Genomic DNA, 40,990 nt, shown 5'->3' on the forward strand with positions numbered 1-40,990 from the left:
GGTCGACTTTGCCGATATCACGATAGGTTGCAATCGCCGCTTGAACAGGCTCGTCCGGATGATATTTCTGTGCCTGGTACCAGCTGATGACCTCATCCGCTGTGGTATTGGCAAGGTTTTTGCTGAAGAGGCGATTGTACGCATCGACGTCCGGCTCGACACCTTCGCGCTGCATGGTTTCAAGCCAGAGTTTTGCTGTATTGTAATCGGGCGATTTTGCCACCATGAGGTTATAGGTTTCCTCGTTAGGCATAATCCCCTGCTTTTTCATCGAATCAAACCATGATTTTGCGGTGTCATAGTACGGAGCGTTGGAGATGAGCGCGTTGTAGCTCGCGATATCGGGCTTAATACCCTCTTCACGGATGGTTTCAAGATATGAGAAGACCGCGTCCATGGTCTCCCTGATCAGCTTGCGCGCAACCGCAAGGTACGGGTAATCGAGAGCGATTTTAAGCGCCTGATCGATGTGGCCTGATTTCTGGTATGTGGATATTACGACCTGGATGGGGTCTTCCGAATCGATCCCATGCTCTTTATACCAAGCGAGGACTTCCTCAGCATTCTTGCCGGCCAGGTTTTTGCTAAACAGCCTGTTGAACGTGTCGATGTTTGGTTGGATGCCGTCACTCTTCATCGCATCGAACCAGGAATTTGCGGTTGCAAAGTCGACTGCTTTGGTAATCAAGCTGTTGTATGTTATGACGTTTGTCCTGATGCCTTCTTCCTGCATCATCTGTATCAGTGCCGCCGCATTCTCATAATCGGGCGCTTTGGTCAGGAGCCTGTTAAATGCGATTAGGCCAGGTTGGATGCCGTCGATAAGCATCGCGTCGAGCCAGAACTTCGCTTTTTCATAATCAAGCGCTTTGGATATAAGGGCGCTGTACGAGCTAAGGTCCGGCTGGAAGCCGGCGTCCTGCATTGCGCTGAGCCAAGCTTTCGCAGTGTTGTAATCGGGTGCTCTCGCGACCAATATGCTATAGACCGGCGCGGCCGGTGCAATCCCCTGTTCTATCATGGCATCATGCAAGGTGAGCGCCGTAGTATAATCCGGTGCTTTTGCTACGAGCCCCGTGTAGGTTAGGGTATCGGCCTGGATGCCGTCCTCAAGCATCATATCGAAAAGCGCTTTTGCATGGTCGTAATCAGGTGCTTTTGCGATAAGCGCACCGTAAGTTGTCGTGTTAGGTATGAGACCGGCTTTCTTAACCGTGTCGAGCAGGTGAAGCCCGACCGGATACTCAAGCACGTGTGCGATTAAGTTATTTACGCGTGCAAGCGCATCGGCTGCAGGTTTTTCTTCTGCTTTACCCTGCGTTCCGGATGCCGTTACCATGCGCTTGGCAAGCTCGGTTGCCGCCACATCGGCCGCTTCTAAGTTGCCGATAGCTTTTAATGTATAAACAAACGGCTCGGCGTTACTACTACTTGATATTGCAGCAGGGATTATGTCGCCGAGCACGTTCATTGCGAAGTCGTCAACGACCGCCGGCAAATCGCTCCCAGTGCGAGCAGCTAGATTGGCGGGCGCCATATTAAATATTTGAGCGACATGCTTGGCAACAGCCTCGTCGACAAGCACCTCGTCCGCTTTGCAGTAATCGGTCAGAGCTGCCGCTTTGCCGGCGCTTTCGCCGACCCATTCTTTTTGGCCGCCCGGCAGCTCAATCAACCTGTCAGGGCTGCCAAAAAGCGCAATTCGAAGTGAGGGAGTACGATCAGCCGCAATGCCGACCGTTTGTGTTAGCTCGCGTTTGAACGTGCGGGCGAGAATTGTCGCCAGACAACACAATAGGGGCACGCTTGCCCCCCTGTTCGTCATCAACAACCAATTACCAGCATATTTTAATGAAATATCTGTAAGTTCAAGCCCCTCCAGATGCATCTTAATTTGTTCGGCTACCAGTACATTCAAGCGAGTTTGTTTCGAAGTCGGCATTGCTGTGTTGCTTCGTACGGGTGTTTCCATGTCCACTGAAAGGCAGTAAACTAGAGGCAATTGTCTGTGGGATTCCATCTACGTCTCACGCTTCCTTTCTTTGCTACTTAAAGTCTTGAATCTTACAGCATCTTTGGGCAGAACTCTTCACCATATTACCATAGGCTCGGAGGCCGCCCAATACTCAATTACATGGCAGAACGCATGCGCTGACGGAAAAACGCCTGTAATATTACACTAAAGGCGCTTGCAAGAAATTCGCTTTTTTAATTGCTGCCTTGTGTTTTACGGGTATGGTCGCGGATAGAAAATTAGCCCTAAATCGGCGGGAATATTTTCAGTTAATTTCTTAATATTATTTTCCTAGTAAACGCATGAACCGCTACTGCTTAATCAGCTACCTACCGCTCTCGCTTTACCGGCATTGCGCAGATCGTTGATAATATCAAATGCCTCATAAATATCTTCAGCGACAATATTGGCGACCGCTTTGACTTCATCCGGCGATTCTTCAAACGTCATCGAATAGCCTGCTGTGCGCAACATCGGCACATCGTTAAATGAGTCCCCAACCGCAATTACCTCGCGTGCCAGGAACCCAAGGCTGTTCAAGTACCGGATAAAGACGCTTTTATCGAGCCCGACCGGCAGCACATCAACCGCGTCCCAATGCGGAAGCACGTAAACATCGGTAAGATGCTGGGTCTGTACGAACTTCTCGACCGCATCATATACAACCGAAACCGGTAAAATCGGTTTCACGAAAGCAGTCACACTGCTGCTGTTCGGTGAGAACCATATGTTATCGCGAAAGCGGTGCCACAAAAAGCTCTTTGCGTAATCAAGACTCCGCCTCGTCTCGGGTGAAACGTCGTAGATAATCTCGACCTTCTCTTGCGGCCGAAAAATCACCCCTCCATTTTCACCACCGACTAATGGATCAGGAATACCGATTCCATCGGCGATACCGTGCAGGTAAATAGCATCTTTGCCCGATACAAGGGATACACGCATCCCATAGCCGACAAGCTCATGCATTTTTTCAATTACGCCGATTTCTACCGGCTTATCAGGTACTCTGAGCGTCCCGTCTAAATCAAACACGACAACTTTATACATACTCCATATGGCTCCTTGCGCTCGCCACCAAGCTGGTCATTACTAATATATGTTCAATACCGAAACTTTTTAGGCATGATGCACAATAGCTAGTGCCGACGTAAGCTAATAGCATGACCTTGCGGTATATGTGCTTACCTCCCGACTTGCGATTGTTTGCATCCGGTGTTAGCATCTCAATGAACTGCAATTAAGCTATTATGTACGAACCATACGTGAGAAGCAGGTAGGTGGCATGAAAAGAGTTTTTATCACATTTCTTTTATTTGCGCTATTCGTGTTTATCGCAAGTATGCCCGTTCTGGCGGCACCGCACGCATCGTTTTGCGACGTAAATAGCTCGTACTGGGCCCATACACCGATCTATTCTCTAGCTAATTACGGCGTAATAAATGGAGGGGCCGACAACCGTTTCCGGCCCACCGACGGCCTAACCCGCTGTGAGCTTGCCAAGCTCTTGACGCTTGGATTTGTTATACAAAACGAGCCTGTTTCGTTAAGCTATGCTGATTTAAGTGAAAGCCATTGGGCACGCCAATTCGTCGCAAAAACCGTAAGCGCCGGTTGGATGAACGGTTTTCCTGATAAGACATTTAGACCGAGCAACAAGGCAACGCGGGCACAAGTTGCAAAAATTTTGGTTGCCGCCGCCGGCTATCCGGTAGAGGATAATGCTTCGCAAGATTTTAAGGATGTCGGCAGCGGCCATTGGGCATACACATATATCGCTACCGCCGCCAAGAACGGCTTGATAAGCGGCTATCCCGACGGTACGTTTCGCCCTAATGCACAGCTGACACGCGCCGAGGCCGCAACATTGATTTACAGAACGCTTAAGAATAAGGATTACTTAATCGATCATGCTGCCGTAAGCGGAATACGGTTTGAGCGCTACCGTCGTTTTACCAGCCAGGGACCGCTCAATATAAACGTGCTCAATATACCTAAAACATCGCCAACAGCATTTAAGCTGGGTCTCGCTCATAGTATAGTTGCCTCGCGAGAAGCACTCAGTTCGATGGCTCAGCGCACTGGGGCTATAGCCGGCATCAATGCAGATTTCTTCTCATTTAATCCGGGAGGGCCGAGTGGTCTTATGGTGGATGGGCAGATTATCTCATCGCCGATTAACAACCGCTCGTACTTCGGCATATTGCCTGATAAAACCTGTATTATCGATAAAACATCTCTGACCGCATCAATTACGCCGTCGGCAACGCAAAGAAGCGGTATTATCGCATGGGTCAACAAGCTGCGTGATGCTTCATCCAGCACAATTATTACCTATACGCCGCTTTTCGGCTCTTCAACGCTTACCGATAACGGCGGTATCGAGGTTGTCGTCAGGGTAAGTGGCGCTGTTGCCCCGGGCAGCGAGCTCGAAGGCACGGTCGTTGATGTGCGTGACGGCGCAGGCAATACGGCGATTCCGGCGGATTGTGTTGTGCTCTCAGCCCCAAACGGGGCCGGCAGAGACTATCTTGTCGCCAACATGGTTCTTGGCGATACGGTCAAGCTCGCGTTCTCTCTTGGTTCAAATTGGCAGGATAGCATGAGCGCTGTAGGCGGCGGCCCCAGGCTCATCCGGGATGGGAATACCGGCGTCGAGAACGAAGCGTTTGAATCATCCCAGGTTAAGGGCAGAAGCCCCAGAACCGGAATCGGCATCGATACGGATGGCGATCTGATCATTGAAGTCGTTGACGGGCGAGCGGATAATTTCAGCATCGGTATGACGTTATCGGAACTCGCGGCGGATTTGGCTGACAGGGGCGCTATCAACGCAATGAGTTTCGATAGCGGTGGTTCCTCGGAGCTCTACTTTAACGGCGCCGTCCGTAATTATCCGAGCGACGGTAGCGAACGTCCGATTGCAAATGCGCTCCTTTTCGTGCCGAACTAAGTTGTTCTAAGGTGTGCGCTCGCTAAAAGATACCGCAAGAATTGCCATATCATCCGAGAACTCGCCGCCGGTAAAGTCGATAACGCTATCAAAAATCGCACTGGGGATTTCACTAACGGCATATGATATTGTTTCACGCATAAGTTCCTCCAGGCGCTGCTCACCATAGAACTCACCCTGCTTACGCGCTTCGACAACCCCATCGGTATAAACAACGAGAATGTCGCCGGCCTCGAGGCTGATGGTGGCTTCGGAGTATGGAACATCGGCAAACGCACCGATGATCGGCGACATTTCATCTAAAGCCTCGATACTCGATCCTGCCCGGCGTACAAGCGCAGGCGGCTGCCCGGCACTGCAATAGGTAAGCTCGCCCGTCTCCAGTGACAGGATCCCAAAAAATGCTGTTACAAATAATGAAGGCTCCAACAACTTGACGGTAACCTCGTTAGCCTTTGCTATAATTGCAGCCGGTGAATCATTATCATATGCGTAAGCTTTAATAATGTTTTTTATCATAGATGTGATGGTTGATGCCTCGAGTCCTTTACCCGAGACATCCCCAACGATTATACCGATACGCTTGTGTCCGAGCGCAAACAGGTCATAGAAATCGCCCCCCACACGAGCCACCTCGGTAGCGGATTTGTAAAGACTCTTAAATTCTATGCCTTCAAGTTTTGCCGGCAAAGTCAAGAGCGATTCCTGCAAAATATCGGCAATATTTCGCTCGATCTCATAAAGCCGGGCGTTTTCAAGTGCAAGAGATACGGCGGTTGCAAGCTTTGTAGCAAAATCCAACTGGATTTCAGAGAGAGCTATTAAGGAGCTCATGGTTATAAAGTGTACAACTCCTACTACGTCCCCTTTTACGATAAGCGGTATAACAAGTTTTGACCGGAACCCATGCTTTTTAGAGAGCTCTCGGTTGCACCGATCATCGTACTCGACGTCGCCAATAAACACAAGCTCTTTCGTTTGTGCTACCAATGTCGATGTCTTTGCCTCGTCCATAGTCAGATAAGGCCCGACATGTCCATCAGGAAACCCATAGAGATACCGTACGACCCACTGATTGCCGCAACGTAAAAGAATCATGCCGGCTTCAAACCCTAAAGACTGAGCGGCATCAACAAGCACGCGCTCGATGATCTTGTCAAAATCAAGCATCGAGTTGATTGTGGTATTAATATTGCTCAAAGCCCTGCTAAGCTCATCGCGACGTTTTAGATTCAACCGCGCTTTATCAAGCGATAACGCCAGCTCTTCAAGCTCATCACCAGTTTTCACGGTAATGGGCGCAGTAAAATATCCCTCACCAACGACCTTTGCCCCATCCACAAGAGTCGATATGCTCCCGGTAATACGGCGTGCAAAACATGTGCTGATGAAAAAAGCAACAAACAGGGCTAAAAGGGCAAATACGGCTGAGGACTCAACGCTCGTGCGAATTGGCGCCAGCGCACTATCAACAGTTATGTCAGATCCGGCCGCCCATCCGATCCCCGGAATGGGTACCTCAGAGACTAGATCTTCCTTGCCCTTGAGCGGGTCTATAAAGTCAGCACGAAATACCTCCCGCCCGTACAACGCATCCCTTACAAAGCTATATTTGTTCCAAAGTGGCTTGGTGAGCGGGTAGTTTGCGTTTGTACTTAAGAAAACCAGGCGTCCGTTGGAATCAACGATGTGCGTTTCGCCGTCCTCTACCAATACCGGTAACGTGTCGTGCAGCTTCGCCAGATTTACAAATGAAGTTACCGTTAGGATGAGTTCGCCCGTGCTGTCCCGTAGCGCCCGTGAAATATGAAAACCGGCCGGGTAGCCACCAAGCTCGACCGGTTCTATGCTATTTAACTCCCCGCTCGCGCGCAGCTTTGTAAATACAGCATCATGCGAGAAATCTTGGCCGATGAGTTGTGAATTTGTCGAAGCTGTAACGGTACCGGTCGCATCTGTTACCAGGGCATAATCAACCGGATAGTTATCGGTGAGCTGCTGGAGGGCGAGCTTGACAGCAGGCGAGAATTTGTGGTCGCTCAGAATATCATCGCCAACCAGCTTCATAGCCATGCCAAGTTCTCTTGTAAAAGAAGCAAAGCTCATAGCGGTGAGATGCGCGATTTCATGCCGCTCCTGCAGTGTGCTCTGCAAACCTGCGTTGTACCAATTTACATGCGTAAGCCAGGCGATCGCAATAAGCGGGAGCGCGACAATTAAATAAATGGCTGCTAATTTCTTGCTAATACCCGATCACTTCTTCACCTGTAGGTCCCTTCTCACGGTGTGTCCTGGCAAATATGATGATACAGCTGGGCATTCTTTGGTGCGCCGGGGCATTAAAGCAGTCAAATGTTAACAATATATTGCTAAGCATACCATTAATATGTATTCCATAAAAGTTGTTATATGTAACAACGCCAATCGTTGGAGATCGGACCTGGCCGTGCAAGCTATCGTTGCTGGCTTTCAAGCGTCAATGCTACAATCTCCGGACGGTCGAAAACCCGCAACTTAAAAATACTATTGCCAAGGCCCCTGCTTACAACCATCGAGGACTTAGCGAGGCGGTACATACCTGTCGTATATTTGGGGAATAGCCCTTGGCCCGGTGCATATAAACCACCTATAAACGGTAGGCGGATTTGCCCGCCATGCGCATGCCCACAAAATGTAAGATCGATACCATGCCGGGCATACACCGAGAAGAACTGGGGTTGGTGAGAAAGCAGAATTGTAAAAGTATTGGGGCTTGTGCCGGCAAGCGCCCGATCGAGTTTTGTTGAGAGGATGGCTTCATGATAGTCGTCAGCAAAAAGCTGATCGCCCTTATGCGTGCCTTTTGTGATGTCATCAAGGCCTGCTAAGATAATATACTCGGCGCCGCGCCGGATAACCGCATGCTCATCATGCAGTACATGTATGCCTGCAGCCCTGAGCTTCGGTTCGAGTGAGTAAAACCTATCCGATTGCCATTCATGGTTACCGGTTATGAAATAGACGGGCGCTATACGTACCGCCCTGCGCATAAACTCCAACCCTTCCGCCTCGCCATAGGGGCGGTCGTACACTAAATCGCCGGTAACCACAATAATATCGGCGTTAGCGGCCCGAATGCGCGCCAGGATTGCGCTTTGGTGCTCGCCGAATCGTATGTTGTGCAAATCGGATATCTGCACTATCTTATATCCGTTAAAAGAGGCAGGTAGAGTATGCGAGCAAAGCTGCAAATTGGTCTCCACGAGGCTATTGTTCTCAAAATATGCAAAGGTACTTGCCAATAAACCAAGAACCAACGCCAACAAAATATAGCTTAGTTTTTTCATGCAATTTTTCTCCGGCAACCATCTTACGCAGCTTAATAACACCGGCGCTAGAATCCGATATAACAGAGCCCTGCTTAATTAAGCAGGGCTCTGTTATATCCAGCTGCAGTGCCATTAATTGCTCTGGTTGAGCTCGTCCTTTAATTTGAGTATTTTCTCGATGTCTTCTTCCTTAGGCATATCCAGCAGATACGAGAGGATCGGGGTCGACACACCGCCGAGCACCCTATTGACTACGGTCTCCACTATCGACTCTGCCATAGCATCACGCGATATGGCAGCCGAATACAGATAAGCTTTGCTGTTACGGTTTTGTCGCAGCAGGCCTTTTTGTGCCATATTATTCATGGTTGCCATGACTGTAGTGTACGGAATATAGCCTTGTGATAGGATGACCTCATGGATATCTCGTACTGTTATCGTGTCATTTTCCCAGACAATGTTCATAATATCGGCTTCAAGTGCGCTTAGCCCGTTTACGCCGATTTTAGGCACCCGCTTACTGGCTTTGATCTCCTTTTTCACGTATCTTCTACCTCCAATGTAATGTGTAACACAATAAACGACTGGGCGTTAAACTAGGATAATACTATAACTATACACAAGTTTAGCGAAACACAAACCCTCAGTGAAGTAGGGCTTTATCAACCACAACTCAAACCTATGTTTGTTGCTCTCCCGGAAGCTTAACGATTCCAAGAAGTACTCGGTATGGGCCCGGCATGCCATGCGGTAGGAGAGTAATGCGATCACCCGGTTTTACGCGGGCTTCTGGCGGCGGCATTGCATGATGATTAACGAAGACCGCTTCGATTTTTTCAAGCGGGATCGCAAGTGCCTCGGCCAATTCAATTGCGGAGCATTCGCGGTCAAGCGCATATGGCAGTGGAAAGGGCCACCCTCTTTGGTTGGATATTTCTCGTAAAACACCAAAGCAGCGTACTTCTACATCGGTGTTATTAGGCGTGTGATTTTGCATAACTCACCTACAGAAAAAGTCGTACCTCTTCAGGCGGCTCTCAATAAACTAATGCCTTCAAGCAAAATTAAATACTAGTCTTTGCCAAATATTTTTCTTGCCATTGATCAATTTCAGTGCAGATTTCTTTTTCTAGACCAACCCGGTTATCTTCATCGACGTATACGATCGGCTCTTCGTCCTTCAAAGCTAAAACCACTTGTACGGGGTAGAGCTCCAATACGTCCCCTTCGCACTTCAGAAGCACATACACCTCGGATTCGTATGATCCGTCTCCATAGACTCTCTCAATATTTGAAGCGAGTACCAGGCCGTTCCCTAGAAATGCATGCTTTCTATTGTTGATGATTGACGCGATAAGCTGCGTAATTAAGTCCTCGGATTTGTTCACTCGATCCATAACCATCCCTTTACTTAATCGACAAAACGTTCATCATACCGGCTGCACACACTCGTGCTGTGAATCTGACGTAATTATTGGTGTCGATAAGCCGATTCCATAATTATACGGCGACATGACAGAATTTTATAGTCGACCGCGCAAATTGAAACGGTTTTCGCAGTTGACGCAACCAAGCGGCCCGGATACTGACCGGTATTGCGTTAGAGATTGTCTATACCTTTATTTCCCAATTTAATGCTAATTAATTACGTCATACATAGAAGGGTGTTTAGGCTTTATTGTCGGGCATACAAATGTGATCTTCTTGTCGAACGGAGAGAACATTATCGTTCGGGAGGCTCGTAAAGACGACTTCAAAAAACGGGGTGATTTGATTGAAAACAGGCTTGTTGACCGTTATAAAATCCTGCCACTCCCGTCCGTCGATGAGCGACGCGACGTATTCGTTTACATACACGGATAAGATCAGCGGGTAGCGTTTATCGTACTGGTCTGCCTTATCGTTGAGGTAGACTGAGGTAAGCTCAACACCAACCCGATAACTCGAATGCGTATCCTTAAGGAAATAATCCGGCTTATCACGTCTCGCAACAATCTCGAGCTCACGACCGTGCGGCAATTTGCGGTACGCATCGATAAATACATGTATTTCGAAGTCTTCTCTTGATTCCCTATTTGGCCAGTAAGATTCCATAAAGCTCCTTCGAGCCCAATTGTAAGACATAACCGCGCCCAGAGGGAATAGAGAACACCGTGGGGAAAACAATACTGTAATGATATTTTAAGCAAAACCTGTTGACTGGAAGAACAATCGCTTCATGAAGAAGCTCACCTATGCCGTGTTACTATTGATAGCCATTATATTCTTCTCATGGTTGAAAATGGAACGGCGGATTTTGCCGAGGCGCTCGACCAGGGAATACTGGTCTCTCTCACCAATGCCGGTCCCAAAAAAATTTGAGGGATATATCTACGGCGCGGCAACTCATCTTTATTTGAAACCGGCTACCTGGACGTGGCTTGCGCGAAGAGTTCGGGGGGCTGAGTCTGCCGATACATACCACGGTAAAATCATGACCAACGAAGATGCGACCAAGCTGATTACGGTAAACGGGCCTATCGAGCTCACCGGCATCGAGCATGTCATCCCCCATCCGGTCGCTCGTGATATTATTTTGCAGAGCGGCGAGCAACGCATCGCTGTTCTAGATTGTCCCTGCCGCGCGCAGAAAGAAAAGGCGTGCGAGCCGCGTGATGTCTGCCTCGTTGTCGGAGAACCTTTTGCCGGCTTTGTCATCGATCACCAACCCTCAAAAACACGGTATGTTTCACGCACCGAAGCCCTGTCGATACTCGATGCAGAAAACGAGCGCGGCCACATACATACCGCGTGGTTCAAAGACGTCATGCACGGGCGCTTCTACGCCATCTGCAATTGCTGCTCGTGCTGTTGCTTGGGAATGCAATCGTTCTTACGGGGCGTTCCTAGAATTGCACACTCTGGATACCTTCCGGTTGTCGATGCATCAAAATGCAGAACCTGCGGTGCGTGCAAATCGATATGCCCTTTTAGCGCGATTGAAGCTACTGAGAAAACCGTAAAGATTACGGAAAATGTGTGTATGGGGTGCGGTGTTTGCGCGACACACTGCCGGCACAAAGCGATTACACTGCAGCTTGCCCCCGGTCGGGGTGTACCGCTTGCGATCGACATATTGGTCGCAGAATAGAAGGGTGAAACGATGCCAAAGCGCATGCCGCCCTCGCCCGCTGATTATACTGGATGCTACCTGTTAAGCTGCCATATGTAGTAGTTGAGCACTGAAGCAAAGCTCACCCACAGGATATATGGTATGAGAAGGATTGCCGCCACTGCGGAGATCGGAAAGAACATGATAATAGCTGCGAGAATGCTCGCCCATAAGAACCCGATTTCAGCCAACGCGTAGCGCGGCGATTTCAAACCGAAGAAAAGAAACGACCAGAGGGTGTTAAGACCGAGTTGTATGCCGAAGATCGTGATTGCCCGGTTGATTTGCGGCTTCATCTCGGGAGCCTCATCGCCTCTTCGCCAAACGAGATACAAAGCGACCCCCATAAGCGTATAAAGGATGGTCCACACGGGACCAAATATCCAGTTTGGTGGATTAAACGGGGGTTTTCGTTGCGTTGGATACCATGTCGTAATGGCAGGCGCGGTTACAAGGCCGCCGATAGCACCTGCCGCCTGCGCTATGAAGATGCTGGCGGTAAGTTTAACAATAGTCTTGATCATAAGCACTCCCCCTCCAACAACATGGTTACTTATACTTATCCAGAATATCGATTCTGTAAACAATTCCCTTTATATTCCGAGACTGCATCCGGGAAAGATGGGTAGAACTAAATAAAGGAGGTGGAAATAGTGAAATTTGTCATGCTCAGCAAGTTAACGGATGAAGGTATGGAAACTCTTAAGAAAAACCCTAATAGACTCAAAGAAGTGAATCAAGAAGTCGCCGAGAAGTTCGGGGTTAAGATTGTTGATCAGTATGCGCTTATGGGGACGTATGATTTTGTAAATATTCTCGACGCGCCCGACAACGATACGATGGTAAAAATGGCTACCGAGCTTGGGTCGCGGGGAACAATACGAACACTAACGATGCCTGCCATCGAGATAGACAGGTTCATTCAGGATATTGGGAGTCTAGCGGCATAGCTTAATCCCCTGCTACCAGTATTAATACACAATTTAAGACCCTGCCCGGCAGGGTCTTAATATTACTCGACGACGATCTCTCCATGCGAGTGGAGATGAATCTCACAGTGGTACCTAAATATACCCTTATTCTGAAACCTATGGCTAAAGACTACATTCGCATTAATAACACCTGAATCAAAAGAGCCATCGTCGGCGGTTACCGTGTGAGGTGTTAAATCATTATTGACCCAAATCACTTCGGTCCCCGGGGCAACCTTGATAACCGGCGACTGAAAAGAATTGTTGGTAATCTGAATATCAGCGGACGGTATGCCTTCTCCCACAAGTTCACCTCAAGGTAATTGATTGTGTCGACGTCATTACAAACCTATTTCCCCGATTGCTGTTAGCCCAACCATCATGCAGGCATTACTTTGATGATGTCAGACACGAAAGAAGCTTGCTATTTTTTCCCCGAATGTCCGGGCAGCCATTATTGGGAAGGTTGTTCGACGTAGATTTTGTTTACCGTATCGTAGGCTTTGATTTTGTCCAAGATGTCTAGACCTTCGACAACTTGACCAAAAATCGTAGTTTTACCATCGAGCACCGGCATAGGTGAAAGGATAATATAGAACTGGCTGCCGGCAGTGTCCGGGCCATTCCCGCGTACCATACCGATGGCTCCTCTGATATTTTTGACGTCGCTGAATTCTGCTTTAATCGTATACCCAGGGCCACCGCTGCCATCATTGTCAAGCTTCTTATCTTTTGTTAATGGATCGCCGCCTAGAATTATCTTTCCAGGTACAACCATATGCCACTTAGTGCCGTTGTAAAATCCTTTATTGGCCAGCTTCACAAAGTTCTGGACCGTTTTCGGGGCTTTTCCGGGAAGCATTTCCAAGACAATCTTGCCTTTATTTGTCTCGATTATTACGCGGCCGATATCGGCAAGAGCCGCGGTTTCTGCCCAAGAAGCACCCGCTACCGCCTCGCCCCTTGCTTCTCTCGTTGCCTGTTCTCCGGCTTTTTGCGCGATGGTGTCAAGCTCTTTCTGTTCCATACCTTGGTTATATACGGGGAGTTTCTGCTTCTTAGCGGTTTCCTTAGGAATACAGCCAGCTATCGCAAGCGCACACACTATTGCTAAACAGCACACAAAGAAACGTCTCAAAACTATCTCCTTTGACTGTCCCGTCAACTACTTACACTTGTAGAGTGTATTCCTATACTATTTTATCACAGAAAGCCTGTTGAGAGGACGAAGCAGGTTGTGGCTTTTATGGTTGCACGAAACATACTCGGTAGACGCAACAATGTTGCCCTTTGGTCTGCCGGTAGAGCGAGGCGCATAATATTCGTCACTTGGGGTTTTATAAACTTCTCGCAGATATTTTAGCTTTTTTAGTATCGCGAGGTAGCGATGACGCGCGTTGGGAATAATCCACCTAAAGCCTCGTATTACGGCAAGCTGACAACCTGAGGTACACAACACGCTATGCGAGCTTGCTATACGCCGGGCCAAAGCTATGCATATTCGGGAGGTTTTATGAAACGATTAAACACAACGGTATTCGCGTTAATTGCCATCTGCGTCTTAAGCTTGCTTGCGGCAGGTTGCCCTTCAACCTCGACCACATCGAGAAGCCGAGCGCGAGCAACAACAACTACGGTCGCAGGCCAGACTACAACCACAAGCTCAGGCGGCACTGTGACTTCAGCAAGTAGCAGCTCAACCACATCATCCGGTGCAACGGGATCTGTAAGCAACGGTAGAGACATCTTTGTTAACGGGAAAAGTTCGCACGATAAAATCACGTTTACCGGAGGCAAAGCTAGAAGCTCTGGTGCGTGCGCTAATTGCCACGGCGCCAACGGAAAAGGCGGCATCGGCCCCAACATCACGTATGGTGCATTAAAAGAGAGCGGCTTTACCGATGCCCGTATCAAACGAGCGATAACAAGTGGTTTAGACGAAAAGGGAGATCCCTTGCAAGGCATGCCGCATTATAAAATGTCTAACCAGGACCTAAACGATCTTATAGCATATTTGAAAACACTGTAACCAAGCAATTCGTAACTAGGGAGTGATTGTATTGGCGCCTGAACATTATGACCTGAGAAACATGCAGTACGGCCCCGACCCTGAAGCTTTTTTTGAGAACACATTTGATAAGATTTCCGACGAGCTTGGAGAAGGCCAGGAGGCAACCGTTATTGTCAACCCGGAGCGCATGAACGAGCCGGTCGAGCAGATGGCAGGACTTGCGGAAGACAGCGGCCTTTCAGTAATATCGACCAGGGCAACAGCAAGCGACATGGCGGTTATCGAGGTAAAGAAACGCTCGGCATAACGTGTCAAACAATGGCTCGTCACTAATAACGAGCCCCGCTGTGAGCCATGTGGCAGAAAAAGCCTTCATAAATTAGGTGAGGGCTTTTTCGCATAATTTATTTTGCCGGTCTAAAGACCTATCTTATCAACCACCAGCCATTTTGATATGCGTCCCACCGTTAACCACCGATTCGCGCATATATGACAGCAAAGGTCTAGCCACAAAGAACTTTACAAAAATAAGAATATCGGTCATACTTAACCAAGCTAAGACGTGAATTCGTAAATGGGAGTTCGTTATTAGATGAGCTCTTATTTTTTTGGTCTATGTCGTGAACTTTTATGCAGCGCACTAGCCTAGCGTCGTAAGCTTAAAGTCTTAAGACGCTAGGAGGTGAATGTATTGTCAGCAGGTACTGTAAAGTGGTTTGATGACAGCAAAGGCTTTGGTTTTATTAGCCAGGAAAATGGTGGACCAGACGTTTTTGTGCATCACTCAGCAATCAATGGCGATGGGTTTAAGACTCTTGCCGAAGGCGCGAAAGTTGAGTTTGAAGTCCAGATGGAGGCTAAAGGCGCTCGCGCGTCCAACGTCACTGTTGTTGGATAATCTAAATATATTTTCAGCGTAAAAACCTGCTGGTAACAGCAGGTTTTTTATTTTCAGGTTACTTACTGTGTTTCAGCTGGAAAAGCCACAAATGTGGTATAATAGTGATATAGATGCTTCGTTAGTAAGCTGAGAAGGATATGGGGCTCTTAAAGAACAGAGTGAACATGTCTTTTTTTTATTTTATGGAAAGGAGCGACGGATGAGAATCACGCTAGAGAGTAACGGCAAAAAGTACCGCGCGTATAGCCCCGAGGAGTTCTTTAAATCCCCCGAAAACCCGCAAACAATCTTCAATTTGACCAAGCCTTCACGCAAGAATCACAGGGCAAATGATTTATTTGACAAGCCGCGTCAGGAACAAAGCTAGACGAGTATAATGCTACAAAATAAGGCCCTGTTTATTTAGCGGGGCCTTATTTTGGCTAAGCAACCAGCCGAGGAAGTATTTATGGTAGATGGCGTATTTAAGTTCTAGCGATACGTTCTATTTATGGCCACCGAATGAGCTGCATTCTCAATTGTGTCATCGAGAACTTTTAGCTCGTGTTCTGTCCCATAACGATGTTGGAGGGCCATAGCGATTAAATAATCGGTGAACCACGGGTTTTTTGGCAGTAGCGGTCCATGAAGATAGGTTCCGAAAGCGCGCAGGTACCGGCAACCCTCAAGATGGCCGGTATCATCATTGCCATAACCCCGAATAACATGCCCCAGGTAACCGCATCGTTCACCAAGGTATGTTTTACCGCTATGGTTTTCGAAGCCCACTAGGACGACGCCCGCTTCACCCAATTGGCTAAAACTGCTGGTGCTCGGCCAACTCAAGCTTGTTTGCCGACAATCAACCGAAATATTGCCGATCATTCGTTTATTGGAAGAAATAGTTATAGCATCATAAACACCGATTCCGGGAATTTCGGTCCCCTCGCCCGTCTTAAAATACTTGCCGAAAAGCTGATATCCACCGCAGATGGTAAGAGCTACTACGTCCGATTCAATGGCATCTGTTATTGCCGGTCCCTTAGCAATCAAGTCTCTTGAAGCTAAAACCTGGCTTCTATCTTGACCGCCACCGAAGAATATAATATCAACATCATTGAAATCGGCACTGTCGCCGAGATTGACGTTAACAACCTCTACTTTGATATCTCGCCACTGGCATCGTTTGGCGATAGATATGATGTTGCCACGGTCCCCGTAAAGGTTCATGGCATCCGGATAAAGGTGGCATATCCTGATTTTCATAACTTCATCTCCCAGAAACCGGCAACTATGCCGGCTCTCGTTAAATAATTGCGAATCTCCAACATCGCCGTGTACGTTGGTAGAACATAGAGGGTTTCATGTTCATTGAGCCCTTCGACCGCTTTCTCAAAGGCGGGCACGATTTCCTGTATAACCTCGATTTTCCCAACATCAAGACCGGCATACTTTAGGCGAAGTGCCATATCGTAAGCTCTACTACCCGAGCAGAAAATCGTCTTGAAATCTTTATCCAAGGCTTCGATATCGGCATCCCATATCCACGAGATATCAGTACCATCGGCAAGGTTGTCGTTCAAACAGAATAGAAAGTTTTTCGCTTCCTTATCTGTTGCTAAGATTTCGATTAACTGAGTTAAGCCAACGGGGTTTTTGGTAAGAAGAAGACAGGCTGTTCTTCCTTTAAATTGCAGCTTCTCCATTCGCCCAAAAGCAGCCGTCGTCATTTCCAGGGATTGTTTAATGAGCTCATCTGCAATCCCCAAGGCTTTTGCAATGCTATAAGCACCTAGAGCATTGTAAATGTTGAAAATTCCGGCGAGATTTAAACTAATGGCTATAGAGTTGTCTTTATCAGAAAAGCTGCTGGTAGATTTTGTGATGCCTTGCAGGATGGTTTCTGAAGCAACATACAACGGTTCCGGCCGTAAGAAATTGCAGTGAGGGCATTTGTAGTCACCCATCTGAGCAAAATAGCGTTTCTTATAGCTAAGCTCATGGCCACACAAAACACACTCACTGCTCTCTAGCGAAACCCCTGACGATGAAAATTGCTCGTTATCTTCCAAACCAAAGTAAACGGTTTTAATATTGCTCGATACGTCCTTAGCAAGCGAAGCTACAAGTGGATCATCGGCATTCAAGATTACTGTTGCCTCTTTCAAATACTTGAAGGAGCCGGCAATCGTACCGGCGGTTTTATCGAGTTCTCCGTAACGGTCCAGTTGATCCCTAAAAAGGTTTGTCACCAAAACAAACGTTGGATTAATCGCCGGCACTACTTCCGGCATTGTAGCTTCATCGACCTCAAACAAACCAATATCACCTTTAGGCCACCCCCAAATAGAAGATTGTTCAATAAGCGTAGCTGCTATACCGCGAGCCAAGTTGGAACCACTACGGTTGGTAATTACCCGAAGGTTCGATCGCTCTAATATCTCCGATAAAAACTTGGCTGTGGTTGTTTTACCATTAGTTCCGGTTACAACTATTGCTCCTCCAGGTAATCTTCTTGATATCCCGGCGATGAGATTAGGATCTATTATTAAAGCGACCAAACCAGAACAAGCCGAACCACCGCCTCTTTTTAAGAGGCGGCTTAAAAATATGATCAGTTTGCCTATAGAGACAGCTAATAATCTGCGCATGGTTACTTGTGTAATACCTCTTACCAAGAGAGTCATTATCCCAACACCTATCCACTCAATTGTACTCAGGAATGATGAAGCTACGATGAAAACGAAAAGTGCTCTTTAACTATTGCCGTATACCTGCAATAACGAGCGCTACTATGATGACAGCGAGTACTAGACGATATGCCGTAAGCACAGCAAAGCTTTTCTCTTGTAGATATTTGATCAAATACTTAATGCTTAAGTAACCAACGATCGCTGAAGCTATAACCCCGACAAAGAAAGCAACGATGAGAGTTCAGAAACTATTTTTATATTCTCATTGAATTCTCATCAAAGGGAGAACATACTACACATGAAAACATATCATTGGGAGACAAATGCGTATTCTCGTTGTCGAAGATCAACTAAAGATGGCCCGCTCTATCTGCAGAGGGTTGGAACGCGAAAGCTATGCTGTTGATGTGGCCGCGGATGGCAACGACGCGCTATTCTGGGCACTTGAGAGAGAGTACGATGCCATTGTGCTCGATATTATGCTGCCAGGTCAGGATGGTTTTTCAATTTGCGAAGAACTTCGCGAGAAAGGCTGTTGGACGCCAGTTCTCATGTTGACGGCCAGAAATGCGGTTGAAGATCGCATTAAAGGCCTCGATGTCGGCGCTGATGATTATTTGGTAAAACCGTTTGCTTTCGGAGAACTGCTTGCACGCTTGAGAGCACTTCTTAGGCGGGGTCCACAAGAACGGCCAGCCGTTCTAACCTTTGCCGATATTGTCCTAAACCCGGCCGCGCACTCGGTATCGCGGGCCGGCCGGATGATCGAGCTTTCATCGCGTGAATTTGCTTTACTGGAGTTTCTCATGCGCCGCCCCGATGAGGTTGTTACGCGTACACAAATCCTTGACCATGTCTGGGATTATAACTACGACGGTTTATCGAATGTGGTCGATGTATACATAGGCTACCTGCGGAAAAAACTAGAAAAACCGTTCGACACCCCGTTTATTCGCGCCGTACGCGGTGTGGGCTACATTTTGGAGTCGTCAGTTTGAGCCTTCCCATAAAATCAAGGCTAACAATATGGTATGTAATCTTACTAGCGGTAATCCTAGCTGCTTGGAGCATCTTTCTGCTGACAAGGCTGCAGAGCGGTCTTTATGCGAGCATCGATCAAGCACTGGTTTCAAGGACCGCCCAAATCTCACTTGGCCTCAGCGGACAGGGCGCGGGTGAGTTTCTAGATGTAAACGCGCCTTCGCTAATCCTCAAATCAAAGGGTGAGTTTGCCGCACAGTTGCTCTCATTAGATGGAACTGTTCTTGAATCTTCCAGCGATGCCGCAACTATACGCCCCATGATATCCAAGAGCGAACTAGCTCTTGCGCTGACCGGGCACCGAATTCTTCGAACTACATTGCTCGGAAAGGACCGGGAGAAATTTCGAATTCTTGCTGTAAAAATCCCCTTGCAAGCGGACTCAAGGGTGATCGTCGTCGGGACTTCAACCGAGAGCGCCGACAATTCAATCCACCGTCTTCTCATCCTGCTGCTCATATCAGGTCCGGCGGCTCTTGTGGCAGCCGGTATCGGAGGCTGGCTACTGGCACGAAAGGCGCTTTTGCCGGTGCTTCAGATAACGTCGAAGGCTGCGGAAATCGGCGTAAATCAGCTCGATGAGCGAATTGAAACACCGGTAAAAACTGATGAGCTCGGTACGCTTGCCGCCACACTTAACAGTATGCTCGATAGATTGCAGCACGGCGTTGAAGAAAGGCGACGCTTTATAGCCGATGCTTCCCACGAACTGCGCACACCGCTTGCGATCATGCGGTCGGAGATCGACATAAGCCTGGGCTCAGAAGGGCTTCAATCCGAAGCTGTGGAGACATTAGAGAGCGCCCGCGAAGAGGTCGATAGGATGTCACGAATAGTGGAGAACCTCTTAACGCTGGCCCGGATTGACGAGGGTAAATTGCAGCTCCTACAAAAACCGGTAGATATTAAAGGGCTTTCCGAAACAGTTTCGTACAGTATGGGGTTTCTGGCGGAAACAAAAAATATCAGTATCCAGGTAACCGGAGACCGCACTATGGTGGTGGCTGATTCTGAGTATTTAGAACAAGTCATCACAAATCTGGTCGAAAATGCTGTGAAGTACTCGCACCCGGGTGGCTCGGTTTTGATTTCGACGTGGCAAGCCGGCAACGAAGCCGGGCTTACCGTGCAAGATAGCGGACCTGGGATTCCCGCAGAGCTCTTAACCAGGATATTTGATAGGTTCTTCCGTGTTGATACATCGCGCTCGCGCAACGAAGGCGGAAGTGGGCTTGGCTTATCTATTAGCCGGGAAATCATAGAAGCCCACAACGGACGCATTTGGGCGATGAGCGACATTGGTAAAGGAAGCACCTTCTCGATTGCCCTTTCCGGCGATTCCTTCAGCCGGCAGCTTCAACCTTCCCCGTTCTCGTAGAGTAACATGAGCGATACGCGATTATTAATACCGAGCTTCTTATAAATATTGCGGCTATGGTTTTTAACCGTGCACTCAGCAATGAATAACTCCTTGGCTATGTCCTTGGCTGCTATCCCCCGACAGAGGAATCTGGCAATTTCTTTTTCACGCGGTGTTAGCAACGCGTCGCACCGCAGCTCATCGGAAAGCATACGAATTTCCATAGCTGAAGCTCGCGCCTGTCCAGCCATCTGGCCAGCTTCTTCCGCCTGGCGTATGATCGACGCCGGATAGCCGAAAAAGAACGATACCAAGAAAAAGGCAATATAATTACCGATCAAGGTATCCATATTATTGCGGGCTATCATTGCTACGATTGAGCCAGCCTTCAGGAGGCCCGCCGTGAAGAGCAACGCAAACCATACTGTAATCAGGAAGCTGGTGCACAGCTTTGAAAACGAACCCACTACCATGAGGCTGGTGAACACATACGGAAAATATGGGCTATTCGACGTGCTACCGCTTAACCACAGTGCGATAGCCGAAACAAACACGTCGCTTAAGATAAACCAAATACCCGGTTGGAACGAATCCTTTTTTGAATTCCAGACGAGAAATAGCAACACATTATAAAGAATAATCAGCACGAAAAGGTACACGGGACCCGGTTTCGTGCCGAAAATCGCGATGATTAAGACGTTGATAAGGCAAATGGCACGAATACCAAAGATAGTTGCAATAAGAGTATTACCCATCCGCTTCACCGGTACTGAGTATTCTTGCCAGCGCTTTATGTTTTGATGCCACTCCAAGCTTTTCGTAAATTCGCCTCATATATGTTCGTACCGTCGCCGGGGAAAGCTCGAGAAGTTGCGCGATTTGTTGGGTGTCTTTGCTGTCGGCGAGGTGTATTAGAACCTCTGCCTCGCGCTGCGATAGCCCATGCATTCTTGCACGCACCAAGAGATTGCTAATAGCATTATTTAATTCTTCCGCTGCCAACTCGCGCGCTTGTTTCGATCGCCTAAGCTTTTCAACGGCATCCGCAAGATAAGCTACCGAAAGCGCAGTTGCTATATAGAAGAAATAATTGGATATAGGCTGGTCACCTATAGCCTGAATGTTTGGGATGGTATGTCCATTTAGGTGAAGAGATACGGCAAATAGCAGGGGTTGCGCGATTGCAAGACAAACAGCAATTGCATAATCACCTAGAAACGCTCCCACCAGAAGCGGCGAGAAACTGTAAAAGTAAAAAGGGCTTTTGTACCCTCCTGTTGCCGTAAGAAATACGAACGCCACTGCGATATCTACAAGCATAAAAATCGTGGTCTTGGTCTGCGTGCTGAGAAGCCAGCGATATGCAACGACAACTAACGCCACATAGCATCCGGAAATAATAAGTATGCTGATTTTGGTTGGCTGAACCGACGAGACAGATAGCAGCACAACCAGCGCATACGTAATAATCCGAAACCGCAGAAAATACCGCAGTACGTCGCTCGTTGGCGCTTCTGGTGTGTACGGGCTAAATTGCATAAGACCTTTCCTGTCTTACAGAACAAGTTAACGATAATATAATAATACCAATGCAGTATTACGTAAGCAATTATGCTATTTATTTGAGAACAGCCTTCAAGGCTTTCTGTGTGCGCTCATTCAAATAAGCAAGTCAATATATAAATCTGCGGACGGTGAAAAACAGATTTTAGCCTTATACGATAAGGTGCTATCGGGGTGGCCTGTGCCGAATAAGCGCATCGTAGTTCCTGCGCGATACGTTTATTGTCGCCAGCGGTGATACGGCGGCACAGGATTGGGCTTCTACATGGCAGCGGCTCAAATTCCGCTACGTGGGCTCAACGTGCAAACCGCCATTATAGGTGGAATATCTCTTGGCGCGTGGGCTGCTTTAAAATATGCAACTTATAATCCTGGTCGAATCGACAGGGCTGTTCTGATTTGTCCTTCGAGCGTTGTACCGCCCCGGCTGTATTTTGCAGCACGCGCTATCACCTATACCCTGCTCGGCGAATGGGGGTCAAACCGGATGAAGCGCCTGGTTTTCCGGGGTGCCACGGTCGCGAAAAACCGCTTAACTGTAGAAGTTAAGCGGTTGATAAAGGTTGCCCTATGCGGTCTCTGAAACAACCGCATCTTTTCTCGTGAAGGCCAGATAAGTAACCAAGCTCAAAATTGCGACGAGAAAGAGCTCGCTGGTCACTGTTGTCCCCAGAGCAAGACCACCGTTACCGCGAGTCTGCGACAAATAGTCGCCGATAGAGGCGCCGAGCGGCCGGGTCAAGATATAGGCAATCCAGAAGGCCACGACCGCGTTCAGCCTGAAGCGAAAGTAGGCAATAGCAACTACCGCGATGAGGGAAGCGAACAGGATCACCGAGTTTAAGTACCCGAGGCTGAACCGTTCAGCAACAAGATCACCTGCTGCAGTCCCTAAAGCAAAGGTGAATAGGATGGCTAGCCAGTAGAAGGCTTCACGCCGGGTCGTGAAGATGGTGTGGATGGACAAGGTTTTCTCGCTCGCATACCACACTGCGAAAGTCACCGCTAACGCGACGGCAAAGATGCCGGTAGTCGTCGTAAGGGCTATCCCAAAGTTGTCCGTCAGGTTATCAGTGATCAGCGTGCTAACGACACTGATCAGAACGACTGCAAGCCAGTAGCTCCATGGAATGTACTTCCTGGCCATGAGCTGGAGAGACAACACTATGAGCAACAGCGTGCCCATGACGTAGGTCGTATTGGTCAACCCTAAATGCAGGTTCGTGTTTAGGAAGTCTGCAGCAGTCTCGCCCACTGTGGTGCATAAGATCTTGATAATCCAGAAGAAAAGCGTGACTTCTGGAACCTTGTTCAACATCTGTCTGAATCGCGAATTGTCCATACTTTTGTGCTCCTTTAGGTTATTCGTCCGAATGGACGTTTACATGATTAGAAAGCATACAACCAATAGCATGAAAAAATGATGAGAGCTTTCAAAATATTTCGTGTACTTTTTCGTGAGGCAATTCGTGTCATTGCAATTTACAATTATGGTAACGGTGTCCTGAGTGGACACTGCTATTTGAACCTTGAATTGCTGGAGAAACTAGCGAAATATATCTTTAAAGTTCACCCCGAAGATAGCAAGTTCCCGCGCATGCGGGGAACTTCTTGAAACAGCGGAAGAACGCATGCCTTACATCGGTTCATCCCCGCACCCGCGGGGAACTTATTTCCGAACCCATCTTCTGGGAATATTGGCTCGGTTCATCCCCGCACCCGCGGGGAACTTCTGCCAGCGTTAAGTATCGCCTCGACCGTAGCCGGTTCATCCCCGCACCCGCGGGGAACTTTCAGGCAATCCAGAGACGCTATGGGCGTGAGTTCGGTTCATCCCCGCACCCGCGGGGAACTTGCTGAATAGTAAGGCGTTAGATTTCGAGACACCGGTTCATCCCCGCACCCGCGGGGAACTTATCCTTACCGCGCGCTCAACTTCCAGCGCGTCCGGTTCATCCCCGCACCCGCGGGGAACTTTTTACAAAATCACCGTGGGGGAGTTTTTTAGCCGGTTCATCCCCGCACCCGCGGGGAACTTACCTCGTCTGTCTTTGATAACAGAAAGAAGCTCGGTTCATCCCCGCACCCGCGGGGAACTTTTAGGTAAAGTTAACATAATGCCTATTATAGTACGGTTCATCCCCGCACCCGCGGGGAACTTACATCAGCGTATAACGGCAGGTTAATACTGCGCGGTTCATCCCCGCACCCGCGGGGAACTTCGCCGGGCAGAGAAGCGGCTACTGCACGTTTGTGGTTCATCCCCGCACCCGCGGGGAACTTAGCATCCGGCCATCTGATAATTTTGTGCTATGCGGTTCATCCCCGCACCCGCGGGGAACTTGCGGGCTATGCGGATGATGTGTGGGGGTATTAGCGGTTCATCCCCGCACCCGCGGGGAACTTCTCCATGTTGACGTTCGCCCACACGACCGGTACGGTTCATCCCCGCACCCGCGGGGAACTTCTGGTCGCTCGCGTGTTTGCCCGAATAATAACCGGTTCATCCCCGCACCCGCGGGGAACTTTCTCCCCTTCGGGGACAGCTCTAACCCTTCATCGGTTCATCCCCGCACCCGCGGGGAACTTTTCGGCCCGATGGTTTTAACCTCAAAATCTGACGGTTCATCCCCGCACCCGCGGGGAACTTCTATCTGTCGCCTATATTCAGGACGAACAAAACGGTTCATCCCCGCACCCGCGGGGAACTTGCAGATAGGTTAGCTGCATCAGGCCAGTATTGCGGTTCATCCCCGCACCCGCGGGGAACTTTCTCCCCTTCGGGGACAGCTCTAACCCTTCATCGGTTCATCCCCGCACCCGCGGGGAACTTCCTAACTCTTCGCTTCATGCCGGCGTGATAGACGGTTCATCCCCGCACCCGCGGGGAACTTTTGGCGGGGCGACCGGCTTCGCTAGCATGAAGCGGTTCATCCCCGCACCCGCGGGGAACTTTCGATGAGGCTCATAGCGGTCGACTCGTGGACCGGTTCATCCCCGCACCCGCGGGGAACTTATGTTCGCTGTGTATCTCATCTGTCTCACCACCGGTTCATCCCCGCACCCGCGGGGAACTTATTGCCGCCGAGCGCGGCGTTGCGTATCTCATCGGTTCATCCCCGCACCCGCGGGGAACTTACCGTGGCTGCTGCTCCATTGCGGTCTTAAGGCGGTTCATCCCCGCACCCGCGGGGAACTTTATATCGCAAACAACACCGTTGAATGTACTGCCGGTTCATCCCCGCACCCGCGGGGAACTTTATATCTGCAAGCATCAAAAGCCCTATATAAACGGTTCATCCCCGCACCCGCGGGGAACTTAAGTCCCATTCTGGCAGCAAACTCGTGAAGCTCGGTTCATCCCCGCACCCGCGGGGAACTTGCCAACCATAAATAAAGGCTTGCGCTTGACAACGGTTCATCCCCGCACCCGCGGGGAACTTCTCATTGGAGTCGGCGAAGATCTTCTCAAGCGCGGTTCATCCCCGCACCCGCGGGGAACTTGTGGTGCGCTAATGCCCGAAAAAACCCACGACCGGTTCATCCCCGCACCCGCGGGGAACTTACTCGACCGGGCAGGCTTCGCGAATCATGCAGCGGTTCATCCCCGCACCCGCGGGGAACTTTTTTTCAGTCTCGATGAAATGAGCGATGAGTTGCGGTTCATCCCCGCACCCGCGGGGAACTTGGTAAACACGCCCTTGATGAGCTAGCCAAGCTCGGTTCATCCCCGCACCCGCGGGGAACTTTCGACCTCGTAGTGATCGGCATATTGCTCGGTCGGTTCATCCCCGCACCCGCGGGGAACTTTTCATGTTATCCCCTATCCCAACATCATAAAGCGGTTCATCCCCGCACCCGCGGGGAACTTTACCGGCGACATAGCAACGTCGATTACGGCGACGGTTCATCCCCGCACCCGCGGGGAACTTGCCGTGCCCGGTCGCAGCGAGCTTGTTTCGTGTGGTTCATCCCCGCACCCGCGGGGAACTTGTGATGGTGATGGATTGGAAATAAAGATCAATCGGTTCATCCCCGCACCCGCGGGGAACTTATATCGCCGGCCTCGTCATTACGATCGACGACCGGTTCATCCCCGCACCCGCGGGGAACTTTGATTGCCCGTGATCGCGGTCGAGCCGGTTCGCGGTTCATCCCCGCACCCGCGGGGAACTTGTTGCGGGATCGAGCGGGGTAACGGTAATTTTCGGTTCATCCCCGCACCCGCGGGGAACTTAGCAAACGTACGTTCGCTCGCTTGCCTTACAGCGGCTCATCCGCGCACTACCTCTGCTTCCTCAAAATCATTGTCTAATTTGGGAGATTAGATATCTACCGTGCACAATGCCATAAAACCGCTTTCTCTACCCTATCACAGCTTCATCACCAACAACCCCGTTTTCTGGCAGAAACGATACCAATTTGATACCATCCATTTCTTTCGGTATTCTTCGATTCTTGCCGAGCGTCATGAAGTCAAAGCCCGACTCAGTGTTCGTACTCCAAGCCATTACCGCATTCCCCTCTTCAACCCCTCTTTCAACTTGTTCCCAAATCATCTCACGCACTCGTCTCGAAGTATCACCGACATATACACCTGCCCTCACCTCTAGCAGCCATATAGCCAGGCGCCCGCGCAAGCGAGGCGGGATATTTTCAACCACGATGACCAACATCCCCTATGCCCTCCTTGTTTGGAATTGCAGGCGCAACAGCCTCATCAGGCGGCTTCGGCATTGCTAGGCCACCAGCCGCCAGTACCTGATCTATCGTCGGAATAATGCGCTGCAACATCCTCGATTGACGGAAAGCATCACGGCATGCAAGGCGGATCTCGCGTTCTGGATTACCAGGATTCCGGGCCGCAATCTGGAAAGCAACCGGTACAACGGTATCAAACTTGAAAATATCCGCGACATCATACACAAACGACTGCGGTTTTCCGGTATGTATAAACCCAACTGCAGGGGCATACCCTGCAGCTAAGATCGCTGCTTCACAAATACCGTATAAGCAGGCATTCGCCGAACTCAGACAGCGGTTTGGGACGTCGCCACTACCCCACTCAGTATGGTCGTAGTTACGGGATTTCCATTCAACCTTGTACTGCTTGGCAAGAAGCTCATACATCTTTCGGACTCGGACGCCCTCAATCCCACGAAGCTGGGCCACGCTTCGCCGCTCAGGCGGCTCTTCATGGAATCGCATGGCGTACATCTTGCGGACAACCTTCAACCGTGCGTCGTCATCCAGCGCCAGCTTCGCCTGGTACAGAAGACGGTCTGCCCGTGCGCCTCCCGGCTGACCCGATGCATAGAGCCGCACGCCACCATCACCGACCCACACAAGCAAACACCCAACGCGTGAGGCCAACGTCACTGCTGCATGCGATACCCGCGTCCCCGGCTCCAACATAAGACATGCCACACCGCCTACGGGTATATGTGTACGTACGCCCGTCTTATCCACTACCACAAAAGCCCCATCAAGCACATCCAAATTTCCCTTCTCTATGAATAGAACAGACATTCGATCTTTCATTAGGATGGGTTTCAGCGGAGGAAGAACTGGCTCGGTCAAGTCGTCATCACCTCTTCTCTTCTTCTCAGTGCACTACGTTCTCCTTATTTCTTTTTGCGAAACTCAAGAATCCGCAGCCCGATTGCACGACAGGCTACCATCATAGGTAAATTGACAGCACAAGCTGTTGACTTGCGCGCCTCATGCAACAGACCACTGCTGCCGGCTAAGGCGGGCGCCTTAGCCGTCGACCCATTTCATGACTGTTGGCTTATCTAAATTGCCGTGCCTTTCTTCCCTATGATTATGATTCCCTCGACGACTCGAGGAGGCCGTGGTTCATCCCCGTCTCACCAGCATAAGCCCGCAACCGAAGCCTTTAGCCGGGCCGATGCCGGTGTAGAGTGCTTCGAGAAAAAGGCTAGGGTCTATAACTGTCAATAGGCCATTGAACTCCAAAGTGCTGATGCTTACCTGCTTATTGCCCTTTCCTTTTAAAAAGCGGTGTTGCTGGTAGCCATCCACACGGATGTGCTCCGGTTTAATCTGAAACCCACATCTCTCCGCACGGGACAAAAGCCACTTGCTACCCTCATCCTGTATCAGGACGGGAAGAGGAGTTTGCTCATCATTCCCCCGCAACCGAGCCTTGGCCTCCATGACCACATCATGCCGATGCTGTTTATTTTCTTCATCCCTTTTGGCGCGGATAGGATTGGCGCGCAGCGTGAAAGCTAAGCGCTGTCCAGCACTGAGTTTCGGGCGGTATTCCTTGCTTTTAACTTCCCAGCTTCCACAGACAACACTTGGTTTCCGCACCGAAACGGTGTAGAACGTCGGCCGATTATCGACTGTTTCCTGACGATAGAGAAAATCTCGACGCCGATCAGGGCTGTCGGCGAACAGATTCCAGATGAGACGATGCACCTGGTAGCTGTCCCCTTTGGTTAGGTCAAATACATTGCGGGGTGACATATTCCTACCAAGTTTTATCACACTTAAAAACATGTCTACTCCCCCTTTCGTATAGTGCAATGATTCTCGCGCCGCTCTCCGAATTGCCAACGTGTACGGGAAAGCGGTGTATCTCGACGAGTGATCACACGTTCGTATTCGAACCCGCTGACCTGATCTTCCTCCCAATAGATAGAGACATGGGAGTCTTGGGCGACCCCGGGCAATTCGTCATCATCTAAAGTCACGGTTGCTAATGCTTCCTTAAGCGTTGCAAAACTGTCGACGCGTGGTTGGAGCGGCAATGCCAAAGGACACGATTTTCGTCCGAGATAGAGGGTAAATATCGGTTTTAGTAATGCGTCAGCAAGTTGCTGAGCAGTGTACTCCGCTCCAGCACGAACTTTGATTGCTACGGTATAGGCTGCATCACACCGATAATCACGACTGGAAAGAATCGTGCTGAGATCGCCAGCGGCAAGTTCAGAACGACGTGTATAGTGGGTAACTCCCTTCTTTGCCGACGGGACTTGGCTGGTGTGGTAGTCTCGGAGAAGCGTTCCTATCGCGTCCACTCGTACAGCGAAGGAGCAGGCTGTAGCTAACTTCTTCTGCTGTTCCACGTTATCTCTATGGATACCAAGTGCTGCCGCAAGCAAACCGACAACAGCCGATTTCGACGGATGGGCGAAACTGGGTCTGTATTCTCCCACGGCAATATCACCCCATGCTGCCAATGGACCATACAGGCAAAAGATAAGATATTTTTCCATGAGATTACTCCGTCACGAAAGTGGCAATGTCGTTCAGGCTGCCCTCGCCAGTTTCAGCGTTCATAATCATGGGATCGCCTGCAGCACATAGACCATAGACCTTTTCCATATTTGCGCGCTTAGCCTCCAGTTCTGCAATCGCCTTATTCATGATATCCTCACCACGCACCGGCTTAAGGAAGGCTACGGAAAGGGAACGGGGTTGTTGTTCCCCTTTCTCGGCCATGATGTACGATGCATAGGCACGCGAGGCGAAGCTGTTCTGTTTACCGTTGGGGGCGACTTTCGCAGCAGACTCGACCAGCGCCGTTAGGGCTTTCTTTGCAAGTGCCTTATCTCCGCCAAGGTTTTCTTCGAGCAAATCTCGATTAATGCATAGATAGAGATAGAATGCACCGGAAGCGAACTCGGTTTCGCCGATGTGTGCAGCACCTGCGTCTTCTTCTCCGTTGTTCAGGTCATCGACGGCGGTAAAGTAATCGTCTTCCACGGCTACCTCGTGCACGGTGACTGCATGGGCCACCTGCACGGCGGCTTCGGTGTTCTTGGTGACCTTGACAACTTCTTTGCCAGTCAGCATCCTGCCGAACATGGCAACATCTATATCGTATCTTTTCGCAACCAGCTTCTTAAGATCATCAGTATCTACTTTCGCATCTTTGGCAATTTTCTCTGTCAAGTCACTGAGTGCAAGCATTTCTGACTGGTTGAAATGAATGAGTTGTGACGATTCAAGCTCTTTAAGAGGTTTGTTCTTTACTGCATTTTCAGTTGCGCCAAAAAATCCTACGACTTCAATTGCCAACTCTTTGGCTTTATTCTCAGCGACTCCTTTTGCGCAAAGCATTTTATATACTTCTAAACCCATTTTCTTAGTACGTTTACCAATATGACCATCTAATGCAGACTCAAACAACGCTGATGTTCTCCAAGCCCGCTTGAGACTTTGTGATGACACCCTCAGTCTGGTCTTGCCGCCCATGACGGCAGTCTTGGGTCGCCCTAAGTCATCCCGATTTAGATTGGATGGCGGATACGAGGTCAACAGATGCAACTGGACAAATGTACTCATATTTTTAGTCTCCTCCAATTATAAGAAATTTAGTTGGATCAGCTTTAGAAGCTATTACGCTTCCTCGGGTGCCCTTGAGTAATAATCGAACGCCCACTGCTTACGGGTCGTATCGTTCCAGAAGTAAACGCTCTGGGCAAGGCTCTGAAGGTTTGTCGTGCCGCCCAGCAGAGCTATGATTCGAGCCATGCTGGTAAATAAGTCGTCCTTTTCCTGCACTTTTAACAGCCGCCGAAAACGTAACCCGCTGACCCTGGCAGAGCCGTAGCCGTCTGCCTTGCCGGTTGCCATTTGCTCAGCAATAGAGCTTCCCTCACTATTTGACTTGATGCGGGCTGCAAGTCCGACAATAAGGGCCAAACGGTCATCGTCAATCGAACCGAAACGGCTGACGGCCCATCGTAAACGATGATACGCCGGTGAAAATACAACATCAGCAAGGCTGCGACAGCGCCGAAGCACAGCCCGATCGCCACGGCTATCTTCCAACCCCCTCCACCAATCTGTTAGTGCCTTGAGTTCAGGCGAATCTTTGTCAAACCGCAGATACGAGGAACTCATGCTACCTCCTTTCGCCTTGTGCAAATCCTAACCTCAACTTTAACCATGTTTATCATATTACTAACCGCTTTTCTCCTTCGCTTTGCCTGCTGGCTGCTGTTCAACCGGCAATCCCAGAAGCTCCTTAATTGTTTTACTTCTATTGAAATACTCCAGTTTGCGGCGTGCTATAACAATTCTTTTTGGATCTGCATCTTCGATGGGACCTTCCAGGGCATAGATATCAAAGAGTCGCAATGCCTCTTTACAGAGGCTTGCGTGCCATGCTTTACGAGCCTCCATGCCATCGGCAGCAGATGCAAGAGCTGTTTTCAGGTTATGCAGCGTCTCGTAAAATGCTGGTTCAGTGTTCTGCCAGAAACTATTACTTATAAACGAAGTGTCACCCTTCACTTCGCCCGGCCGCTTGAACCAAGCCTTTTTTACGGCAATCTGCACATTCCTTGCAATTTCTGCAGCTGACTTGACCATGCCTGCCACAGTGTGCTCGTACTCGTCTCGCAAAGACATCTCCATGTAAAGCAGAGGCATCTTTGCTTCGTACCAACAACGAGCCGTCATGTCTTCCATATCAAATCCAAAAGCCCACAAGCGAAATTGCCAATCTTTAAGGTTTTGTTGTCGGTTCTCCTGAAATTCGTGAACAATACGGGCAGGCACTCGACGTTCTTCCGCATTTTCTTGTACAAAACCAAGCCAGTATCGGTAGCTAACACCGCCACGCTGTCCTTTGGCAGATATGGGTAAGCCGTCTTTGTAACTGTACGGAGAAAGAGGATGCAGCCAAGCACCTGTGAAATTCATGCCATAATTCTTGTCTTGATATGCTTGAATTAAATGGCCAAATGATCCGCACACATCACACATACCCGCCTTCAACGAATCTAGATTCAACCTAATTCGACGTGGCATTCCCCAGAACACCATCGCAGGGTGGACGTCTTCAGGAGTAGTATCTATTCCATTCTTGTTTTCGCTGGTCCTGGTTTTTCCAAGCCAAGGAAATATATCACTCTCAGCTATCGGTGCCGTGTTTCCATGGGTCCGCAGAAATATGTTACTCTCTAGTACATTAAGCCAGATTAAGTGCCAAAGCGTGCTGTGACCTTGATCACCAAGGACAAGAGTCGTTAATGGACCTCCACCACGTAATGATGTCCTAAAACCAGGACCACCCTTAGGCGCATTGGTCTGCATTGTAAATAAGGCCATCGCACAACATGATGAGCAAAGTGCTTTTACTGTATTACGCTTTACGAAGTGATCCTTGTTTTCCTTGCAGGTGTTTTCGCCCGGCATGTCTATCAATAAACGATCGATGCTTCTCTCTTTAGCCTCCAGTCTATCCTGATCTTGCATGAACCTTGCTCCATCCCCACCAAGCTCAAAGGCATGTCGAACAGTTGAAAACTTTGCCTGCAATTCTTCGGGCGCAGATGGCTCTGTAAGCGCCTTCTTCCATTCGATTCTATTAGCGGGCGCAGCCACGGTTTGCATGAGTCCGATAAGGAACTGGATAAGGGCGCCGTTAAAATCTGGCCGCGGGGCATTAAGGGCAACAACAGGGTTGACATCAAAATCGGAAGTTATCTGCCAGGGTGCGATCATCATTTCTGTTCCATCCCGTCGTTTAACCGGAATCCACTTTTCATCTATGAGATTGAACTGCATTTAAACCTCCTCTTCATTAACAATGATCCCCGTTGCATGGTTGTAGGATAGAATCACTTCGACACCTTTCTTGTTCAGCGCCTTGCCCCGCCATATTCCATCCTTACCAATGGACAGCGGAACGAGGATGCTCCATTTACCTCTGTCTGGTAAACGGGCTTTCAATTGCTCAATCTCAGACCTGAGCACAGGATCATCATGCTCAGCTTCAGCATTTACCAAGACACTCCGCAGACTCACTTGGCTCATATCCCAAGGGAAATCACCTTTCGCATACCATGGAGATAGGACTTTGCCGTCCCAGCGAACAAGACGAACCGTGGTCTCCATGTCACCCAGCCGTGTCGGAGTCTGCGTATCCTCAAGCCATTGGTTAGGCGTGGCGACGTAACCTTCCTCAAGTGTCAGCGCATTGATTCGCGCAAGCGACCTATCGGCCTGCCATTGCGCCTCAGCCTGCAAATCGCGTTGCTGGAGCGATGCGGGTATTAAATCGACGCCCTCGTCGGTGTAGGCGGCTTCAATCAGTATTCTCGCATCATCAGGCATACGAAGAACGCCCTTTTCCTGCAATAATCGCGCAGTCAACCATAAACAACCATGGCTTGGATAAACGAATGCACCTTTCGGAAAAACGTTCTCGTACCAGTCTCTGCCGGCAGAATCGATCGGCAAAGGCCCGTGAATAATAAAGCGGGGTAGCTCACGCCGGTCACGCCCTGCACTAGCTTGCAACAGGTTCCCCCGTTCGTCGCGCAGATGACGGTGCAGTCTTCCGGCACGCTGAATCAACAAATCCATGGGCGCAAGATCAGAGATAAGCAGATCGAAGTCCAGGTCAAGAGATTGTTCTGCCACCTGCGTTGCTATCAAAACTTTCCCACTCCGTTCTTTCTCGCCGCTCTCCTTGCCAAAGGTAGCACAAACAGCCTTCTCAATATCCAGACGGTCCCCCATGGCGAAGCGAGCATGAAAAAGCATAACGCGATCTGTTTCGAACTCCGCCCGAAGGGCCTCATACGCAGCCATAGCATCATGCACAGTGTTCCGTATCCAGCAGACGCACTTTCCCTTGTGCGCAGCCTCTACTATCAGGCGCTTTACTTCGTCACTCTCCGCAACGATCTTCACGATAACGCTGCTCCTACGCTGCGAGAAGGCTTCCAGCGGATATTCGGCAAGTGTCTCGCGGGATACATGAGTTGCTAGCGGATAGGCAGCGCATTTGACGTGCGGGGAAACTTGCGTAGTAAGCCCTTGGACAAAACTGTCAACCAATCCCTGCCGCACCTTCATCGGCAGGGTAGCAGACAGCAAAATCGCACTCCCGCCTAAAGCCGCATGGAATGTTAGCAAAGTTTTCAGGAGCATATTCATATACGGGTCGTAGGCATGCACCTCATCGATGATTAGAATATGTTCGACAAGACCCAGGAGCCTCAGCGACTGGAAACGGGATGGAAGAATTGCCAGCAGTGCCTGGTCAAGAGTTCCTACCCCCACATCGGCTAGCAGGGCCTTCTTCCGGCGATCAGCCAGCCAACTTACACACTGGGCTCCAGCGGTTTCATCATTATTTCCATATTCCTGGTGAATCTTATAGGAAGCCGTTATAGAACGAAGAAAGGATTCGGAAAGATGTCGTGCACCATGGGTCAAAACAAGCGAGGGGGAGGATTCTTCAGTAAAGAATTTTTCATACACCGTGGCTATCCGCTCATACATCGCATTCGATGTCGCCATGGTAGGTAACGCGATAAAGATGCCATTTCCCGCTCCGCCTGCCATTAGGCGTTGCGCTAGAGATAATGCCGCCTCAGTTTTGCCGGAACCAGTAACGTCTTCGAGAATAAAAAGCTGTGGAGCAGCTGCAATCGGGCATTCCGTAACGTGCTGCTGCAACGGGGTCGGTTTACTGATCGCTGGGAATAGGCCCATGAATGTGTTGTCGTATTGGCGTGGCAATGCTGCACTAAGACCTGTCTCGCGAATTGCTCGTTCTGCCTGCGGTAAGGCATATTGGCGCCAATATTCGGCAAGCGACATTTGATTATCACAAAGAGGAAACCATTTGCTGTTCGATCCTATCCAGTCGCAGAGCACTGCAAAACCAGCCATGAGCCAAGAAGCTATTGGCATTTGCTCATAAATGATCGTGGGAGACTGTGTATTGGAGACTGTTCCATACTCGTGAAGTAGAAGAGTATGAAAGTCCACAAAAAAGTCTACTGCAGCATTTATATCATCACGGTCAAAAAAACTTGATAAGGCGAGGGGTAAGCCGTTCGGCCCTTTCATGCGTGGCGGCTCCCCGTGATGACCAGTATGTGCCTTAGCGATAAAAGCAAAAATCTCTTGCCAATATTCTGAAAACGCTTCAAAATCAGGCAGATCAGAGAAAGCCCTCGCACGTGATTGCCGCAAACCATAAGTCCAGAGCAGATTCCCAAGACTGTCATGGCGGACAGGATAAGACCTGTTGCTAACCTTTCCTTGCATCTGCTCAAATAAATCAGGTCTCAAATTCTGAAAGCTTTCAGAAAACTTGCCGAGATCGTGTAAACCTAAAAACAGCACTAGCCAATGCGAGCATAGCGCGGCGTTGAGACCTGTTATAGTGCTGATCCTTTGCTGTACGCCATCACGCTGCTTCAGCAATATATGCCCCACTGCGGCCACATCGAGGCAATGGTATGCCAGGCGATGATAAGCGGCTCCATCCCTCTCTGCCTTGCCCCAATAGCGGAAGTAAGTTTGCACTGAGTTATTCATCTCTTAATCGTGGCACATTCTCGTGTCACTCAATCCTTCCTCAAATCCGCCTCACGCTCTTCAACCGTCGATAGCTCGCCGTGTAGTTCCTATTTATAATCGCCAGTTGTATGCTGTCGTCGTTTGCCATGACTCAATTTTGCTGAGATATGCGATATTTTTCCTACAACCATTCATTTTCGATTCGATTCTTTTCTTCTGACAAATACTTTCAGGGTCTCGGGCGTCAACTTATTCGGTATCTTGTTAACACCCTTGCTTCAATCACGGTATTTTGGTGAGAAATAAGAGTAGACCTTGTCCTTACCGCTTCTTTCATGCTTTGCGAAGGCTCTTCAAAACCCCGGAGAAGGGTTTTCAAGGCTGTCGAGCATGATCTTGTACCACTTAAGTACGCCTGTGTATGCGTTATATGACCACATCATATTTTACTACTATGATTATGCCTTTTGTGATGAAAAAGCGCAAGGCAGTTCCTTCGCTTTCCGCTTCCAATGACGCCGATTCGTTTCTCGTAGACCAGCCCCTCGTTTTTCGCCGACATAAAGCATGGTTTTCATCTCCTATTTGGTTACACCCATACTCGTGCAACCATTCTCGAATCACCGAAAGCACCGTGCAGCTGCGCTACTTCAACTTGTTGCCTGGATAAATGCGAGCACACAACTTCTAGGCTGCGATTACTCCGCGTGTGGCAAAGGATAAGCGTGCTGCCGGCTATTTTAGCGCGGGCTAATCAATAAATGTGCATTTGTGAAGTTCGAGTTCTTAGAGGTTCAAATTTTGTGCAAAAAGAAAATGGCATTTTCTCTGCCCGCTGAAACTGCTAATAAAATCGAGGCTTTTGCCAAAAAGGGCAACGCTCTGAAAGCGATCTATTGTGCGAAATGGTTCTCGTGTATGAAACGCGGGAGTCCGACGCAGCGTGGCAGAATTTGTTTGCATACGGCAACACGACAGCTAAGCGTTATGGGATAAAGGACGAAGAAGAGTTATTCGATTGGTAAATTTGTGACGCCCCGCTTTACCGTTCCGCCATATGTTGGGCATTTCATGTTTGCTCACCTTTCCACAATTTGCCTGGGTCTCTACTAACATGAATCAGACCTAAAATCACGATGCGGGATTTCTCGATGTGGTAGATGAATCGGTAGCCTCTTTTTGGAAAATTCGGCAAGCGTTTTGCTTACACCTAGTATCTCTTGAATAAGGGAGGTGGCATATGCAGCAGAATCCCTTGCGATATAGTCAGCAAGCAATTCAAGATCGGTAACAGCTTCTGTAGACCAGACTACTTTTCGAGCCATTTTGTCATCCGTGCTTCGACTTCTTGCTGTGAATTGATACGTCCTTCTTCTGCGTCGTTAAGACCGCGCTCTACTTTTTGTAGAACATAAAGATGATATTGGATATCTTCAATAGTGCAGTCGTCCGGCAAGCGGGATAAAAGATCACTAACTTCCTTTTTAACTGCGCTCATAATTTATCCTTCTCTTAAGTACGAATTATACCATATTAAAAGGCAAGCTATTGATATTAACATAACGATTATTATAATAACGCTAGGTTGCACCATGGGGCGCTAAAACGATCTAGTTCGAATCCTTGGAGCCCTCTAATTTAAGGCAAAAAGAAAATGGCTTGTCAAAGCCATTTTCAAGGGGTTAAGATTTTGCTGGGGCTAGTAAACAATCTCCGAACCTGGATTAGCATACGCAAAGACGATCCATGCTTTTAAATCATCTATCGTTCGTGGGCGCTTTGGATGGTCTCCAGAATATTAATTATCCGCTCCGTATTTTTTATGAACTCAGGATTGGCACCCGTTTGCTTTTGTAGCTCTAACTTTTTGTTCCAATCTGCTATAAAATCGACCGGAGTATCGGGGCCCGGTATATTCACTGTTTTTCCTTGGGCTTTCATTGCAGCACTTATTCTGGCCATCTGTTCGGTGTTTAGGCTTATTTGAAAGGATAATAAGGCGTGTTCCTTAAGCGAAATTAATCCTGCATCATAGAGTTCTCGACTCATGTTCGCCATCTGCCTCGGCGAAATGTTTCTCACATCATACTTCACAGCAATCGCGCGTAAAGCGCTGCTTTCATCGGATAGCTCCACGGAGTCTTTCTGTTCTGGTATTTCTGGGTTGCCCTTAGTCTTTACTGCATAACTGCTGGGCTGATTACTGTAGACTGTTGCATCGTTTAGTACATCACTTATCCTCATCTACCTGCTCCCTTGGGAATAATTAACTATAAAACCAGTCTGGGTAATTGCCTGCGATGTTCCTCCCGTAACAAGCTATTTCTACATTAGCACCTTATGGGTAATATTATAAAGCTATCCCCATAAACTCGATAGCCTATCGAGGGCTATAGCTACTCAACCGCAGAAATAAGCATTTCAGGTACCAAATTTATTAAGGCGAGAAAACATCTATCCAATTCTACGCGTGAGACAAGAAGCCCGCTCCACCTGTCGCAGTACCAACAAAAAAGCCCGCTAAAAGCGGGCTCTAACCTTATGGCTGGGGTTACTGGACGATCTTCGAACCTTCTTCATGCGCACAGAGTGCGCTTCGCAGGCATCCTAGGCTCGGCTATAGTAGGTAATAAGCGTAATTAATAAAAAGGAGCATTGCTTACATGCATGATGAAATGTGCTAGCAGCACTACTGCAATACCCAAACACATCACTGAGCATAACAGCGATTCTTTGGCTTTTTCCTATAGCATTCTTGTTGCATGACTCAGAAGAGATCGCGATGGTTGAACGATTCATGCGAAAAAACAAAGGCAGAATCACCTCCAAGCTGCCTCGCAAGATGAACGCCTTGTTGGAAACAACATTTAACGTGAGTTCGTCTCAGTTCGCCATAGCGGTTGGATTCCTATTAATTATTATTATTGGGGCAACTTACCTTGGAGTTCAATCTGTTAAGAGCGGTAGCATTTCGATCTTTTTTCTTGCAGTGCTGTTGGCTACTCTTGCGCACGTATTTATTCACGTCGGCCAGACTATCATCTTGCGCACATATACGCTCGGCGTTGTTTCTGCGATTATGATTACCCTTCCGTATTCAATATATGCACTGTTCCGGTTGTCTCAAGAGAACTTATTAAGCTGGCATCTGGTCTATATAAGCATTCCACTGGGTCTTGCAATGTTGCCGTTAGCACTGCTTGCACTCAGTATAGGCAAGGCTTTATCGCCACGGCGAGACAAATAATAGGCCCCGCTTTTAGATATAAAAAGCCCCGGTATCTCTACCAGGGCTTCAAAAGCATTTGCTGGGGTTACTGGACGATCTTCGAACCCGGATTGCCGCTGATGATGGTTAAGTCAGATGGGTTGAGGCAGTGCCCTACTTCATGGTGGCAGCTGCACCCTTGGTCGTATCCCGGTACTTAAGAATGATGCCGCCCATTCCCACTGCCCAACCAGTATTAGCGTTGACGAAATCGGTGGAAAGGAGATCTTTAGTTGTGCCGCTAGCCTGCTTCGTCCAAGTAGCCCCGCCATTGATAGTATGGATAATTGCGCCGTTACTCCCAGCCGCCCAGCCGGTATTGGTGTTGACGAAATGAACTGAGAGGAGAAAGCTTGGCGTTCCGCTTGACTGCGCTGTCCAGGTTGTTGTCCCGCCATTCGTGGTGTGACGGATCGTACCACCATTTCCTGCCACCCAACCATTGTTTGTGTCGGTAAAGTAGGAACCGTAGATGCCCACGGTCGTTCCCAGATTCTGCGCTGTCCAGGTCGTTCCACCGTTCGTAGTGTGCCGTGCATTCCCGGCCCCGCCAACAGCCCAGCCAGTATTGGCGTTGACGAATTGAACGGTCTTGAAAAAATCGTTAGTTCCGCTTGACTGCGCTGTCCAGGTCTTACCGCCGTTCGCAGTGTGAAGGATTGTGCCTGCATTGCCTGCCGCCCATCCGGTTTTGGCGTTAATAAAGTAGACCGAGTATAGAGCATTACTTGTTCCGCTCGTTTGTGGCGGTGTCCAGGTTGCGCCTGCGTTCGCAGTTTTTAAGACGGTGCCGTTATCACCCACTACCCATCCGGTTTTGGCGTTAATAAAGTAGACGGACCACAGATCATTAGTAGTGCCACTGGTCTGCTTCTTCCAGGTCGCACCGCCGTTGGTAGTGTGCAGAATAGCTCCTCCTGCCCCTACTGCCCAGCCGTTACTGGTGTTGACGAAACGAACCCCGTGTAAGTCGTTTTTGGTTCCGCTGGTCTGCTTCGTCCAGGTGCCAGCTGCGTTGACCTGAGTCGACATAGCGAATACGAGCACGAAAAGCAGTACGACGACAAGAACCATTTTTCGTTTCAATATTTACGCCCCCTTCTAAACTTATGCGGCAACTGTTAAAGACAGCTGGACTTGGTAATCCAGTTGTCGTATAAGCTGCTTCAGGCTCCGAAGCTCGACGTCTAGCGTACCCAACACCATATCATGTTAAACGATGTGAGTAGTCACGCACGATCGGCTAAATGTTGTTTGGGTCGAGTAATTATGATTTCAAAGCAATAACTAAAAATTGCTATTATGTGAAGATGCTCAACAATAGTCTTTGAGTATGAGGATATTTGCGATGAATAAAACAAAAAGCCCTGGTATCTCTACCAGAGCTTCAAAAGCATTTGCTGTCCTGAGTGGACGCTATTCAAACTACGAGTTGTTGGAAAATTTGGCTACATATATCTCTGAGCTGCAGTAATAGAATAGCAAAATCCTTATGGAGAGCAAGGGCAATCATTGAGCGCTACTAGGCTCCCCGGATTGTCACTTATTCCAACTATTAACAGATATTGCCAGTTTGATTGCTTAGCCGCAATAGGCTGCTCTTTAAAACCTTAGAAAGTAGCTAGATAGGTTGGAAGGATATTCTTGAAAGCTAAGATAAGTCTATAAACAAAACTTTAAAACTAGGGGGCTAGCATTAACCCCCTAGTTTTACGCTTAAAATCTATGTCTATTTTTGAAGTTCTGCGGCAAAATCTTGTTCACTCATTGTTTTGAAGGCATCCTGTGTTCCTTTATTGTTTGTATCAACCTGAGCCTTCCCGCCAGTAAGTTTAAACTTAAATGGCTCACCGCCAAACATGTACTTACCAGATACATTGTTCAAGAATAGGACATACTTTGCCCCGATTTGCATTGGTGTTCTATCTTGTGTATTTTCCTGCGTCACAACAATTGTGCTTGCGCCACTTCCTTTTATATATTTGTCAACGCACACCTCGTAATCTGTGCCCATAACAGGAAACTCAGTATTCTCCTTTGTAGGATCTTGAACATCTCGCGAAAGGTTGTAGGTCCTTATCTGTTTTAGCACAGTACCCTGGATAACGGCTTCCGCATGGCTTTTTAGATCTTGCATAGAAGCATAAGCAGGCCGATCCGCGGATACAGCCCGTTTAACTGGTGCATTTACACTAACCTGGGAACGGCCGAGTAATTTTGTTTGTCCTTTATCAATAGGCTTTAACCCTATAGAACTATAATATTTAACACCTGCACATGCCAAAGCAATTAGGATAATGCCAGTTACAATCCTAAAAGATGATCTTTTCATAAATCCTCCTATGAAAGAAATCTACTCCAACTTACATTTTTATGTCGATCTCAGCACAAAGTTGCTGAAATCCTCAAAGACCCACTTGTTCTTCAGGGTCTGGTAGATGATGCCAAGCAACTTTTTTGCCGTAGCAATAATGG

General features: G+C 48.8%; 39 protein-coding genes and 1 CRISPR repeat array. Of the genes, 11 read left to right on the top strand and 28 right to left on the bottom strand.

The window, feature by feature from the left end; all coding sequences use genetic code 11:
- Both VGK02_00880 and VGK02_00885 read right to left on the bottom strand, forming a co-directional pair.
- Window positions 1-1,804: hypothetical protein (locus VGK02_00880; protein HEY3373604.1), on the bottom strand; the 1,804-nt coding region annotated here is incomplete at its 3' end.
- A 531-nt stretch (window positions 1,805-2,335) separates the two neighbouring features.
- Window positions 2,336-3,061, bottom strand: a complete 726-nt coding sequence (locus VGK02_00885) for an HAD family hydrolase (protein ID HEY3373605.1) — start codon at window positions 3,059-3,061, stop codon at window positions 2,336-2,338.
- 235 nt (window positions 3,062-3,296) lie between these two features.
- On the opposite strand from VGK02_00885, the gene VGK02_00890 reads away from it, so the two are divergent.
- On the top strand, window positions 3,297-4,964 hold the full coding sequence (locus VGK02_00890; GenBank protein HEY3373606.1) for an S-layer homology domain-containing protein: 1,668 nt from the start codon (window positions 3,297-3,299) through the stop codon (window positions 4,962-4,964).
- 6 nt (window positions 4,965-4,970) lie between these two features.
- Here VGK02_00890 and VGK02_00895 read toward each other — a convergent pair whose 3' ends face one another.
- The 6 genes from VGK02_00895 to VGK02_00920 form a co-directional block, all read right to left on the bottom strand.
- Window positions 4,971-7,037: a SpoIIE family protein phosphatase gene (locus VGK02_00895; GenBank protein HEY3373607.1), complete on the bottom strand. Its 2,067-nt coding sequence runs from the start codon at window positions 7,035-7,037 to the stop codon at window positions 4,971-4,973.
- Between the two features lie 380 nt (window positions 7,038-7,417).
- Window positions 7,418-8,290, bottom strand: coding sequence for a metallophosphoesterase (locus VGK02_00900; GenBank protein HEY3373608.1), 873 nt, complete (start codon window positions 8,288-8,290; stop codon window positions 7,418-7,420).
- A 114-nt stretch (window positions 8,291-8,404) separates the two neighbouring features.
- Window positions 8,405-8,815 (bottom strand): BlaI/MecI/CopY family transcriptional regulator, encoded by a 411-nt coding sequence (locus VGK02_00905; protein HEY3373609.1) that lies wholly within the window; start codon window positions 8,813-8,815, stop codon window positions 8,405-8,407.
- 136 nt (window positions 8,816-8,951) lie between these two features.
- Window positions 8,952-9,269: a hypothetical protein gene (locus VGK02_00910; GenBank protein HEY3373610.1), complete on the bottom strand. Its 318-nt coding sequence runs from the start codon at window positions 9,267-9,269 to the stop codon at window positions 8,952-8,954.
- Window positions 9,270-9,336: 67 nt separating this feature from the next.
- Entirely contained in the window at window positions 9,337-9,669 is a 333-nt protein-coding gene (locus VGK02_00915) for a hypothetical protein (GenBank protein ID HEY3373611.1), read from the bottom strand.
- A gap of 271 nt (window positions 9,670-9,940) precedes the next feature.
- Window positions 9,941-10,366 (bottom strand): hypothetical protein, encoded by a 426-nt coding sequence (locus VGK02_00920; protein HEY3373612.1) that lies wholly within the window; start codon window positions 10,364-10,366, stop codon window positions 9,941-9,943.
- A gap of 187 nt (window positions 10,367-10,553) precedes the next feature.
- On the opposite strand from VGK02_00920, the gene VGK02_00925 reads away from it, so the two are divergent.
- Complete coding sequence (locus VGK02_00925; GenBank protein ID HEY3373613.1) at window positions 10,554-11,402, top strand: 4Fe-4S binding protein; 849 nt, start codon at window positions 10,554-10,556, stop codon at window positions 11,400-11,402.
- A gap of 56 nt (window positions 11,403-11,458) precedes the next feature.
- Here VGK02_00925 and VGK02_00930 read toward each other — a convergent pair whose 3' ends face one another.
- Complete coding sequence (locus VGK02_00930) at window positions 11,459-11,947, bottom strand: TspO/MBR family protein (protein HEY3373614.1); 489 nt, start codon at window positions 11,945-11,947, stop codon at window positions 11,459-11,461.
- Between the two features lie 129 nt (window positions 11,948-12,076).
- On the opposite strand from VGK02_00930, the gene VGK02_00935 reads away from it, so the two are divergent.
- Window positions 12,077-12,373: a GYD domain-containing protein gene (locus tag VGK02_00935; GenBank protein ID HEY3373615.1), complete on the top strand. Its 297-nt coding sequence runs from the start codon at window positions 12,077-12,079 to the stop codon at window positions 12,371-12,373.
- A gap of 62 nt (window positions 12,374-12,435) precedes the next feature.
- On the opposite strand, the gene VGK02_00940 is transcribed toward VGK02_00935, so the two are convergent.
- Both VGK02_00940 and VGK02_00945 read right to left on the bottom strand, forming a co-directional pair.
- The gene (locus VGK02_00940) at window positions 12,436-12,699 is read right to left on the bottom strand and encodes a cupredoxin domain-containing protein (GenBank protein ID HEY3373616.1); all 264 of its coding nucleotides are present in this window, start codon (window positions 12,697-12,699) and stop codon (window positions 12,436-12,438) included.
- A gap of 149 nt (window positions 12,700-12,848) precedes the next feature.
- Complete coding sequence (locus tag VGK02_00945; protein HEY3373617.1) at window positions 12,849-13,532, bottom strand: peptidylprolyl isomerase; 684 nt, start codon at window positions 13,530-13,532, stop codon at window positions 12,849-12,851.
- A gap of 375 nt (window positions 13,533-13,907) precedes the next feature.
- On the opposite strand from VGK02_00945, the gene VGK02_00950 reads away from it, so the two are divergent.
- The 4 genes from VGK02_00950 (at window position 13,908) to VGK02_00965 (ending at window position 15,673) form a co-directional block, all read left to right on the top strand.
- Window positions 13,908-14,423 (top strand): cytochrome c, encoded by a 516-nt coding sequence (locus VGK02_00950; protein ID HEY3373618.1) that lies wholly within the window; start codon window positions 13,908-13,910, stop codon window positions 14,421-14,423.
- A gap of 31 nt (window positions 14,424-14,454) precedes the next feature.
- Window positions 14,455-14,712 (top strand): hypothetical protein, encoded by a 258-nt coding sequence (locus VGK02_00955; GenBank protein ID HEY3373619.1) that lies wholly within the window; start codon window positions 14,455-14,457, stop codon window positions 14,710-14,712.
- 384 nt (window positions 14,713-15,096) lie between these two features.
- Window positions 15,097-15,303 (top strand): cold-shock protein, encoded by a 207-nt coding sequence (locus tag VGK02_00960; GenBank protein HEY3373620.1) that lies wholly within the window; start codon window positions 15,097-15,099, stop codon window positions 15,301-15,303.
- Window positions 15,304-15,505: 202 nt separating this feature from the next.
- On the top strand, window positions 15,506-15,673 hold the full coding sequence (locus VGK02_00965) for a hypothetical protein (protein ID HEY3373621.1): 168 nt from the start codon (window positions 15,506-15,508) through the stop codon (window positions 15,671-15,673).
- Window positions 15,674-15,777: 104 nt separating this feature from the next.
- Here VGK02_00965 and VGK02_00970 read toward each other — a convergent pair whose 3' ends face one another.
- Together VGK02_00970 and VGK02_00975 are read right to left on the bottom strand one after the other, a co-directional pair.
- Window positions 15,778-16,551 (bottom strand): hypothetical protein, encoded by a 774-nt coding sequence (locus VGK02_00970; GenBank protein ID HEY3373622.1) that lies wholly within the window; start codon window positions 16,549-16,551, stop codon window positions 15,778-15,780.
- A complete protein-coding gene (locus tag VGK02_00975) occupies window positions 16,548-17,972 on the bottom strand; it encodes a MurT ligase domain-containing protein (protein ID HEY3373623.1) in 1,425 nt (474 codons plus the stop codon). The genes VGK02_00970 and VGK02_00975 overlap by 4 nt, the downstream gene beginning before the upstream one ends.
- Window positions 17,973-18,301: 329 nt before the next feature.
- Between VGK02_00975 and VGK02_00980 the strand changes: the two genes are divergently transcribed.
- Together VGK02_00980 and VGK02_00985 are read left to right on the top strand one after the other, a co-directional pair.
- On the top strand, window positions 18,302-18,976 hold the full coding sequence (locus VGK02_00980) for a response regulator transcription factor (protein ID HEY3373624.1): 675 nt from the start codon (window positions 18,302-18,304) through the stop codon (window positions 18,974-18,976).
- A complete protein-coding gene (locus VGK02_00985) occupies window positions 18,973-20,397 on the top strand; it encodes an ATP-binding protein (GenBank protein ID HEY3373625.1) in 1,425 nt (474 codons plus the stop codon). The genes VGK02_00980 and VGK02_00985 overlap by 4 nt, the downstream gene beginning before the upstream one ends.
- Here the strand turns inward: VGK02_00985 and VGK02_00990 are convergent.
- Both VGK02_00990 and VGK02_00995 read right to left on the bottom strand, forming a co-directional pair.
- Window positions 20,376-21,134, bottom strand: coding sequence for a helix-turn-helix transcriptional regulator (locus tag VGK02_00990; protein HEY3373626.1), 759 nt, complete (start codon window positions 21,132-21,134; stop codon window positions 20,376-20,378). The two genes, VGK02_00985 and VGK02_00990, sit on opposite strands and share 22 nt — an antisense overlap.
- Complete coding sequence (locus tag VGK02_00995; GenBank protein ID HEY3373627.1) at window positions 21,127-21,918, bottom strand: LuxR C-terminal-related transcriptional regulator; 792 nt, start codon at window positions 21,916-21,918, stop codon at window positions 21,127-21,129. The genes VGK02_00990 and VGK02_00995 overlap by 8 nt, the downstream gene beginning before the upstream one ends.
- Before the next feature lie 289 nt (window positions 21,919-22,207).
- Here VGK02_00995 and VGK02_01000 point away from each other — a divergent pair, with 289 nt between their 5' ends.
- Entirely contained in the window at window positions 22,208-22,525 is a 318-nt protein-coding gene (locus tag VGK02_01000) for an alpha/beta hydrolase (GenBank protein HEY3373628.1), read from the top strand.
- Here VGK02_01000 and VGK02_01005 read toward each other — a convergent pair.
- The 11 genes from VGK02_01005 to VGK02_01055 all read right to left on the bottom strand — a co-directional run bounded on the left by VGK02_01005 (window position 22,511) and on the right by VGK02_01055 (window position 37,491).
- Entirely contained in the window at window positions 22,511-23,284 is a 774-nt protein-coding gene (locus VGK02_01005; GenBank protein HEY3373629.1) for a hypothetical protein, read from the bottom strand. The two genes, VGK02_01000 and VGK02_01005, sit on opposite strands and share 15 nt — an antisense overlap.
- A 239-nt stretch (window positions 23,285-23,523) precedes the next feature.
- Window positions 23,524-26,179: direct repeats of the CRISPR family, unit length 29 nt; unit sequence CGGTTCATCCCCGCACCCGCGGGGAACTT.
- 127 nt (window positions 26,180-26,306) lie between these two features.
- The gene (gene cas2e, locus VGK02_01010; GenBank protein ID HEY3373630.1) at window positions 26,307-26,618 is read right to left on the bottom strand and encodes a type I-E CRISPR-associated endoribonuclease Cas2e; all 312 of its coding nucleotides are present in this window, start codon (window positions 26,616-26,618) and stop codon (window positions 26,307-26,309) included.
- Window positions 26,599-27,522, bottom strand: coding sequence for a type I-E CRISPR-associated endonuclease Cas1e (gene cas1e, locus VGK02_01015; protein HEY3373631.1), 924 nt, complete (start codon window positions 27,520-27,522; stop codon window positions 26,599-26,601). The genes cas2e and cas1e overlap by 20 nt, the downstream gene beginning before the upstream one ends.
- A gap of 279 nt (window positions 27,523-27,801) precedes the next feature.
- Window positions 27,802-28,470 (bottom strand): type I-E CRISPR-associated protein Cas6/Cse3/CasE, encoded by a 669-nt coding sequence (cas6e, locus tag VGK02_01020; protein HEY3373632.1) that lies wholly within the window; start codon window positions 28,468-28,470, stop codon window positions 27,802-27,804.
- A gap of 2 nt (window positions 28,471-28,472) precedes the next feature.
- Complete coding sequence (gene cas5e / locus VGK02_01025) at window positions 28,473-29,189, bottom strand: type I-E CRISPR-associated protein Cas5/CasD (GenBank protein ID HEY3373633.1); 717 nt, start codon at window positions 29,187-29,189, stop codon at window positions 28,473-28,475.
- Window positions 29,190-29,193: 4 nt separating this feature from the next.
- A complete protein-coding gene (gene cas7e / locus VGK02_01030; protein HEY3373634.1) occupies window positions 29,194-30,261 on the bottom strand; it encodes a type I-E CRISPR-associated protein Cas7/Cse4/CasC in 1,068 nt (355 codons plus the stop codon).
- A 54-nt stretch (window positions 30,262-30,315) separates the two neighbouring features.
- Window positions 30,316-30,822 carry a type I-E CRISPR-associated protein Cse2/CasB gene (gene casB, locus VGK02_01035; protein ID HEY3373635.1) on the bottom strand — a complete coding sequence of 169 codons (507 nt, stop codon included), beginning with the start codon at window positions 30,820-30,822 and terminating at the stop codon, window positions 30,316-30,318.
- Between the two features lie 60 nt (window positions 30,823-30,882).
- Entirely contained in the window at window positions 30,883-32,493 is a 1,611-nt protein-coding gene (gene casA, locus VGK02_01040; protein ID HEY3373636.1) for a type I-E CRISPR-associated protein Cse1/CasA, read from the bottom strand.
- Complete coding sequence (gene cas3 / locus VGK02_01045; GenBank protein ID HEY3373637.1) at window positions 32,494-35,265, bottom strand: CRISPR-associated helicase Cas3'; 2,772 nt, start codon at window positions 35,263-35,265, stop codon at window positions 32,494-32,496. It abuts the gene before it with no gap.
- Between the two features lie 1,291 nt (window positions 35,266-36,556).
- Window positions 36,557-36,745, bottom strand: a complete 189-nt coding sequence (locus VGK02_01050; GenBank protein ID HEY3373638.1) for a hypothetical protein — start codon at window positions 36,743-36,745, stop codon at window positions 36,557-36,559.
- A 263-nt stretch (window positions 36,746-37,008) separates the two neighbouring features.
- Window positions 37,009-37,491, bottom strand: a complete 483-nt coding sequence (locus VGK02_01055; protein ID HEY3373639.1) for a hypothetical protein — start codon at window positions 37,489-37,491, stop codon at window positions 37,009-37,011.
- A gap of 433 nt (window positions 37,492-37,924) precedes the next feature.
- Between VGK02_01055 and VGK02_01060 the strand changes: the two genes are divergently transcribed.
- Window positions 37,925-38,494, top strand: a complete 570-nt coding sequence (locus tag VGK02_01060) for an HXXEE domain-containing protein (GenBank protein ID HEY3373640.1) — start codon at window positions 37,925-37,927, stop codon at window positions 38,492-38,494.
- Window positions 38,495-38,629: 135 nt separating this feature from the next.
- Here VGK02_01060 and VGK02_01065 read toward each other — a convergent pair whose 3' ends face one another.
- The gene (locus VGK02_01065) at window positions 38,630-39,601 is read right to left on the bottom strand and encodes a YCF48-related protein (protein ID HEY3373641.1); all 972 of its coding nucleotides are present in this window, start codon (window positions 39,599-39,601) and stop codon (window positions 38,630-38,632) included.
- 643 nt (window positions 39,602-40,244) lie between these two features.
- Entirely contained in the window at window positions 40,245-40,847 is a 603-nt protein-coding gene (locus VGK02_01070) for a hypothetical protein (GenBank protein HEY3373642.1), read from the bottom strand.
- Window positions 40,848-40,990 lie beyond the last annotated feature (143 nt).

The sequence above is a fragment of the Candidatus Aquicultor sp. genome, assembly GCA_036504445.1.
Taxonomy (GTDB): Bacteria; Actinomycetota; Aquicultoria; order Aquicultorales; family Aquicultoraceae; genus DASXVE01.

Coding starts and splice junctions, on each gene's coding strand:
- VGK02_00885 (HEY3373605.1), bottom strand. CDS start 3,061: ATGTATAAAGTTGTCGTGTTTGATTTAGACGGGACGCTCAGAGTACCT.
- VGK02_00890 (HEY3373606.1), top strand. CDS start 3,297: ATGAAAAGAGTTTTTATCACATTTCTTTTATTTGCGCTATTCGTGTTT.
- VGK02_00895 (HEY3373607.1), bottom strand. CDS start 7,037: ATGGCTATGAAGCTGGTTGGCGATGATATTCTGAGCGACCACAAATTC.
- VGK02_00900 (HEY3373608.1), bottom strand. CDS start 8,290: ATGAAAAAACTAAGCTATATTTTGTTGGCGTTGGTTCTTGGTTTATTG.
- VGK02_00910 (HEY3373610.1), bottom strand. CDS start 9,269: ATGCAAAATCACACGCCTAATAACACCGATGTAGAAGTACGCTGCTTT.
- VGK02_00915 (HEY3373611.1), bottom strand. CDS start 9,669: ATGGATCGAGTGAACAAATCCGAGGACTTAATTACGCAGCTTATCGCG.
- VGK02_00920 (HEY3373612.1), bottom strand. CDS start 10,366: ATGGAATCTTACTGGCCAAATAGGGAATCAAGAGAAGACTTCGAAATA.
- VGK02_00925 (HEY3373613.1), top strand. CDS start 10,554: ATGGAACGGCGGATTTTGCCGAGGCGCTCGACCAGGGAATACTGGTCT.
- VGK02_00930 (HEY3373614.1), bottom strand. CDS start 11,947: ATGATCAAGACTATTGTTAAACTTACCGCCAGCATCTTCATAGCGCAG.
- VGK02_00950 (HEY3373618.1), top strand. CDS start 13,908: ATGAAACGATTAAACACAACGGTATTCGCGTTAATTGCCATCTGCGTC.
- VGK02_00965 (HEY3373621.1), top strand. CDS start 15,506: ATGAGAATCACGCTAGAGAGTAACGGCAAAAAGTACCGCGCGTATAGC.
- VGK02_00970 (HEY3373622.1), bottom strand. CDS start 16,551: ATGAAAATCAGGATATGCCACCTTTATCCGGATGCCATGAACCTTTAC.
- VGK02_00975 (HEY3373623.1), bottom strand. CDS start 17,972: ATGACTCTCTTGGTAAGAGGTATTACACAAGTAACCATGCGCAGATTA.
- VGK02_00980 (HEY3373624.1), top strand. CDS start 18,302: ATGCGTATTCTCGTTGTCGAAGATCAACTAAAGATGGCCCGCTCTATC.
- VGK02_00990 (HEY3373626.1), bottom strand. CDS start 21,134: ATGGGTAATACTCTTATTGCAACTATCTTTGGTATTCGTGCCATTTGC.
- VGK02_00995 (HEY3373627.1), bottom strand. CDS start 21,918: ATGCAATTTAGCCCGTACACACCAGAAGCGCCAACGAGCGACGTACTG.
- VGK02_01000 (HEY3373628.1), top strand. CDS start 22,208: ATGGCAGCGGCTCAAATTCCGCTACGTGGGCTCAACGTGCAAACCGCC.
- VGK02_01005 (HEY3373629.1), bottom strand. CDS start 23,284: ATGGACAATTCGCGATTCAGACAGATGTTGAACAAGGTTCCAGAAGTC.
- cas2e (HEY3373630.1), bottom strand. CDS start 26,618: ATGTTGGTCATCGTGGTTGAAAATATCCCGCCTCGCTTGCGCGGGCGC.
- cas6e (HEY3373632.1), bottom strand. CDS start 28,470: ATGTTTTTAAGTGTGATAAAACTTGGTAGGAATATGTCACCCCGCAAT.
- cas5e (HEY3373633.1), bottom strand. CDS start 29,189: ATGGAAAAATATCTTATCTTTTGCCTGTATGGTCCATTGGCAGCATGG.
- cas7e (HEY3373634.1), bottom strand. CDS start 30,261: ATGAGTACATTTGTCCAGTTGCATCTGTTGACCTCGTATCCGCCATCC.
- casB (HEY3373635.1), bottom strand. CDS start 30,822: ATGAGTTCCTCGTATCTGCGGTTTGACAAAGATTCGCCTGAACTCAAG.
- casA (HEY3373636.1), bottom strand. CDS start 32,493: ATGCAGTTCAATCTCATAGATGAAAAGTGGATTCCGGTTAAACGACGG.
- cas3 (HEY3373637.1), bottom strand. CDS start 35,265: ATGAATAACTCAGTGCAAACTTACTTCCGCTATTGGGGCAAGGCAGAG.
- VGK02_01050 (HEY3373638.1), bottom strand. CDS start 36,745: ATGAGCGCAGTTAAAAAGGAAGTTAGTGATCTTTTATCCCGCTTGCCG.
- VGK02_01055 (HEY3373639.1), bottom strand. CDS start 37,491: ATGAGGATAAGTGATGTACTAAACGATGCAACAGTCTACAGTAATCAG.
- VGK02_01070 (HEY3373642.1), bottom strand. CDS start 40,847: ATGAAAAGATCATCTTTTAGGATTGTAACTGGCATTATCCTAATTGCT.